Source organism: Xanthomonas sp. CFBP 8152, from assembly GCF_014199025.1.
GTDB classification, from domain to species: domain Bacteria; phylum Pseudomonadota; class Gammaproteobacteria; order Xanthomonadales; family Xanthomonadaceae; genus Xanthomonas; species Xanthomonas arboricola_B.
In genome coordinates this window covers 1-57,671 of sequence record NZ_JACHNO010000006.1, presented here as the reverse complement: position 1 = coordinate 57,671, position 57,671 = coordinate 1, and the positions used below count along the sequence as shown (strand labels likewise).

Here is a 57,671-nt window from a genome sequence, read left to right as displayed (position 1 = left end):
ACTTTGTCAGCTCCGGCAACCTCATCAACCTGCCGGCCGTGCTGATCGTGGCGGCGGTGAGCATGCTGTGCTACGTCGGCGTCACCCAGTCGGCATTCGCCAATGCCATCGTGGTGGCGATCAAGGTCGTGGTGATCTGCCTGTTCGTCGGCTTCGGCATCGCCTATATCGATCCGGCCAACTGGCATCCCTTCATCCCGGAAAACACCGGGCCGGGCCAGTTCGGCTGGGACGGCGTGTTCCGCGCGGCATCCATCGTGTTCTTTTCCTATATCGGCTTCGATGCGGTCTCCACCTCCGCCGGCGAGACCAAGGATCCGCAGAAGAACATGCCGATCGGCATCCTGGTGTCGCTGGCGGTGTGCACCGTCATCTACATCATCGTCTGCGCGGTGCTAACCGGCCTGCTGCCCTACACCCAGCTCGGCACCGCCAAGCCGGTGGCCACCGCACTGGAAGCGCACCCGCAGCTGACCTGGCTCAAGACCGCCGTGGAGATCGGCGCGATCGCCGGCCTGTCCTCGGTGGTGCTGGTGATGCTGATGGCGCAGCCGCGCATCTTCTACACCATGGCCAAGGATGGGTTGATGCCCAGACTGTTTGGCAAGGTGCATCCGAAGTTCCATACCCCCTATGTCGGGACGATCTTCGTCGGCGTGGTCGCAGCGCTGCTGGCCGGGTTGATCCCGCTCAGCGTGCTGGGCGAGCTGGTGTCGATGGGCACCCTGCTCGCCTTCGCCACCGTGTGCGCCGGGGTCATGGTGCTGCGCTTCACCAAGCCGGATCTGCCGCGGCCGTTCCGGGTGCCGCTGGCGATGCTGATCTGCCCGCTGGGTGCGCTGGCCTGCCTGTTCCTGTTCTTCCAGGCGTTTCAGGAACACTGGAAGGTGTTCGTGGGCTGGACCATGATCGGCCTGGTCATCTATTTCGGTTATGGCATTCGCCATAGCCGGCTGGCCCGTAAGGCTTGATTGCGAGTCCCTCGCAACAGCCCGCACATCCGTGTGCGGGGATTTGACAACGCGAGTCCCTCGCAAGAGCCCGCACATCCGTGTGCGGGGATTTGACAACGCCAGTCCCTCGCAACAGTCCGCACATCCCGCACACGCCCGCACCGCCACGTGCAGGGATTCAACAGGAACCGCTGCATGTTCAAGCAACTCTGGGCCACCAAACACCCGCACGCCAGCCATGAGGCGGCCGACGGGCTGGGCCTGCAACGCGCACTCGGGCCCTGGGGGCTGACCGCCCTGGGCATCGGTGCGGTGATCGGCGGCGGCATCTTCGTCATCACCGGCCAGGCCGCGGCCGACCATGCCGGGCCGGCGATCATGCTGTCGTTCGTGCTGGCCGCGGTGTGCTGCGCGTTCTGCGCGATGGCCTATGCCGAATTCGCCGCGATGGTGCCGGTGTCCGGCAGCGCCTACACCTATACCTATGCCACCTTCGGCGAACTGGCAGCCTGGTTCATCGGCTGGATGCTGGTGCTGGAGTATGGCGTCTCCGCCTCGGCGGTGGCGGTCAGCTGGACCGGCTATTTCCTGAGCCTGCTGGAGCATTTCGGCATCCACCTGCCGGCCGCCCTGGTCAGTGCGCCACTGGACGGCAAGCTGCAGCGCACCGGCGCGATCGCCAACCTGCCCGCCGCCGGTATCGTGCTGTTGCTGACCTGGTTGTGCTACGTGGGCATCCGCAAGTCGTCGGCGATGAACATGGCGATGGTGATCCTGAAGACCGGGCTGATCCTGCTGGTGATCGCGGTGGGCTGGAAGTACGTGGATACCGCCAACTGGCACCCGTTCATTCCGGCCAACGAAGGCCCGGGCAAGTACGGCATGGAAGGCGTGCTGCGCGGCGCGGCGATGGTGTTCTTCGCCTATATCGGCTTCGAGGCGGTGTCGGTGGCGGCGCAGGAGTCGCACCGCCCGCAACGCGACCTGCCGATCGGCATGATCCTGTCGCTGGTCATCTGCACCGTGCTCTACATCGCCATGGCGGCGGTGATGACCGGGCTGGTGCCCTACACCCTGCTCGGCACCGACGAGCCGGTGGTGACCGCGGTGGCGGCGCATCCGCAGCTGGCCTGGTTGCGCGTGGTGGTGGAAGTCGGCGCGCTGATCGGGCTGTCGTCGGTGGTGCTGGTGATGATCATCGGCCAGCCGCGCATCTTCATGATCATCGCGCGCGACGGGCTGCTGCCGTCGATCTTCACCCGTATCCATCCGAAGTACCGCACCCCGCACGTCAATACGGTGATTACCGGCGTGGGCATCGCCCTGCTGGCAGCGGTGTTCCCGCTGGATGTGCTGGGCGAGCTGACCTCGATGGGGACGCTGATCGCCTTCGCCGCGGTGTGCGCCGGCGTGCTGATCCTGCGTCGTACCCACCCGGAACTGCCGCGTCCGTTCCGCATGCCGGTGGCCTGGCTGATCTGCAGCGCAGGCGTGTTGAGCTGCCTGGCCCTGCTGTCGGCGATGACCCTGCACAACTGGATGTTGATGGGAGTGTGGACGCTGGTCGGGCTGGTGGTCTATTTCGGCTACGGCTATCGCCACAGCCGTCTGCGCGACGGTCGCTGAGCACGCGCGCGCGCCAGCAGCCACTGACAAAACGACCGCCCGCCGGTTTATGGCAGAGCGGTGACAGGTCTTCGGCTGCTGGGCGGCTGATCTGTGGCCTGGTTACAGGACCCTGATCTGCTGGTCTGCAACTTGGCTGCAGGGCCCTTGCCCGCCCACCATCGCGGGACACGCCGTGAATCCGTCCATGGAGGCTCTTACGCGGCATCCATGCCGCGTAAGGTCCCGCGACGGTGGGCGGGCAAGGACCAGTCGAGATGATCGATGTGCCTGGTTAAGAGCAAGGCATGACGTGCGCTGGTCGGATCATTGTGCGTCGATCAGCTTCTCACCACCTTCCCATCGCAAGCCGAGCAGCAGACCAGCTTTTTAAGGTGCAACCTGCAAACGTCTCGCCTGCCGCCGCAGGCCGAGCAACATGCTTTCAAGAAAACAGCCGGCCAACTGTCTGGTGCGGTGTCCTTGCCGGTTGCGGGACCGTGTGGCGGCATGGATGCCGCCACCGAGCCCCAGGGACGGGTTCACGGCGTGTCCCGCAAGCGGTGAGGGCACCGCGCACTCGACCGACCAGGCATTTGACCTGGGCTTCTGACCGCATCCAACAACAGACGGCCGACAACACCACTGCGCTCATTGCCAGTCTCGCGCTCTTCACATTTTGTAGGCCGCTCTAGGTACGGGCCTGGCAGGAACAAACCCTGCTGCGCTGCACCTGGCCGTAATCCGGCGGGGCAGTAGAATAGGTCCATGAATGCGACCACTGCCCCCCTGCCCTACAGCGCCGCGCGTCTGCACGAGCTGGCGCAACTGCTGATCGGCAACATCCGCGAGCTGGCCCAGGCCGGCTGGACGCCGGCCACCAGCAGCAATTTTTCCCATCGGCTGGACGAACAACACGCCGCGATCACCGTGTCCGGCCGCGACAAGGGCCGCCTGGTCGAAGAAGACATCATGGTGGTGGACTTCGATGGCCTGGCCGTCGGCCGTCCGCTGCGCCCGTCTGCGGAAACGCTGCTGCACACCCAGCTGTATCGCCGTTTCCCGGAGATCGGCTGCGTGCTGCACACGCATTCGCCGGTACAGACCATTGCCTCGCGGCTGTACGCCGGCAGCGGCGTGATCCGGCTGGAAGGCTATGAGCTGTTGAAAGCCTTCGAAGGCAACACCACACATGAAACGGCAGTGGACGTGCCGGTGTTCGCCAACACGCAGGACATGCAGGTGCTGGCTGCGCAGGTCGAGGCCCTGCTGGACAAACAGAGCCTGTGGGGGTATCTCATCGAAGGGCACGGACTGTATGCCTGGGGCCGCAACATGGCCGAGGCACGCCGTCATCTGGAGGCCTTCGAATTCCTGCTGCATTGCGAACTCGAGCTGCTGAAGCTGCGCGGCCCGCGCTGAGCCCTCGCCACCTCCCCCTTTCTTGTGAGCCAGATCGCCATGAGCCGACTTCGCATCTACAACGATTCCGATCCCAACCTGCCGCAACTCGATAGCCGCGACAGCGAGCAGATTGCCGCCGAGCTGAGCAAGATCGGCGTGACCTTCGAGCGCTGGAAGGCCAATCAGCCGATCGAGCCGGGCGCATCACCCGAGCAGGTGATGGCCGCCTACCGCGAGGATATCGAGCGGCTCAGCGCCGAGCGCGGGCTGAAGACCGTCGATGTGGTCAGCATCGCGCCGGACAATCCCAAGCGCGAGGAAATGCGCGCCAAGTTCCTGGACGAGCACTTCCACAAGGAAGACGAGGTGCGCTTCTTCGTCGCCGGCTCGGGCCAGTTCACGCTGCACGTGGACAACAAGGTCTACGAGATCGAATGCGTGAAGGACGACCTGATCGCGGTGCCCGACAGCACCCTGCACTGGTTCGACATGGGGCCGGAGCCGCACTTCGTGGCGATCCGCTTCTTCACCGAGCCCGATGGCTGGGTCGGCCACTTCACCGGCACCGAGATCGCCCAACAATTCCCCCGCTACGCCCCCGAGAAACCTCCAAAGGCCAGCTGACGATGACACGACCGCACGCGATCCTCACCGATATCGAAGGCACCACCAGCAGCATCTCGTTCGTCAAGGACGTGTTGTTTCCGTATGCGCGCCGCGCCATGCCGGCCTACTTGCAGGAGCACGGCGGTCACCCGCAGGTGCGGCACTGGCTCAATCAGGTGGCCGACGAAATCGGCGAGGACGTGCCGGACGAGGTCCTGGTCAGCACCCTGCAGACCTGGATCGACGAGGATCGCAAGCACACCGCACTCAAGGCCCTGCAGGGGATGATCTGGAGCGACGGCTACAGGACCGCCGACTTCACTGCGCACATCTATGCCGATGCGGCGATCCAGCTGCAGGCCTGGCACGCGGCCGGCATCCCGCTGTACGTGTATTCGTCCGGCTCGGTGCCGGCGCAGAAGCTGTTCTTTGCCCATAGCGATGCCGGCGATCTGAGCGGGCTGGTCAGCGACTGGTTCGATACCGAAGTCGGCCCCAAGCGCGAGAGCGCCAGCTACCGCCGCATCGCCGAACGCATCGGCGTGCCGCCGGGCGAGATCCTGTTCCTGTCGGATGTGATCGAGGAGCTGGACGCCGCCAAGCGTGCAGGCATGCGCACTGCGTTGCTGGACCGTCTCGAGGACTACCCCACCCCACGTTCGGCCGACGAGATCGGCAGTCACCAGCGCGTGGAGAGTTTTACCAAGCTGGCGCTGTAAGCGCGGTAGACAACCGACTGCGCTCACCCTCGGGTGAGCGCAGTCGTTATTCGGTGCTGCATGCGCTCCTGATAGGTTGCGGTCCAAGCACGCCGTCCGCACCTGCCCGGCGGCATGTTCGCGCGGCGCTTGCAGGCTTGGGTCAGCGGGCCTCGACGATGCGGATGGGCGCGGCCTGGCATGCAAGGCCTGCTGCACGCCACGTGCTCTGCAAGATGTGCTTGACGCGGATCGATGGACGTTGTGCAGCGTCATGGCCTGTGTTGCGATTACTGCGCCTGCGCGCTCCACCCGTTCTCCCAGACCTCGGCGTTTGTCATGTCGCTGCATTCCCCCTTCGGACTGAACGCCTTGCTGCGGCGCCTGTCCTTGTTGATCGTCATCGTGGCCTTGATGGCCGGCTGTCATCCCGATGCCGGTGCCGCACTGCCGAACCAGGCGGCGGCAGGCAAGGATGAGGTCGACCCGGTCGATCAGGCGGCGCTTGCGCAGGCATTGAACGCGCTGCAGCCGCAGCGCCCCGGCGTGACCGACCTGTATGTGGTCGGCTTCGCCGGCGATGCCAGCGACGAGGTGTTTCGCAACGAGACGCTCTACCTCAGGCAGCTGTTCGAACAACGCTTCGATGCACGCGGCCGCGTGGTGACGCTGGTCAACAACCCGGACAATCTGGGCGAGCAGCCGTACGCACCGCTGGCAACCTACGACAACCTCTACGACACGCTAGCCGCAATCGGCAAGCGCATGGATCGCAAGGAAGACGCGCTGCTGCTGTTCGTCACCACCCATGGCACCGAAGACCACACGCTGTACGTGCAGGTGGACCAGAACGAGGAAGACTTCATCAGCCCGCAGGATCTGCGTCAGGCATTGGACGATGCCGGCATCGGCAATCGCATCATCGTGCTGTCGGCGTGCTACTCGGGCGGCTTCATTCCGGCGCTGCGTTCGCCCAACACGCTGATCCTCACCGCCGCGCGTGCAGACCGGCCCTCGTTCGGCTGCGGCAACACCTCCAATGCGACCTACTTCGGCCAGGCCTGGCTGATCGATGCGATGAACCGCAGCGACGACCCGCTGGCCGCGTTCGATATGGCCAGGACAGCGATCACTGCGCGCGAGCAGCAGGAAGGCGAACTGCCGTCGTTGCCGCAGCAGTCGCTCGGCAGGCGCATCGCGCCGGTGCTGGCACGCTGGCGTGCAGGCCTGCATGCAGGCCCGGCCGTGGCCTACCCGTATCCGCCGCTGGAGACCGCTCCGGGCGCCGGGCAGGATCTAGATCCAGAAGCAGATTCCGAGACGAAGTCGCTGGACAGCCCGATCAAAGCCAAGGTGCCGGCCGCACCGGCCAGCCCACGCAAACCGTCGCCCGTGCCGGCACCAGCGACACCTTGACGATCGCCACGCACTGAGACTAATTCTCATTTCGTCAGCGCTTGCGCAGCCTCGCTACACTCGCCCGGCCAGCCAGCGCACGCCAGCCAGCATCGATCCCCGCCAGCGCGCCATCGCCTGCCAGCCCGGATCCCAAAACGCCTCCCTTGTGGAGGCGTTTGTGTGTCCGGCGATAGGGTTCAAGCGTGGTCCATGACGCGAACGAATCGACAGGACACCGCAGGGCCGCATGCATGCGCGACGGACTCCACACCGGAGCCCTCGCACCACGCACGCCTCCCCATCAGGGATCGGCGCGCTGCAAGCGATACACCGTGCGTGCGCCGTACTGCCCGGTCGGCAGCGATGCGCGCACGTCCACCGCATGCTCGCCCACCTCCAGCGTGGTCGGCAACGCGCCACGCCACAGATGCGTGGACGGCGTGGCCTCGGGCGAGCGGTCGTAGCCGCGCAATTGCTCGGCCGCATCGTCGCGCACGTTCTCGGCCAGCAGGCGCGGATCGGCGCGCTCCACCCGCTTCATCGGCTGCCATGCGCCCTTGTCGATGCGCATCTCGACGAGGGTGTCGTCCTGGCCCATGAAGACATTGGCGTAGATCCCCCAGGCCGCATACGCGCCCTGACGCAGCACCTTGGGCGCATGCAGCAGCAGTTGCGCGTCATCGGCCGAGCGTGCGACGTGATAGGCCAGCGTGTAGTCGCCGCCGGGCGCGACCTGCAGCACCGCGTACCCGTTCGGCGTGCCATCGCTCATCGTCGCGTCGGGAATGCCGTCGGCATCCTTGGCACCGGACCAGAACGCACCGCAGGCCGCGCCGACGTTGTATTCGTGCAGCGGGCGGGCGCCCTGCCAACCTTCGTCGGCGCCGTGATCGACCTGTCGCTGGGTATGGCTGTGTGCGCTGAGCACCAGCACGTGCGGCACATCCTTCAACAAGGCGAACAGGCGGCGACGATCGGCATGCCGAAATGTCTCCTGTCCCGGCGCCGCGTCGAACAGCGGAATATGCATGCCCAGCACCAGCAGCCGCTCGCGCGGCAGCTGCGCCAGATAGGCCTGCAGGAACGCGAACTGGTCCTCGCGCAGGCCGCCCACATAGGCCGGTTTGCCGCCTGGCGTATAGATCACATCGTCCAGGAACACGAAGCTGGCGTTGGCCTCTTCCACCGCATAGGTGTCCGGGCCGTAGACGGCACGCCAGCTGTCCAGCGAATGCGCATCGTCGCCCGCGTCGAGATTGAGATCGTGATTGCCCGGCACATGGAACCACGGCACGCCCAGCTGGGTGGTGACTTTGTTCAGGGCCGGGTACAGGCTCAGATCGTCGCTGACGATATCGCCCAGCGTGGTGCCCAGCCTGGCCGAGGTCTTGCCGACGATCGGTGCCACGATATCGCGCTGGTAGTAGCCCACGTCGGTCAGGCTGGCAGTCTGGCTGTCGGCAAACACCAGCATCTGGAAGCCCTGCTTGCCGGCGCTGGCGCGCGGGGTCAGCGCGAAATCCCAGTGCTGCGTATTGCGCCCGGTTGCGGCGATGCCTGGGTAGTTGCGCCTGGCCGAGCCCTTGGGCGCGTAGTGACGCCAGAAACCCGGCAGTCCGTCGGCGGCTGGCACGAAGCTGCGCTCGCCCGGTTTGATCACGAACACCGTCTGCCCGTCGCGCACCGGCAGGCGGTAGCGGCCTTGCGCGTCGGTACGTACCAGCTGCTCGCCGTTGGAGACCACTACATCGGCAATGCCCGGCTCATCGGCGCTGCGCCCGGCACGCCCGTCGCGTTCTTCGTAGACGGTGCCGTCGACCACGGCATCGCGCGCGTACGCGCTTCCCGCGAGCAACCCCAGGGCCAACAGAGCGAAGCGAAGCTGCATGCGTTTTCCCGCGCGAAGATCGGCGGAAATTGTACCCGCCATCGCCAGGCGCACGGCGCGAAAGACACGCCGACACATTCCGTAGGAGCGCACCCGGGCGCGCCGGGCCTTACCGATAACGCGTCGCGCCTGGGTGCGCTCCTACGCGACCGGGTTATTTGTGCCGCGACTCCAGCAACGCCACTGCGTCGCCCAGGCCCAGGCCGCGCGCGCGCAGCAGCACGATCAAGTGATATAGCAGGTCGGCCGACTCGCCGAGCAACTCGGCATCGCCCTGCACCACACCGGCAAGTGCAGTTTCCACGCCCTCCTCGCCCACCTTCTGCGCGATGCGGCGGATGCCCTGCTCGAACAGCTTGGTGGTGTAACTGCCGTGCGGGCGCTGCTGCTCGCGCGTGGCGATCAAGGCATCCAGGCTGCCGAGGAACTGGCCGGGGGCGCCCGGAAAGCAGCTGGTGCGGCCCAGATGGCAAGTCGGCCCGTGCGGGCGCGCCTGCACCAGCAACGTGTCGGCGTCGCAATCGGTCTCGATCGACACCACCCGCAACACGTTGCCCGAGCTTTCGCCCTTGGTCCACAGGCGCTGCTTGCTGCGGCTGAAGAAGGTCACTTCGCCACGCTGCTGCGTCACCGCCAGCGCTTGGGCGTTCATGTAGCCCAGCATCAGCACGCGCAGGTTGTCGGCATCCTGCACGACCACCGGCAACAGGCCCTCGCCCTTGCTCCAGTCCAGCGCGGCGAGCGCGTTGCCCGCTGTCATCTCGTCACTGCCCATCACGTACCTCGATCTGTTGCGCGCGCAGGAATTGCTTGAGTTCCGGGATCGGAATCGCGCCGCTGTGAAACACGCTTGCCGCCAGCGCGCCATCCACATCGGCCTGGTCGAACACGTCGGCAAAATGCTGCATCTGCCCGGCACCACCGGAAGCGATCAACGGCACGTGGCACAACGCGCGCACCTGACGCAGCTGCGCGATGTCGTAGCCGCGCCGCACCCCATCGTTGTCCATGCAGTTGAGCACGATCTCGCCGGCACCCAGGCGCTGCGCTTCGGCCACCCAGTCCAGGGTGCGCATCGGCAAGGCTTGGGTCTTGCTCGGGTCGCCGGTGTAGCGGCGCACGCGCCATTGCCCGTCCTGCTCGCGGATCGAGTCGACGCCGACCACCACGCACTGCACGCCAAAGGCGTCGGCCAGTTCGGAGATCAACTGCGGCCTGCCGAGCGCCGGCGAGTTGATCGAAATCTTGTCGGCACCGGCATGCAGCACCGCGCGCGCGGTTTCCACATCGCCGATGCCGCCGGCCACGCAGAACGGGATATCGATCAGCCGCGCCACCCGCTCGACCCAGGTGTAATCGACCGAACGCCCTTCCGGGCTGGCACCGATGTCGTAGAACACCAGCTCGTCTGCGCCCTGGTCACGGTAGCGCAGCGCCAGTTCGACAATGTCGCCCATGTCGATGTGGTCGCGGAACTTGACGCCTTTGACCACGCGCCCATCGCGCACGTCCAGGCACGGAATGATGCGGCGGCTCAGCATGCCAATGCCTCCTTCAACACCAGATGCCCTTCCAGCAAGGCCTTGCCGAGCACGATGCCGGCGCAGCCGGCGGCCCTGGCGGCCGCGACATCGGCCAAGTTGCGCGCACCGCCGGACACCTGCACCTGCAACTGCGGCGCCAGCGTGCGCAGGTGCGCGTACAAATCCATGTTCGGGCCGGACAGCATGCCGTCGCGTGCGATGTCGGTGCACAGCAGATGCTGCAGGCCGGCCTGCGCGTAACGCACGGCCAACTGATCCAGCGTGGCCTCGGCAGCTTCGGTCCAGCCATGCACCGGCAACTGCCAAACACCGTCCGCGTCCTGGCGCGTGTCCAGCGCGATGGTCAGGCGGTCGGCGCCGAATTCGTGCAACCATTCGATGACGCTGTCGGCCTGACGCACCGCCAACGAGCCGATCACCACGCGTGCGGCGCCGGCATCGAGGATGCGCGCCACATCGACGCGTGAGCGGACGCCACCACCGGTCTGCACCCGCAAACCGGTGGCACGTGCGATCTCGCCCAGTGTAGTGGCCAGCGTGTAACCACCGGCCTTTGCCGCATCCAGATCGACCAGATGCATCCACTGCGCGCCGGCATCGGCAAACGCCTGCGCGCGCGGCAGCACATCGTCGCCATACTGCGTCTCGCGCGCGTAGTCGCCTTGCAGCAGGCGCACCACGTGGCCGTTGCGGATATCCAGCGCCGGGTAAACGGTGAAACTCATGGGAAGCTCATCTCAAGGAAATTGCGCAGGATGCGTGCACCGGTCTCGGCCGAACGCTCGGGGTGGAACTGCGCGCCGCAGCGCAGGCCTTGCTGCACCACCGCGGTGAACAGGCCGCCGTGATCGCAGGCGGCCACGGTGTCGGCCGTCACCGGCGCGGCATACCCATGCACGAAATACGCACTGGCACGCGCCGGCAGGCCGTCCAGCAGCGCGGACGCGCGCATCGGCACCAACTGATTCCAGCCCATATGCGGCACGCGGATGCCGAGCGCAGGCGTCATGTGACGCACGATGCCCGGCAGCAAGCCCAGGCAATCGACATCGCCTTCTTCGGAATGCTCGAACAGCAACTGCATCCCCAGGCAGATGCCGATCAGCGGCACCTGCAGTTGTCGCAACGGCTCGACCAGGCCCTGTGCGCGCAGGCGTGACATCGCCTCGGGCGCGGCACCGACGCCAGGCAGGATCACCCGCTGCGCGCCCTGCAACCCTGCTGCATCGCGTACCAGCCGCGCTTCCACGCCCAGCCGCTCCAACGCATAGCGCACCGAGCCCAGATTGGCGCCGCCGGCATCGATCAACGCGACATCGGTCATAGCGCACCCTTGGTGGTGGGCAACGTCGTGCCTTCGCGACGGATCGCCTGACGCAGCGCACGTGCCAGGGCCTTGAAGCAGGCCTCGACCTTGTGGTGATCGTTCTCGCCACGCACGCTCAGGTGCAGGTTCAAACCGGAGGCATCGCAGATCGAACGGAAGAAATGCGGCACCAACTCGGTCGGCATGTCACCCACACGCTCGCGCTTGAACTCGCCTTCGAACACGAAGTACGGCCGGCCGCTGAAATCCAGCGCGGCACTGGCAATGGTTTCGTCCATCGGCAGCGTGAAGCCATGCTGCGCGGTGGCGCCGGCCACGCGCCACGGGCTGTCGTCGGGATCGAAGCCGTAACGGCCGATGCCGCGCTTGTCGCCCAGCGCTTCGCGCAGGGCCTGCCCCAGCGCCAGACCGGTGTCTTCGATGGTGTGGTGCTCGTCGATGTGCAGGTCGCCATCGGCGCGGATGTCCAGCGCAAAGCCGCCATGCTTGCCGATCTGTTCCAGCATGTGATCGAAGAACGGCAGGCCGGTGGCGGTGTGCGGCTCGGCCACACGATCCAGATCCAGTTCGACGCGGATTCTGGTTTCCTTGGTGTTGCGCTGGACCACCGCACGCCGTGGCGCATCGGCCAGCTCGTGTGCGATGCCGGGCCAGTCCCACTCGCCGCCGAACTCCTCGGTGCGCAGCTGGAAGCCACGGATATTGAGGTTCTGCGCGAACTGGATGTCGGTGATGCGATCGCCCACCATTGCCGAGCGTGCCCAGTCGATCGTGCGGTCCTGCAGGTAAGGCACCATCAGGCCGACCCCGGGTTTGCGCGTGGGCGCGTTGTCGGCCGGCCAGCTGCAGTCGATCAACACCTCGCGGAACACGATGCCCTGGCTGGCGAAGATCTGCAGCATCAGGTTGTTGGGGCCATCGAAGGACGCGCGCGGATAGCCGTCGCTGCCTAGCCCGTCCTGGTTGCTGACGATGACGAACTGATAGCCGGCATCGCGCAACTTCAGCATCGCCGGAATCACGTTGTCGACCAGGCGCAGTTTTTCGTAGGCGTCGATCTGGTAATCGGCCGGCTCGGTGATCAGCGTGCCGTCGCGGTCGACGAAAAGAATCGGGGTCATGCGGCGGCCTCCTGCTTGCGTTGCAGCGCGCTCAGCACGCGCTCGTTCTGTTCGGGCGTGCCCAGGGTGATGCGCAACGCGTCGGACAGCTGCGCAACCGCGCGTTGGTCGCGTACCACCACACCGGCCTCCAGCAGCGCCTGGAATGCCGCTTCGGCATCGTCGAAGCGCACCAGCAAGAAATTGCCCTGCGAGGGATAGACCTGACGCACACCGGCCAGCTGCTCGAGCGCCTGGTGCACGCGTGTGCGCTCGCTGCGTACCTCGGCGATGCGCCGACGCGTGACCTCCAGCGCAGGCGCCGACAAGGCCTGCTCGGCCATTGCCGCGCACGGCGTCGGCACCGGGTACGGCGCCTGGCAGCGCCGCAGCAGGGCGATCAGCTCGGCGTTGGCGATCAGGCTGCCGATGCGCGCCGCTGCCAGCGCATGCGCCTTGGAGAGCGTGCGCAACACCGCCAGATTGTCGTAGCGCGCAAGCAGGCTCACTGCCGACGGCACATCGGAGAATTCGCCGTAGGCTTCGTCGACCACCACCAGCGCCTTGCCCTGCAGGGCCTGCACCGCGGTTTCGATGTCGTCCAGGGCAATCGCCGACCCGGCCGGGTTGGACGGCGAACACAGGAACACCAGCTTGGCCCGCGAGGCCAGCGCTGCCGCGACGATCGCGGCGATATCCGCGCGGAAACCTGCAGGCCCGTCCACCAGCGGCACTTCGGCCAGGGGTGCGTTCTGCAGGCGCGCGCACACCGCGTACATGCCGAACACCGGCGGGGTCACCACCACCGCATCGCACCCGGGGGCGCACAGGCCGCGCACCAGCAGATCGATCGCCTCGTCGCTGCCGCGGCCGATCAACAGCTGCTCGGGCGCACAGCCGTACAGCGCCGCCAGCGCGTTGCGCAGACCCCTGGGCTGCGGATCCGGGTAGCGCCGCGTGCTCGCGCCCGGGTCGGCCGGATTGCCCCAGGCCGACTCGTTGGCGTTGAGCCACACATCGCCCTGCAAGGCGCTGGTGCGTGCCGACGAATAGCCGGCGAACGCACGCAGGTCCTCGCGTACCAGTTGCAGAATCGATGACGTGCTCATGCTGCCACCCCCATGCGCAATGCCACTGCGTTGGCGTGCGCATCTAGGCCTTCGGCACGCGCCAGAATCAGCGCGCATGCACCGATGCCGTCGATACCGGCCTTGCTGGCGGCCTGCACGCTGACCATGTTCTGGAAGCTGGCCACGCTCACGCCGCTGTAGGCACGTGCCGCACCGCTGGTCGGCAACACGTGGTTGGTGCCGCTGCAGTAGTCGCCCAGCGCTTCTGGCGTGTAATCGCCGAGAAATACCGAGCCGGCCGCTTCGACCTGGCTCAGCCACGCACGCGGCTCGCGCAGCGCGAGAATCAAATGCTCAGGTGCATAGCGGTTGCTGATCGCAAACGCATCGTCAAGCGTCTGCACCTTGATCAGGCGCGATTGCGCCAGCGCCTGGCGCGCGATCCCGGCGCGCGACAGTTGCGCCAGCTGGGCATCGAGTTCCACCTGCACTGCCGCGATCAGCGCATCGCTGTCGGACAGCAGCAGCACCTGCGAGTCCGGGCCGTGTTCGGCCTGCGACAGCAGATCGGCGGCAACGAAGGCCGGCTGCGCACCGGCATCGGCGATCACCAGCACTTCGGACGGGCCGGCCGGCATGTCGATCGCCGCCGCGCCGGACTGCGCCACCTGCTGCTTGGCCTCGGTGACGAAGCTGTTGCCCGGGCCGAACAGCTTGTCGCAGCTTGGAACCGATTCGGTGCCGTACGCCATTGCCGCAATCGCCTGCGCACCGCCGAGCTTGAACACGCGGCGCACGCCGGTCAGCTGCGCGGCGACCAGCACCGCCGGATCCACGCTGCCGTCCTTGCGCGGCGGCGTGCACAGCACCACCTCGCGACACCCGGCCAGACGCGCCGGCACACCCAGCATCAACGCAGTCGAGGGCAACGGCGCGCTGCCGGCCGGCACGTACAGGCCGACCCGGCCGATCGGCCGCACGATCTTTTCGCACACCACGCCCGGTGCGGTTTCCACCGCATAGCCGTCGCTCATGCCGGCGCGGTGGAAGCTGTCGATGCGCGCCACCGCATCCTGCATGGCCTGCCGCAGCTCCGGCGCCACCGCCGCTTGCGCGGCGGCGAATTCGTCCTGGCTCACCGCGAAGCTGTCCAGTGCCACGCCATCGAAACGCGCAGTGATCTCGCGCAGTGCGGCATCGCCGCGTGCGCGCACATCGGAAATAAGGGCAGCCACCGCCTCGCGCGTCTGCGTGGCCACGGTCTGCACCGGGCGGGTCAATGCCTGCGTCCGCGCAGCGGCGTCCAGTTGCGACCAATCGAGAATCTTCATGCCAGCGAGCGCTCCACCGTCAACACCATCAGACCTTGCGCACCTGCGCGTTCGAGTTCTTCCAAGCGTTGCCAGGTCACCGCCCCATGACACATGGTCTGCAGGCGCAACGCGCCGTTGCCGTCGTCGGGCAGCTGCACCAGCGGCTCGGCGTCGGGCAGCAGACGACGCAGTGCATCCACGTTGTCCTGCTCGGCACGGAACATCAGCAGCTTGCTGTCGCGCAGCTTGAGCACGCCGTCCATGCGCCGCAGCAGCATCGCCAGCAGCGCGGTGCGTGCGTCGGCCGGCTCGCGGACCGCGCCGGCCAGCACCGCTTCGCTCTCCATCACCAGTTCGACCGGCTTGAGCTGGTTGGCGGCCAGGGTGGCGCCGCTGGAGACCAGATCGCAGATCAGATCGGCGGTGCCCAGGCGCGGAGCGATTTCCACCGAGCCGGACAACTCCACCACTGCCGCGTCGATGCCCTGGCGCTGCAGCCAGTCGGCCAGGATCGCCGGGTAGCTGGTGGCGATGCGCTTGCCGGCCAGTTGCGCCACACCCTGCCAGTCCCACTCTTCCGGCACCGCGAGCATCAACCGGCACTGGCCGAACCCGACTCCGCGCACGGCGTGATACGCGGCCGGCAGGCCGTTGCGGCGGCGCTCGGATGCCTGCTCTTCGAGTTCGTTCTGGCCGACGATGCCCAGGTCGCAGACGCCATCGGCGATCAGGCCGGGGATGTCGTCGTCGCGCACCAGCAGCAGGTCCACCGGCAGCGATTCGCCGTAGCAGAACAGCTTGTCGCGGCTCTGCCGCCAGCTCAGCCCGCAGGCCGCCAGCAGGCTGCGCGCCGGTTCGGCCAGGCGGCCGCTCTTCTGGATGGCGATACGCAACCGGTCACGTGCCGGTGCTGCCGTGGAAGCACTCATCTTGTTCTCTCAGTGGGACTCGACAGGGCGCGAGGATTGCTCGCGCAGGGCCTCGGCATAGCCGCCGGCACCATGTTCCAGGGTGCGCGCAACGCGCCCGATGGTGGTCACGCTGACCTGGGTCAGCTCGTGGATTTCGCGATACGGCACGCCCTTGATCAACAACGGCACCACCCGCCAGCGGTCGGACATGGCCTCCAGCTCGGCGGGCGTGCACAAATCGCGCAGAAAGGCCTCGACCGCGCCGGGCTCCTTCAGGCATGCCAGCGCATCGGCCAGCATCTTGAGGGAGGCGGCGGCATCGGCACTTTCACGGGGGGCAGGTCGTTGTTTCATTGCGTTAATGTAATAGCGTGTTAGTACGTTAACGCAAATGCGGACCATGGGACAAGTCCGACAGGCGAAGCGTTCAGGAAAGCCCATGCCATGCGGCGGGTCAGAAACGACAAACCCACCGACACCGAGGTGCCAGTGGGTCTGTGCATGTTCCGGTAGGCGGTGAGCGCCACTCCCCATCTTTACCGACCTGGGGGCGCCATCGCACTGCTTTTGGAGGCGTCAGTCGCCGTTGACGCCCCCGGCCACCAGCATCGCCCTGGCCTGCTCCAGCTCCACCAGCAAGGTGCTGGCCAGCTCGTCGCGGGCCACATCGAACTGCTGCTCGCGCACCAGGTCCTTGACCGCCACCACCCCGCGCGCCAGCTCGTCGTCGCCGGCCAGCACCACGAAGCGGATGCCCGCGCGTGCGGCGTACTGGAACTGCTTGCCGATCTTCTTCGGCTCCATCTGCACTTCGGTATTGATGCCGCCGATGCGCAGCCGGCGCGCGATATCCAGCGCGTCGTCCAGGCGCGACTCGTCCATCAGCGCCACCATCGCATGCACGCTGCTCTCGGCGATGCCCTGGATCAGGCCGGCCTCGCGCAGCTGCCAGAACAGCCGGGTCAGGCCGATCGAGATGCCCACACCGGGCAACTTGGACTTGGTGTAGTGGCTGGCCAGGCTGTCGTAACGGCCGCCCGAGCAGATCGAGCCGATCTGCGGGTGGTCGGTCAGCGTGGTCTCGTAGACCGTGCCGGTGTAGTAGTCCAGCCCGCGCGCGATCGAGAAGTTCAGGCAGTAGGCGCTCTCGGGCACGCCCAGCGCCTTGACCAGTTCCAGCACCTCGCGCAACTCGGCGATGCCCTCGCCCAGCGTCGCGCTCGCAGCGGCCGAGGCGTCCAGCGCCTGCAGCTGCGCCAGCGCATCGGCATGCCCGTTCGAGCGCACCGCCACGAAGGCCAGGATCTTGTCGACCTGCGCGGCGGCGATGCCGAAACCTTCGCCCACCAGCGTGTCGCGCACGTAGTCGGCGCCGCGCTTGTCGATCTTGTCGACCTCGCGCAACACCGCCAGCTGCAGCTCGCCCTCGGCCACGCCCAGGCTTTCGAAGAAGCCGCGCAGCAGCTTGCGGTTGTTCAACTGCACCTTGAACGCGCCGATGCCCAGCTCGGCGAACACCGCGTGGATCACCGCCAGCACTTCGGCGTCGTAGCGGATGCTCAGCGCATCCTTGCCGATCACGTCGATGTCGCACTGGTAGAACTCGCGGAAACGTCCGCGCTGGGCACGCTCGCCGCGATACACGCGCTGCATCTGGTAGCGGCGGAACGGGAAGCTCAAGTCGTGCTCGTGCTCGGCCACGTAGCGGGCCAGCGGTACGGTGAGGTCGAAGCGCAGCGCCAGCTCCGGCAGACCGCCCTCGCCGCCTTCGTCTGCCGCGGCGGCGGCATTGGCCAGCGCGCCGGTGGACTGCACGAAGTACACCTGGCGCTCGGTCTCGCCGCCGGACTTGGTCAGCAACACGTCCGACAGCTCGAACACCGGGGTCTCGACCGGCAGGAACCCGAACCGCTCGTAGTTGCGGCGGATGACGTCCAGCATGCGCTGGAACGCGATCTGCTCGCGCGGCAGCAATTCCATGATGCCGGGCGGCGTACGGGGCTTGATCACGAGCGAAACTCCTGCAGGGCAATGTGGCGAACGCACAATTCTACCGGCTGGGCGGCCTCGCCGACCGCATGGCGTATCATTCGTACGCGTTCCAGCAGTGCGTGACCCATGTACCGGCAGCTTTCAGAACTCAGCACCACCTGCCCGGCGCCCAGCGCGGCCGCGCGCGGCGATGCGCGCGGTTCCGACTGCGCACTGTGCGCGGTCCGCGGCCGGGCCATTTGCGCAGCGCTGTCGGCGCAGGAAATGGAGGCGCTCGACCAGGCCACCACGACCCAGTCGTATGCGCCCGGCAGCACCCTGGTGCGCGCCGGCGATACCCGTCATCACGTCTACACGCTGACCTCCGGCGCGCTGCGCATGGTGCGCACGCTGGCCGACGGCCGCCGCCAGGTCACCGGCTTCGTGCTGCCCGGCGATTACGTCGGGCTGACCGAAACGCCGCAGCACCGCCACGATATCGAAGCCATCATCGACAGCCGGGTCTGCCGCACGCCGATGGCACAGATGCGCCAGTTACGTGAGCGCTATCCGCAGCTGGAACGCAAGCTGCTGCAGCGCGCCAGCATGGAACTCGCCGCCGCGCAGGACACCGGCCTGCTGCTGGCACGCCTGCAGCCCAGCGAACGGCTGGCGCATTTCCTGCTGCGCCTGGCCGCCCGCTCCACCCAGCCCGGCGCCAGCGGCGACACCGTGGCGCTGCCGATGAGCCGCAGCGATATTGCCGACCACCTCGGACTGACCGTGGAAACGGTGAGTCGCACCTTCACCAAACTCAAGCAACAGCAGCTGATCGCGCTGCCGCAGCTGCATCTGGTGCAGATCCTGGACTACGCGGCGCTGCGTGGCCTGGCGGGCGATACTGTCTGAAACGTGCCAGCTCGCAGAACCGATGCGACCAGCAAGCGCGTGTACCCACCGGCGCAAACGCGGTGGACGTTGGCATCACCAAACGCGGGATTCCTTGGGCGCCCGTCCGCACCAGATCACCGGCGACGCGTTGTGCCTCGCACAGCAGGCAAGCATCGCCGCGTGACTGACCCGCAGATCCGAACGCGATGCCAGCACGTCAGGCCGATCGCGCGATCGTCGCAGACCGCGCCCTCTATAACGACTCAGCGACCGCTCACATTGGCGCTCGCCACCGACGCACCGCAGCCGCCGCTCAGCAGCCGCGATTGCCGCAGCCAGGCCCGGTCCGGGTAGTAGGCGAACACGAAGGCGCCTTCACGCAGGGTATCGATCAACTGTTTGGCGACCGCCGGACGCACCGCCGGGCAGCCCAGGCTGCGGCCGAGCCGGCCCTGCGTGCGGATCACCGCCTCACTGACATAGGGCGCGCCATGAATCACGATCGCGCGGTCGCGCGCATGGTCGTTGAAGCCGGGCTCCAGGCCCTTCAGCCGTAACGAATAGCCGTTGTGCCCAGTGTACGACTCCTGCGCGGTGAACGCACCCAGGCTGGACTGGAAACTGCCGTCGTCGTTGGAAAACTTCGCCGCCAGGTTGTTGCCGGTGTTGCGCCCATGCGCCACCCACTCCTGGAACAGCAGCCGCTGCCGCTGCAGATCGAACACCCACAGCCGGCGCTCGGTCGACGGCCGGCTGTAGTCGATGACGCTGAGCACGCGCTCGACGTCCACCTGCTGGCGCTGCCGCGCGCATTGCAGCGCCTCGGCCGCCAGGGCCAGCACTCGGCGATCCAGCGAAGGCGCCTGCCGCGCCAATGCATCGACCAGACCGATACGCGGTGCGCCCAGCCCCGGCAACGGCGCGGCGGAGATGGCATCGGCCGCACTGGCCGCCCCGGCCGCTGCCCCCCCGCACAACGCGGCGACAACGGCGATCACTCGATAAGACATGCAACGACCCACATCGGACGCGGCGCCATGGCGGAACCGCACCCCCTACAAATAGCCGCATGTGCGGCACTTTCCAACCCCGGCAGGCTGAACGCGTTCGGTCAGGCCGCATCCGCAAGCAGGCGCTGCCGGAACGCCGCGTAGTCCGGCGCCAGCATTTCGGCATGCGCAGGACGCTGCAGCAATGCGGCCAGTGCCGGCGGCACCTCCACCTCCCGTCCGATCAGCGGCTCGACCACGCCCTCGAACTTGGCCGGATGCGCGGTGGCCGCCACCGCCCAGTCGCCGGTGCCGCCCTCGGCCCCTTCTGCGCGCAGTTGCTCCAGCACATGCACGGCGGTGGCGGTATGCGGGCAATGCACCTCGCCGCAGCGCGCAAAGCGTTGCTGCACGGTATGGCGGATCGCCGCATCGTCCACCGAGAGCGCACGGAAGGCCTCGCGCAACGCGGCATCGTCGCCCCGGTAGAGCCAGCGCAGCCGTTCGAAATTGCTCGGCGCGCCCACGTCCATCGCATTGGCCAGCGTGGCGATGCTGGGCTGAGGCGCGTAATCGTCACCGGCAAAATAATCCGGCAACACATGATTGGCATTGGACGCCAACGCGATACGGCCCAGCGGCACACCGAGCGCGCGCGCCAGGATCGCCGCCAGCCCATTGCCCAGGTTGCCGGTGGGCACCACCAGATTCAGCGCCGCCCCCGCGCCGGCATGGTGCTGCAGGGCGGCGTGCGCGTAGTAGCTCATCTGCGGCAGCAAGCGGCCCAGGCTGATGCTGTTGGCCGAACTCAGCGGCAGCTGCGCCTGCAGGTCGGCATCGTTCAGGGCCTGCTTGACCATCGCCTGGCAAGCGTCGAACGAACCGGCCACGCGCAGGGCGTGGATGTTGTCGCCGAAGCAGCCCAGCTGATGCGCCTGGCGCGGCGACACGCGCCCGTCCGGATACAGCACCACCACGCGCAGACCCGGCTGGCGATGGAATGCCGCGGCCACGGCAGCGCCGGTGTCGCCGGAGGTGGCGACCAGGATGGTGAGCGGGCGGTCTTCGGCACGGCGCAGACGGGTCAGGCAGGCCGCAAGAAAGCGCGCGCCGAAATCCTTGAACGCGGCGGTCGGGCCATGGAACAGCTCCAGCGCATAGTCGCCGGGCGTGCCCAGGGCCACCAGGGGCGCCGGGAAGTCGAAGGCTTCGGCACAGATGGCCGGCAGCTCGGCCGCCAGCGCATCGCCGTCGAAGAACGGCTGCAGCAGCGTGGCGGCGGTGTCGGCCAGTGTGGTGCCGGCCGTCAACGTGCGCGCCGATGGCAGGGTCTGCGGCACGTACAGGCCGCCATCGGGCGCCAGGCCGGCAGCAATCGCCTGGCTCAGGCTTGCGGCGGGCGCGCCGCCACGGGTGGAAAGGAAGTTCATGGTGACGACTCCAGACAAGACGAAGACGGGGCGTTGCCCGTGGATGAGAAGGCCGGACACTGCGGCATGGCCGCGCCTTGCCGCGGCGGCGCCCGGCAAGGGCAGCGCAGCGCTATGCTGCGCGCACCTTCCAGTGGAGCCGGCAGATGATCAAGGTCAGCGTGATGTACCCGTACCGCGACGGCGCCCGCTTCGACCATGCCTACTACCGCGACACGCACATGCCACTGGTGAGCGCGCGGATGGGCGCGGCCTGCCTGCGCTATACGGTGGACAAGGGCATCAGCGGCGGCGAACCGGGCAGCACCCCGCCCTTCATCGGCATATGCCACATTTTTTGCGAATCGGTGGAAGCCTTCGGCGCCAGTTTCGGGCCGCATGCCGAGGAAATCCTCGGCGACATTCCCAACTACACCGATCTTGCGCCGGTGATGCAGATCAGCGAGGTCATGGTCGGTTGAAGGGCGCCTTGCGCGCTGCACGGCCTGCCTGCCGTGCGCGGGCGATCGATCGACGCCGACATGCGCGCGATGGCTCATGCGAGCAACCGCGCGGCCGGGCTGGCGATCGGGGACACCCAGTGCTGGCTGCCCAGGCCCACGCCTGCGAATGCGGCTTGCACAGCGGCGGCCGCAGCGTCGGCGGCCGCGCGCGATGCGAACCAGGCAAACACGCTGGGGCCGGCGCCGGAGATGCTGGCACCCAAGGCATCGTGATCCAGCGCGGCCTGCTTGGCAGCGGCAAAGCCGGCGATCAGCGGCGCGCGACGTGGTTCGATCAGCACATCGCGCAGGCCCGCCCGCACCAGCCCTGCATCGCCGGCATGGCAGCCGGCCAGTACCAAGGCCAGGTTGGTGCTCTGTGCGACGAACTCGCGCAGTTGATAGTCGCCGGCCAGGGCTTCGCGCGCGCGGCGGGTTTCCAGCACCGCATCCGGATGCACCAGCAGGCTGTGCCACGCCGCCGGCACGTTGATCGGCACCAGACGCTCCAGCGTGCACAGCACCAGTCCGCCTAGAAACAACGGACCCAGATTGTCGCCGTGACGACTGCCGCTGGCCACCGCCTCGCCATCGAGTGCGTGCTGGTAGAGCTGCTCGTTGTGCAACGGCGCGTCCAGCAGCGCGTTGGCGGCTACCAACGCCGCCACGCATGACGCTGCCGAGCCGCCCATGCCAGAACTCAAGGCGATGCCTTTATCGATCTCGATCTCGAAACCGAACGGCAGCGCCAGCGCCGCGCACAACGACATCAAGGCCGCACCCGCAGTGTTGCGTTCGGCATCCAGCGGCAGAGCCACCGTGGTGCCGCGGATGGCGGCGATGCGCACCACGGGCGCATCGATGCGCCGCACCGTGACGGTGTCGCCGACGCCGTCGATGGGATAGCCGAGCAAATCGAATCCCACCGCCACATTCGCCACCGAGGCCGGTGCGAAGGCGCGTGCCTGGCCAAGCTCGCGCGCAGCAATCGCCACGCGCTGCATCTCCGCGGACTGGTCTGCAACCGCCTGATTCACAAGCGTGCCCCCTCGCCCGCCGCCACCCGCAGCAGATCTGCAAACACGCCGGCCGCGGTGACTTCCGGCCCCGCACCGGGCCCCTGCACCACCAGCGGATTCTCGCAATAACGACGCGTGGTGAATTGCACCACGTTGTCGGTCAGGCGCAGATTGGCGAACGCGTGATCGGCCGGCAATTCGACCAAGCCGACACTGGGTGCGCGATCCGGCGGCAACTGCGCGACGTAGCGCAGCACATTACCGCGTGCACGTGCATCGGCCAGGCGCTGCGCAAACGTCGCATCCACCTCATGCAGGCGCGCCATGAAATCGTCCACGCTGGCCTGACGCAGTGCTTCGGGCACCAGGCTCTCGACCTGCACGTCTTCCAGGCTGATCTCGCGCCCGGCTTCGCGCGCCAGGATCACCAGCTTGCGCGCCACATCCACGCCGGACAGATCGTCGCGCGGGTCCGGTTCGGTATAGCCCATGCCGCGCGCCTGCGTCACCAGCTCGGCGAACGGCACGCTGCCGTCGTACTTGTTGAACAACCATGCCAGGGTGCCGGAGAAGATGCCTTCGATCGAGGTCACCGCATCGCCGGTATCGACCAGATCGCGCAGCGTGGTGATCACCGGCAGCCCCGCGCCCACGGTGGCTTCGTAACGGAAGCGCGCGCCGCTGGCATCGGCCGCCGCACGGATCGCCTGATACCGCTGCAACGGGCCGGAGCCGGCCTGCTTGTTCGGCGTCACCACATGGATGCCGGCAGCCAACCAGTCCGCATAGCGATCGGCCACTTCCGCGCTGCCGCTGCAATCGATGATCACCGTATGCGGCAGATGCGCGGACAACAGGTGCGTGGTGAAACGCTCCAGATCGGTCGCGGTGGCTGCGGAGGCGAAAGCATCGCGCCAGTTGCCGACCAAGCCGCGCTCGTCCAGCAGCATGCGGCCGCGCGAAACCACCGCGCGCAGGCGCAGATCCAGGTTGGCCTTGCCCAGCAACTGCGGCTGCGCGATACGCAACTGATCCAGCAACGCCGCGCCCACGTTACCCGGGCCGATCACGCCCACCGAAAACGTCTGCGGCGACAGCCAGAAGCCGGCATGCGCTGCGCGCAAGGCCTTGGTCGCATGCGCGGCGTCGATGGCCACCGAGATGTTGCGCTCCGACGAACCCTGCGCGATCGCCAGGATATTGACCTGCGCACGCCCCAGCGACTCGAACAGCCGCGCCGCCACACCCGGCTGCCCGGCCATGCCATCGCCCACTGCAGCGAGCACGCTGATGCCGGTGGTCAGCTGCACACGCTGCACCTGACCGACCGTGAGTTCATGTGCAAAGGCCTGCAGCAAGGCATTGCGCGCGCGCTCGGACTCATGCTGTTTGACCACGCAACAGATCGAATGCTCCGACGAGCCCTGCGAGATCATCACCACCGACACCTGCGCCGTGCGCAGCGCCGCGAACACGCGCTCGGCGGTCCCCGGCACGCCGATCAGGCCGGTGCCTTCCAGGTTGAGCACGGCCAGATCCGGGCTCAGTGTCAGCCCCTTGATCGGCCCGCTCACCGCGCTGCTGGCGGTGATGCGCGTACCCGGATGTTCGGGCTGGAAGGTATTGCGGATGATGATCGGCAAGCCGCGCTCGATGGCCGGCGACATCGTCTGCGGGTGCACCACCTTGGCGCCGAAATAGGCCAGTTCGCAGGCCTCGTCGTAGCTCAGCGTTTCCAGCTGCACCGCTTCGGGCACCACGCGCGGGTCGGCCGACAGCACGCCATCCACATCGGTCCAGATATGCAGCTCATCGGCATCGAACAAGGCCGCGAAGATCGCGCCGGAGTAATCGCTGCCGTTGCGCCCCAACGTGGTGATGCGGTTGGCGCGGTCGCGCGCAACGAATCCAGTCACTACCACGCGCGTCTGCGGATGCGCCTGGCGCCAGGTCGCAAGCCGCTGCGCGCTGGTGTCCCAGTCCACATCGACACCCAGTTCGCCGCGATTGACCACCAGCACATCGCGCGCATCCAGTACTGCGCAATCCTCGCCAAGCGCACGGAAATGGTCGCCCAGCAACTGCGCCGAATACACCTCGCCCAGGCCTTGCACGCGGTCGAGCACCTCGCGCGGCAGCTCGCCGATCACCGCCAATGCGCCCAGGATCTGCGACAGATGCTCGAAGCGCTCGTCCAGCCATTCCACCGTCGGCCCGGAATGCTCGCCCAGCAGGGCCACCGCCGCACCGCGATGGCGCGCCCGGGTTTCATGCCAGCGCTCGCGCCATTCGGGGCGGTTCTGCGCGGCCAGTTCGGCCAGCGCGATCAAGGCATCGGTCACCCCCTTCATCGCCGACACCACGGTGACCTGCACCGCCTCGTCGCGTGCCAGCAACAGCTGCGCCACATGCCGGTAGCGCTCGGCATCGGCCACCGACGTGCCGCCAAATTTGTGCACGACGGTGCGCGCAGAGGACGCAAGAACAGCAGCGGGTTCGAAGGAAACAGCAGGCGATGACATCGACAGACCTCGTTAGGGAGGCCCCGTCCGCATCAGATGAGGGAGGAAAGCCCCCGCATCCTGATCCGGGTGCGGGGCCGTTGTTTTCGGAAGTTACGCGAAGACGACGGGCCGCACCGGGCGAATGGTGACGGTGGTAATGGTGGTGCTAATGCCGGCCACGCCCGCACCCGGCCGCAGATGCGACTGACAGGTGAGCGAAGCGGTGGCGAAAGCATTAAGCATGTGTGCAAAAGACATCACCGGGCCGAGGCCTGTCAAGCGCTGCGTGAATGGGCAGGCGCACGTGCTCGGGGCGGGAAACGGAAAACCTTGCTGCTCAGGGATTTAAGCATCGCGCGCGCAAGCAAATGATTGCTATGGAAACTTTTGGAACCACTTTGGAGAGCCGCCCTGCGCAGGTTTCGAACCTCGATTGGTAGTGTCATGCGCTCAGATGACGCGATACAACTGACTAGACCGCTTGCGGGCCAGGTGTCGCTTCGCTGCCCGCATCAGTTCGCAGCAAGCAACAGGCCACTTCGCACCAAGCAACAGATCGTCGCTATTGCCGGGCCGGTGAGTACGAGCCACCAGGATCAACAGCGGAGATCAGCCGAGTACCTGGGGATTGAGTTGCCAGACCGAAAAGTTGAGCGCCGCCGCGAAGCTCACCCACGCCAGATACGGCACCAACAGCCACGCCGCCAGCGCCCGCCGCTTCGCGAACACGGCAATCGTTCCGGCCAGCACCAGCCACAGCGCAACGATATCCGCGAATGCCCACGCCCCCAGATGCCACGCAAAGAACAGCCAGCTCCACAAACCATTGAGCGTCAGCTGCAGCACGAACAGGCCCAGCGCCGGACGCGTCCCCGCCCGGCTGCCGCGCCGCCACACCAACCAGACCGACACCGCCATCATTCCGTACAACCCTGTCCACACCGGTCCGAACAACCAGCCCGGCGGCGCCCACTCCGGCCGCGCAAGTTCTGCATAGAAGCCGGCCGCCTGGATGGATGCCATCGCACCAAGCCCAGCGACCGCATAGCACAGCGCCAACCAGCCGAGGAGGCCGAGCCATTGCGACTTTCTTGAAATACTTTGCGTCATGACTGCCGTGAAGTGTTGTCGTGTTCCTTAGCCTGGCAGAGCATCTGTGCAAGCCGCGACTACGCGGATGAATGGTCTGAGTTTAGTCAATCCACAATGGGTGTGAGGAAACAGGGGCAGGCAGACCTATTAAGTGAACTTGATCCTGCTCTTCGCTTATCACAAGGAAAAGTAATTTCCGCACTCATCAATCCAGATTACCGCCGGCATTTCATAAAAATATATATTTAACTCTTCGTCACTGTCACCCAAGGCATCCCACTGGTTGGTCTGCTCACGGACCTCGCTCAGGGTGCGGAAGATATTTCCAGCACGCCTCGCCAGTAGCTGCCGTTGAAGCGTTCGATAAAACAGTTTTGCATCGGACGTCCTGGCTCAATGAAATCCCATGCAACGCTTTTACGCTCGGCCCACTCGACCAAATCTAATGCGACAAACTCCGGGCCATTGTCCAAACGAAGTTTGGCGGGATAGCCGCGCCAGGCTGCGATACGTTCCAACGTGCGAATGACGCGGGCCGCTGGAAGATTCAGGTCCACTTTGATCGCCGAGGCCTCCCGACTGAAATCGTCGATGACATTGAACGTGCGGAAACGCCGACCATCCCACGGCGCATCGAACCGGCATTGGGGCGTTCTCCGCATGCTAGTGGCTGTGGATGCCGCGTCGGAACCCGGCGCCTGCTGCGGCGACGTTGACTGAGTTTCGTCAAGCAGTACACGCGCCAGACCCTCTTGTGGTTCCACACATATCCGCAACGGCGAATGATCTGAAAGAGTTTTCCAAATTCACGCTCAGGAAAACGCTCGGCCAATTCAGACAACAGCGCAATGACCTCCTCGTCCTGGTCAGGACGGCGTCGATGACGTGCTGTCGAGCGAGCCACGCCAATCACCGAACAGGCCCGGCGCTCGCCCCAGCCATGATGCTCGATGAGCCAGGCAAGAAGCGGGCGCTTTTGCGCCGGGTCTACAGCTTCTTTTCGATGACATCCTTCAGTACATGGTTCTCCATCGCAAGGTCGGCATACATGCGTCTGAGCCTGCCGTGCTCGGTCTCCAAGTTGCGAAGACGTTGCACGTCAGCAGCCTCCAAGCCGACGTAATTGGACTTCCAGACGTAGTACGTCGCCTTGGAAATGCCCAGCTCGCGACAGACATCCTTGACCTGCCGTCCGCCCTCGACCTGCTTCAGCGTGGCGACGATCTGGCTCTCGGTGAACTTGCTCTCGCGCATCGTTGGTCTCCTTGGTTGCTAGTGTGCCCGGAGACCTCTAACTACGGCTGGATCAATTTTACGGGAGGCTGACACTGAGACTGCTGGCTGAACGTCAGGGCTAATCAGGAACTCACTTAATCTTTGAAAAACACCAAAAAATGAATCAAATATCAGCAGCAAATTTGGCCCCGATTGGGACGCATCTAATTTGCCGGGCTATTTTGGCGAGATTCTTCACGTTCTCCAACCTATCAGATATGTACATGTTATCAACATCGAACGCCCCCCCTAAAGATAATTCAACCTTAAAAGCATAATTTTGATTATCTTTCAGCCTCCCCAGAAATTTTATGGCTTCTGCATATTTTCCAAACATAATCGTCGAATTAGGATCAGACACCACCGCTGCAGCCAATTCACGCACATTAACATCAAGCGGAACAATATCACCCGAATCAAGTGACAATATATTTACAAAAAAATTCTTTGTGAAATAAACATTCCCAAAAACATCATACATAAGCGCATTATCCCAATCAAAATTTAAACCGCTAAACTTTGACCAAGTCAAACCCCACAATTCATCCGCCGGACAAAAAAGCCGCAAAAGCCCCCCAAATGCTGACAAGCCTGAACAATCAGGAAACCCTTCAAAAATCAATCTAAATTCTTTATTCAAGGCTCATCCTCCAGCTTAACATCAGTATACTTTGTTCCAACAGGGTCATTTTTAACTTGCTGCCCTATTTTACTGCCAGCAGTGGTATTTCTTCTACCCTCCAGCCAATTTCCATTAGTCTTAGGACAATTCGCACCACCAACGCAAAGTTCAACCGTATGATCTGCATGATAGCCTGATCCCGGCGGGGGGCCAACTTCATTCGTTAACGCCGCTCTAAAATTACCCTTTCTAACATCATTTGGGTTAACCCTGTCAAGAGTTCCAGCTTCGGCCTGACGTTTGTAAAAATCTAAAAATTCTGCTTTTTCTCTTGGAATAATTAACGTTTTCTCTATATCGCCAGCATCAACTACAGCATGTTCAGCTCCCTTGATCTTGGCAATAAAATCTTCACTATTCTTAACTATCCCTACAGCGGCTGCTTTGGTTCCAAGTACGCCCATTGATGACAATAATGTGTCAACCAGCATGGAGCTCGTGGCATGACTAGCTGGGTAAACCGCCTGTTGATCACCATCGGTCTGGGCACCAAAGGCGGCAGAACCTACAACAGGCGAAAATGGCTGAACTAAGAAGGTCTCTTTCTTGTCCTGTACGTAGCCGGCTATCGGCGTCGCGCCCAGAAGTGCACCACCAAGCGTTTTAACCGGACCGCCGGCCGCTGCCATTAACACAAGAGCAGTCGTCTCAGCCGTCTTTGGACCAAGGAAGTTTTTGAACTGCTCGACCTTTTCCCCGCCAGCAATAGCCAAGTCGGATACAACTCTAGCGCCCTTGAAACGCAAGCTTTCGTTATCCGATGCCGCCTCGCTTAAGGCAATAGGCCCAGTTGGAGCAGAACCGCCGACATCCCGGGACTGCAAATTATCAGATGCGGATGTCCCTTCTGTCTTCCCAATCAATACAGTAACAGTACCTGTCGGGATCCTCTTGATTACTTCACTTTGTTGATCAACAGTAAGCTGATTGTACTCTTTTCCGTACAGCTTGAAGGCATAGGTCTCCGGCGCAGCGATACTTGCAAGATATGAACCTGCCTCAGGAGACTTTAGCAACAACACTAAGTCGTCCGGATTGGCCCCCAATCTGACCGCATTATCCAAAACCGTGTTGATACCTGCCCGCTGGTCAGGATCGACAACGTTGATCTTATCCAGAGCGGCAGCCACCATACCCTGGCGCTGCTGTCTTCCATCACGGTAATCGTAGTAGCCGTAGACTTGTGCAGTACTCGCCATAGAAGCACCTGCCTGTGTGTCACCGGCAAGGAGGCCACCGGCTGCCCCGAAAAGAGCCGCCATTCCGCCCATTAGTGCCGATTCGACATCGCTACCGGGACTAATGCCGTTACGTTGCAAAGCTTCGGCAAACCTAGGGAGTGCATTCTCGCTAACAAACACGCCACCTGCGGCGGCCAAGACGTTGCCTCCAGAGGCCGCAGCTGCGAGCGCGCCGGCAGCAACCTGCGTGACTTGCTTAGCAGTTCCTTTGTCATTCCAGCTCGCCAGACTTTGCTTTGCATCTGCTAATCGATTACGAGCTTCAGCAGCCGCTGCCTTATCGCCATCACGCTCGGCGACAGACAAATCGTTCATCGCTTGGTCTGCAGCAGCTGCTGCCTGCTCCCGCTTATAGGTGATCACCGCTTTAGCAGACCGCAACGCCACTTCGCCCGCTGCCTGAGCAAGCTCTTGCTGTTCGGCAAGTTTTTGCTCGTCGAAAATCTCCTTCAGCCCAGATTGTTGCAACTCGGCCGCACTGCGATCCAACCCTGCCAGCGCAGAGTCGTCGCCATTGCGGATCTGGATCGTACCGGCGGCGATATCGCTTTTGGTCGTGCTGCTTGAGCTTTCGCTGGCGTTACTCAGCATGCTCAATCCGGCACCGATGGCAACGCTGGCCATGCTGCTGCCCGTGCCGCCGGCAACTGTTACGCCGCTGGTCTTGTACTCCGCCTTGTTCTGAAGGTCCTCGACCGTCAGGCTATCGGTGGACAGCCGATTGAGACTGGCATCGGCAGCACTGGCAATCGCACCGCCGACCAACTTCGTGTTCCCGCCCACAGTGATGTCGAAGCCACCATTGCCAGCCTGGATGCCGCTCTGCTCAGTCACACTGGTGTAGCTGCTGTTGACCTTCTGCTGGCTGTAGCTGCCGCCACTGCCCGAGCCGGTCGCTAGGGTCAGACTGGCCTGCTGTTGTTTGCTCTTGTACTCATTGGTGTCCTGTTCGCTCTTGATCAGCAGATCGCCGCCGACATTAGCAAGGACCTTGTTGCCAACAGCTTGTGCACCCTGAATCGTAGTGTCGTTGCCGCTCACCAAAGTCAACGTGTCGTTGGCAGTGACCACGCTTTCTGTGCGTAGATCGCTATTGCCCTTGGCGCTGCCCTTGCCTGCAGATACCGTGAGGTAATAGCCAGTTACTGCACCGACACTGATGCCGATTTCACCGCCTGCGTTCTTGTTCTCCGATTTAGTGGTGTTGGTTTCTTTGTTACTGAGCAAGTTGAGCTTGTTTGCTGCAGCCAAGGCCACATTTTCACCGGCAATCTTGCTGCCAATGACGTTGAGATCGCCGCCGGTCGCGGCGATGGTGACGTCGCCGTTGCTGAGGATGCGGCTACCTCCGGTGGTTTCTTCGTGTGTCGTCGTTTTACTCGACGAGCTACTCGCACCAATGCCTACACGAAAGCTCACTCCAGCAGCATTGGCAGCACCTTGCGCGCCATCCGCCGCCGCAGCGCCAGTCTTGGTCGTGTTTCCTGCAACAGCTTGGCCGTCGTAGCCCTTCAGGCCATTGCCAACCAAGCCCACTGTGTCGCTGACCGCGTAGCCCGCTTTGGCGGCGTAGAGCGCCTTCAGGCGATCGTCTTCGACCTCCGAGCCGCGCTTGACTGCGCCGTAGATCGCCTGCGCGGCGTCTACAGCCCCACCGGTCAATCCTAACGTGATGCCAGCACTCTGCTGCTTGGACGTCTGCACCGTATCCACGGTATTTTCTGCCGCGGCAATCGTGACTTCCTTGCCCACGATCGTAGTGCTGGTGGCACTCAGCACATCGCTGCCGGTAATGGCCACCTTGTTGCCGGCGGTCATTGTCACCGAGCCATCGGTACTGCCGACTAGGCTGCCGCTGTTGGTCACCTCGGTGACGTCCAGCCCATCGGTCTTTTTGGTGACGCCCAAAGCGACGCTGAATCCACCGCCGCCGTAGAGACCCGACTTCTTGACAGTCTTTTCGTGTTCCTCGCTGTGCGTGTTCTGCACCGTGTCCAGCGTGATGTTGTTGCCTGCGGCCAATACCACATCGCCGGTGCTGGCGACCTGCGCGCCTTGCGATAGCAGATCGTTACCCGCCGCAATCTGCACCGTGTCACCACTGAGCGTGGTGGTGACTGCTACGTTGTCCTGCCACTCATCATGCGTGGTCGTCGTCTTGCTGGAGAACGTGCCCTTCTTCTTCTTGGTCATGTCCTGCGCGGCGTCGTGCTGCTCGCTGGCGGCGAGCAGGTTGACGTCGTTGCCGGCGGCCAGGGTGATACCGCCTTCCTTGGTGGCAGCAGTGGCGGCGGTCAGGGTGATGTCATTGCCAGCCTGCATCGCCAGGTTGCCGCCAGCACTGAACTCGGTGCCGTAGACGGTTTCGTCGCTGGTGCTGGTGGTCTGCTTGAAGCGCTTGCGCGTTTCCAGCGTGTTGCTGGTGTCCACCGTGGTCAGCGTGCTGGCATTGATGTCGTTGCCGGCGCTGATGCCCAGACCCTTGCCGGCGTCCAGCTTGGCCGCGACCAGATTGACGTCGTTGCCGGCGCTGAGGATCAGGTTGCCGCCGGCAGTGAGCGCCTGCTGGTCGATGGTTTGCGTGGTCGTGGTGGTGGTGACGCGGGTCTTGCCGTTGCGGCTCTTGTAGCTGTTGGTTTCGGTCTCGTTGAGGACGGATTCGACGTTGAGGTTGTTGCCTGCTGCGGCGATAAGATCGCCGCCTGCTTTGACTTCAGTTTGACGGATGGTCAGGTCGTTGCCTGCATTCAATTGCAGGCTGTCGCCAGTGCTGATGTTGGTGCGCGTGGCGACCTTGCCGTCGAGACCAGTGGTCGGGGTCAACGAGAGGTTGTTGCCTGCCTGCAGTGCGGCACTGCCGCCAGCGTTGATGGTCACGCCATGCAGTTGCAGGTCGTTGCCTGCAGACATCACCAGATCCTTGCCGGTGGTAATCGACAGCACATCGCCGCCGCGCAGCAGGCCGTTGTCGTCGCGCAACGCGCTTGGGGTAAGGCTGAGGTTGTTGCCTGCGATCAACGCCGCGCTGCCATCGGCCTGCACGCGGGTGCCGGTCAACGTCATGTCATTGCCGGCCATCATCTGCAAGGTGTTGCTGGCGGTGATGCCCGACAGGATGCCGACACCGTTGATGGCCTTGGATGCTTCGCTGACCAGGTTGTTGCCGGCCACCAGTGCGACGTCGCGGCCCTGGATCTGGCCCTGGTTGAGCAGGTCGTTGCGCGCTTCCAGGGCAACGCTGCCAGTGCCGCTGATGCGGCCCTGGTTGAGCAGGTTGCCGGCGGTGACGCTGACGTCGGCGCCTGCGATGACGCCCTGGTTGCTCATGGAGTTGGTGGCGTTGAGCTCGACGTTGCCGCCGGCGATCAAGGCGCCATTGCCACGCAACTGCAGCGAGTTGGAAGCCAGATACACGACGGGCACCAGCACCTTCTGGCCCTGGTAGTCCTGCTCCACCATCCAGACGATGTCCTGCGTCAGCGCGGCCGCTTGTGCGGCGGTCAAGCCCACGCCCATGCTCAGCTGCAACTGGCCTGCGGCGGCCACGCCGGATTCGAGCAAGGCGCGGTACTGCGCCACGCCATCGGCGTAGTTGCCCAGATAGCGGCGGCCGGTGAGCTGGGTGATCTGGTCCAGCACCAGGCGCTGCTCGTAGAAGCCATCGCCCAGGCGGGTCTGGGTCCACTCCGGGTCAACACCCAGCTTGTCCAGCAAGAAGTCACTGCTGATGAAGTTGTCGTAATTGACGAAGCGCGGGTCGGTCTCGATCAGGTAACGACGACCCGGGCCATTGCTGCGCCAGGCATTGATGCCGCTCAGCCCGTTGGCGGCACGGCCCATTGCGGTGAGATCGGTACCGGTGCCGCCGGATAGGCGATACAGCCCGCCAATGGGCAGATCGATCTGCGTCAGCGAGGTTTGCCCGCTACCCGCAATGGTGGTCACCGGAATGGTGGCCGGGTCGACGCGGGTGCGGCTGTCGGTTGCGACGGCAGTGACGCCGGTACCGGCCGCGGTGGCCTGCACGTCTGCCTGATCGACGCTGCTGCGCACAAGCCCGCTGTCGTTGGACGCGACAGGTGCAACCGACATCTTGACGATGCCACCCGATGTGGCCAGCGTGGCGTCCTGCGTGTTGGCGCCCACCTGGCTGCCTGCACTGCCGGTCGTGCCGGTGGCCACCCTGATGCTCGACGCGCCGCCGTTGGCACGGCCGATCACGGCCTGGCCGCCCACTCCACCGGCGCTTTGCGTGGCGCGTCCGGTCAAGCCCCCTTGTGCGCCGACACCATTCAACGAAGCACCGCTGATGCCACGACCGTCGCTGCCGACGGCACCATTGCTGATGTTGGCGCCGTTGATGCTCACACCTTGGCCACCGGTCATGCTGGCGCCCAGGGCGACGTAGCTGCTGCTGGTCGTCGACGAACTCAGTCGCTGATCTTCTTCCTCGTAGTAGCAAACGACCTTCTGTCCAACCGGCTGCATGCAGTCATTGGTGATCGCGGTGACGATGTGCTCCACATCGCTTTGCCGGACCACCTGATTCAATGCCAGCGCTTGGTTGAGCAGTTGCTCACCGCCATTGATCATTGGATCCGAGAGCCCCCCAAGACCTCGCTGATTGGCAGCAAACAGACCGGCTGCAGCGATGGTCGACGCATTATTTGTGACACTGCCCGACAGCAAGATGTTTCCACCCGCTGCAATCTTCCCCTCCGCACTTGCGGATGACAGCTGCTCCTGCTGGATCACCTGATAGTTGCGATAAATGCCAGGTGCGAGTCCTTTGTAGGGATACGGCGCCCGCGCGCCCTGCAGATTCCGGATCGCCTTGCCTTCGATGAGCTCGCCGCCGGAGTAGATATTGTCGCTACCAGGATCGGTCGACACGCTGGTCGTATTGATCACTCGCCGCCGATTATTCAGCTGGTTGGCCGCAATCAAAATGCTCCCATCGGCCTCGATACTGCCCGACAGGTTATTGAGCACACCGGTCCGCGAGACCAAGGTACCGCCGCCATCCTGCGCGCCGCCGATGGCGATATTGCCCAGGCTGAAGATGCGCGCGTCGCGATTGAGCAGTTGATCGCGCACGATCAGATTCATGTTGCCGGTGGAACCGAGCAAGGCCGAGCCATAGGCTGCGTTGTCGGTCGCGCCGCCGAAGTCGGCGCCGTTCACCAATGTGCCGGTGTTCACCGAGACGTTGCCGCCGACGATGCTGCCGGTGTTGTTGATGCTGTTCGCCACCAGCGACAGCACGCCGTTGCCGGAGATACTTCCGGCGTTGTCGATGATGTTGCCGCCGTTGAGGCGGGTGTCATTGGACAGGATGGTGGCGCCCGCACGGTTGGTGATGCTGCCGGCCGTAATGTCCAGGCTGCGCGCAGCCTTGAGCGTGGACTCGTTGACCAGGCTCCCCCCGACGCGCAGGTTGAAATTACCGTTACTGGTAAGGTCTGCACCGGCGCGGTGGGTGTAGTCGCTACGCAAGGTCAGGTCCAGCAGGTTCTGCGCCAGGATGCTGCCGCCACCGTCGAAGCCGACGGTATCGATCACCACATCGCCGGCGCCACCGGTCATGCTGCCGGCGCCAATGTTGCCACCCGCGTTGTTCAAGTTCTGCAGGTTCAAGCGGACTGCCTGCTCGGCCTTGATGGTGCCGTTCTGATTGTCTAGCGTGGCGCCTGCGCGCTGCAGCAGGAAGCTTGCGCCGGCATAGACGTTGCCGCCCTGGTTGTTCAAGCCAGTGGTGTTGGCGATCAGGTCGCCGCCGGCGACCAGCTGGCCGCTGTTGTTGGCGATGCTGGCGGCATCGATCACCACGCTGCCGCGTCCACCGAGATTGCCGCCGCTGTTGGTCAATGCACCGCCAGTGGTGATGCGTGTCAGTCCGCCACCGTTGTTGACGATACTGCCTTGGCTATTGTCGATACTTCCGCCGGAGGCGGTCAGCGTATTGCCGGCATCGAGCTGGCCGCCGCTGTTGAGCAACGCGCCGGCGACGGCAACGTTGAGATCGCGCCCCGCACTGAGCTTGCCGCCTTGGTGATTGTCCAGCTGGCCGCGTGCAGTGACGCTGAGGTCGCGCGCCGCTTGCAGACTGCCGCCGCTGCTGCTGATGTTTTCCGCTGTAATCACTGCGTCGGTGCCGGCACCGATCGTGCCGTTGCCGTTGTCCAGGCCACGATTGAGTTCGACGCGCAGGCTGCCACCCCCACCAGCGTTCGCGACCGCCTGCACAATGCCGCCGGCATTGCTGAGGCTGTCGGCACGCAAGGTCAGCGCACCACCGCTGACCTGTAGCAAGCCGTTGCGGTTGTCGGCCGCGCCGGTACTTTGCACGTTCAATCCACGTGCCGAGACCGAACCACCGATGTTACTGAGGCCGGCGACGGTGAGTGCCGCATCGCCCGCTGCGGCAATCGCGCCGCCCTGGTTGTTCAACGCGCCACTGGCGTCCAGGTGCAGTTGCCCTTGCGTGAGGATGCGCCCACTGCTGTTGCCCAGCGCACTGCGGCTGGTGACCGACAGGACGCCGGTGCCGGCGTGCTCGATGCGCCCTTGTGCATTTTCCAGGCTGGCTGCAGTGATGGTCAGATCCTGCGCATTGCTGGCCAGCGTGCCACCGGTGTTGTCGATCGCGCCGCCGATGCTGACGCGGGTCAGTCCATTGCCGCTTTGCACCAACCGCCCGCCGGCATTGCTCAGGCTGGCGCCGTCGATACTCAACTGGTTGGCCTGCATCTGGCCGGCGACGGCGTTGAGACGCCCGTTGTCGATGTTGCCGCCGGCCTGCACGGTGAGCGTGCCGCCGGCAAGCAAATCACCGCCACGATGATCGAGATTGCCGCCGGTGGTCAGTGCGACATTGCCGGTTGCGCGTGTGCTGGCACCCGCCAGCTGCAGCTGGCTGCCCTGCGCTGTGAGGTTGCCGCCAGCCAGCAGCTTGCCGGAGGCGCTGAGCTGGCGATCGGCGATCAGGCTCAGCGTGCGTCCGCTGCCGAGGCTGCCATCTGCGTTGATACCAGCGCCCACGGTGCCGGCGATGCTGATCTCACCCGCACGCAGGCTCAAGTTGCCCGAAGCGGTGGTCTGCCCGGCGTTCTCGATGCGGGCGCCCTGCAGACCCACCGTCGTACCGCTGACGGTGCCCTGCTGACGCAACACGGCGTCGCTGGTCAAGGTGACCTGCTGAGCGCCGAGCTGGCCGGCCACACCCAGGTCGCCCCTGGAGCGTAGTTCCAGCGTGCTGCCAGCGCTCAAGGTGCCGCTCTGTGCCAACGCGCCATCGGCCTGCGCCGAGAAGCTGCCAGCCGATGCGAGGCTGCCGCCGAGCTCCAGGTTGCCGCGGCTGATCAATGCGACATCGCCGCGCTCGCTGCCCAGCTGGCCGCTGCTGCTGACTTGCGCAGCTTCCACGCGCAAGCCGTTGCCGCCGATCAGGTCACCGCGATTGTCCACCGCTCCAGTGGCAATGACACCCAGGCGTTGCAAGCCGTAGGCCTGGCCGGTCTGGCGCAGCGACCCGACGCCCAAGGCGAGTTGATTGCCGGCGCGCACGGCGCCAGCATTGTCGAGCAAGCCGCCGATGGCGACCGTGGCGTCGCCCTGCGCGAGCAGCACGCCGCTGGCGGCATTGCTTGCGCTAGCTGCGGTGACGTTCAAGCTCTGGCCAGCGACGACTTGCGCCGCATTGGTCAACGTGCCACCTGCGCTCAGCACCACATTGCGATCGGCTTGCGCCACACCAGCAACCGCCAGGTCGCCAGTGCTGCGCAGATTCAAATCAGTGGCTGCATCGAGTGCGCCACGGCTGTCGATCGCGGCACCATCCAGGCTGATCGCGCCACCGCTTTGCAGCACGGCAGCCTGACCGGTGCCGATCCGCGCGCCGCGCAGGGTTGCATCGCCCGTCGCCAACGCCTGTCCGTTTATTGCCAGTGCGCGCTGCGCCTGCAGATCCAGTTGCGTTGCCGACTGCAGCGTGCCTGCGGCGGTGAGATCGCGGCCGGCCTGTAGCGCGATCGATTGCGCCTTGAGTGAGCCCGCCTGCTGCAGATCGCCAACTGCAGTGGCCTGCAGTGTGGTCGCTGCGGCGACGACGCCTTGCAGCGTCATGTCGCCTTGGCTGATCACGCTGACGTTGGCAGTTTCGCTACCGAGCTGGCCGCTGCTGCGTAAGCTGCCTGTCTCCACCTGCAGCGCATCCTTGGCAATGAGGTTGCCGCGGTTGTCCAGCGTGCCGGTGACCTTTGCGGTCAGTGCCTTGCCTGCAATCGCAGTACCGCCCTGGTCCATGTTGGCGGCGGTGATGCGCAGATCGCCGCCGCTCTGCAGGCTGCCGGCGTTCTGCAACGCGCCAGTGGTCAGCGTGACGCTGCCATCGGCCGCCAACACGCCGGCCGCCACGTTGTTGATGTCGCCTGCCTGCACCGAAAGATCACGGCCAGCAATCACCTGGCTCGCATTGCTCAAGGTGTCGGTTGCGCTCAACACAACATCGCGATTGGCTTGCACCACGCCTGCGAGCGCAAGCGCTCCCGTGCTGCCCAGGCGCACGTCCGTGCCGGCATCGAGCGTGCCACGGCTGTCGATTGCCGCACCGTCCAGGCTGATCGCGCCGACGCTTTTCAGCACGGCGTCGCGGCCGGTGGCGATGCTGTTGCCGCGCAGGTTGGCGTCAGTGCCCGCCTGCGCCTGACCGTTCAACGTCAGGCTGCGCTGCGCCTGCAGATCCAACGCGGACGCGGACTGCAGGGTTCCACCGGCAGTGAGATCGCGGCCGGCCTGCAATGTCACGGCCTGCGCGTTGAGCGAGCCGGCCTGCAGCAGATCGGTGCCAGCGGTGGCTTGCAGCGTGGTCGCCGCAGCCACCACACCGTGCAGATCGATCGCGTTCTGGCTGGTCAGCGTCAGTGCGCCGTTGACCGAGCCGAGTTGTCCGCTGCTGACGATGCTGTCGGCCGCAATGGTCAGATCCTTGCCGGAGACCAACTGGCCCACGTTTTCGAATGCGCCTGTCGACAAGATCGAGATTGCATCCCCGCTGTAGACACGGCCACGCTGCAGCAGCGTGCCGGTGTTCAGTGCCAGGCCACGTTCGCCATGCAGGCTGCCATTGTTTTCCAGCACTCCGGCGACATCGACGCGCAGGTCGCGGAGCGCACCCAGGGTCGCAGTTGCGGCATTGCTGGCACTGGCGGCCTGCACGTGCAGATCGCGTGCTGCAACGACTTGAGCGCCATTGTTCAACACACCGGTCGCCGTCAGCGCAACGTCGCGCCCGGCCTGGACCACCCCGGCCAGGGCCAGATCACCGGCGCTGTGCACATTCAGATCGGTCGCCGCATCGAGCGAGCCACGGCTGTCGATGGAGCCGCCGTCCAGTGTGATGGCGGCACCGCTCTGCAGCACTGCTGCAGCGCCTGTCAGAACCGATGCGCCGGTGACGGTTGCCTCACCCGTACTCGATGCGTGTCCATTCAGGGCGAGCGTGCGCTGCGCCTGCAGGTCCAACGTGGATGCCGATTGCACAGTGCCATTTGCAGTGAGGTCGCGCCCCGCCTGCAACGCGATCGACTGTGCCTTGAGCGAACCGGCCTGCTGCAAATCGCCGCCAGCAGTCGCACGCAATGCAGTGGCCGCTGCAACCACACCCTCGAGTTGCAGCGCGTCTCGGCTGTTCAACGTGACATCGGCCCGCTCGCTACCCAACTGTCCACTGCTACGCAGCGTGGCCGCATCGACCTGCAACGCATCCTTGGCGATCAGATTGCCACGATTGGCCAGCGTGCCTGCGATGGCGGCGCGCAACGCCTTGCCTGCAGACGCGCTGCCGCTCTGGTCCATATTTGCTGCGCTGACCTGCAGATCGCCACCGGCCTGCACGCGGCCAGCGTTGTTCAGCAGTGCCGTAGTGGTCAGGGCGATGTTGCCCTCGCCCGCCAACACACCGCTCGTGGTGTTGTCGAGGCTACCTGCCTGCAACGACAGATCGCGGCCTGCAAACACCTGCGCTGCGTTGCTGAGCGCGCCGGTGGCATTCAAAACAACGTCGCGCCCGCCTTGTGCCACACCCGCCAGCGCCAGATCGCCCTGGCTGCGGATGTGCAGATCGCTCCCTGCATCCAGCTTGCCGCGGCTGTCGATGGCCGCGCTGTCCAGCGCAATCGCTCCCGTGCTCTGCAACACCGCATCCTGGCTGGTTGTCAGTGTGGCGGCGCGCATCGAAGCATCACCGCCAGCCTGGCCCTGGGCAGCAAATGTCAGAGCACGTTGTGCCTGCAGATCCAGCGTGGACGCTGATTGCAGGTTGCCAGCAGCGGTGAGATCACGCCCGGCACTCAATGCCAGCGACTGCGCTCTTAGCGACCCTGCCTGCTGCAGATCGCCAGCGGCGCTGGCCTGCAGCGTGGTCGCAGCGGCAACCACGCCTTGCAGCGCGATATCGCCCTGGCTGCCCAGACGAACACCTGCCGATTCGCTGCCGAGTTGACCGCTGCTGCGCACGCTGCCGGCATCGATTTTTAGCGCTTTCCTGGCAATCACAGTGCCAGCGTTGTCGAATGACCCGCTCACAGCTGCCGAAAGCGTGTTGCCCGAGCTGGCGCTGCCGCTTTGCGTGAACGCGCCTGCGGTCAGCTGCAGATCGCTCGCCGCATACAGGCTGCCGGCATTGTCCAATGTGCCGGCCGTGCGCACGCGCGCACCGGCATCCGACGAAAACGCGGCACTTTGCGCGTTGCGCAACGAGGCTGCCTCTACATCCAGCGCGCCAGCTGCGATCACCTTCGCGCGGTTCTGCAGTGCTGCGCCCGCCTGCAATGTGGCTGAGCCAGCGCTCTGCACGGTGCCGTCCAACGCGAGCTCGGCAGCACTGGTGATGCGCAGGTCGCCACCTGTATCGATGACACCGTTGTGCTCGACCGCTGCGCCACGCAATTGTACCGCGGCGTCGCCGCGGAGCTGACCACGCTGACGCAGCGCGCCGTTCGCCTGCAAATCGATCGTGCCTGTCGAACCCACCACGGCATCGCTGACGAGCTCACCGCCTGCGGTGATCACCAACCCACCGGCGGTGGTCTGCAGGGTGCCGGAGAGTGCGGTATCGCCACCGCTACGAAGATTCACGCGACCGGCGTTGACGATGCCCGTGACCTGCGCATCCGCTGCGGCGTCCAGGCTCAGGGCAGTACCTGCCACGGTGTTGCCGCTCAGCGCCAGAGCGCCGCGGCTGCGCAGCAGCGTCTCCCCACGCTGGCTGCCGATATCGCCACGACTATCCAGCTGCGCCGCATCGATGGTCAGCGTATTGCCTGCAACGAACGTGCCGCTATTGACCAGACCACCGGCAACCGCCGCCTGCGCATCGCGTGCGGCCGCCAGACTGCCTGACGTGGTGACGGACGCTGCCTGGAGACGCAGATCGCGGCCGGCGTAGCCGCTACCGGCATTGTCCAACGCACCTGCGCTGCGCAGTTCAAGATCGCCACCGGCAGACATTGCGCCGCGCTGTGCGATGTCGATACTCGCCGCATCGAGCGCCACTGCATCCGCAGCAATCAGCTGACCCTGCAGTTCCAGCCGACCGCCGGCCCGCACATCGGCGCCCTGCCCGGCCTGTGCCAATCCACCCAGACGCATGTCGCCGCTGCTGTTCAGCCGCAAGGCGGTGGCCGCGTCCAGGATGCCCAGTGCATCGATCGCATTTGCATTCAGCCCGATCGCGCCGCCGCTCTGCAGCGTGCCTGTGAGGTTAATCTGCCCCGCACGCAGGTTTGCGGCGGTTGCCGCATAGGCCACACCGTTGCTGCGCAACACGCCATCGGCGCCCAGATCCAGCGCACCGGTCGTATGCAGACTGCCATCGGCATTCAATTCCGAACCGAACAGACGGATGGCGCTGGCGCTGCTGCGGCCGCTGTGGCTCAACGTGCCACTGGCTTGTGCATCCAGGGTACCGGCGGCGACCAGATCGCCTGCCAGGGTCATGCGCGCGCCGCGCAGACGCGCATCGCCTTGCTGCGAGCCGAGCACGCCGCGCTGGTCGAGGTCACCGGCTGCACGCACACCCATTCCATCGCGCGCCACCGTGGTCCCGCCCAGGCTCACCTGGCCCGCACTGTCGATCTGCAGATCGCCACTCTGCGCCGCCAGGGTGCCGCGACTTACCACGCCCACACCGGCTTCGGTCGCAATCAGGCGAATACGGTCGGCATACATGCCGCCCAGCTGCGCCACGTCGATGCCGATCGACGGTGCCGCGCCATCGGTGCCCGGCACCACCTCCAGCAGCATGCCGTCATAATTGACCCGCCCCACACCCGCGGCAGCGACCAGTTCCCTGGTCCAGATCGAGCCCTCCACGCTGAGCTGACGCGACAGCAGGTCCAGGCGATCCACATTGAACGCATCCAGGCCGTTGCTGCCGATGCTCAGCGCACCGCCGGTGATGCTGAAGCCGTTCAACGCGCCATCGCTGCCCAGGTTGGGCGTGCCGGTGGTCAAGGTCACGCGCGAGGTGTTGAGAAACCCGCAGCCATCGCAGGAAATGCCGTTGGGGTTGGCGATCACCAACTGCGCCTTGGCACCGGCGATTTCGGTATAACCCTGCATGCGGCTGCTGGCCGAGGTGACTTCGTTGAGGATCAGCGAGGCGGCACCGCTGCGTTGCAGATTGTCGTTGCCGGCGACATAGCCGCCCAGCTCGGTCTTGGAGATCTGCGCGCTGTTGTTGAGGATCAACCCGTTCGGGCCGACGTTGAAATTGCTGTATCGGTTATGCGAGATGCCGCGCGCATTGGGCGCGACGATGTCCACCACCGGCACGCCATTGGCGGCGACCTGTTGACCGGGCGTCTGCCCGCCGGGATTCGGCGTTGGCGCCACCTGTGCCCAGGCCGGAAACGATGTCCAGGTGACCGTGCAGCACAGCAGCAACGCAAGCGCACGCTTGCTTTGTTCGGCCAGGTAAGCACGCATGCCCATCGCTTCGGTGTCCATCGTTTCTCTCTTGCCACTGCTGGGCGTCATCAATCAACAGCGCGCTGCCGGCTGGCGGCGCGATCATGTCAGAACTGGTAGATCACACGCGCGCCATACGCCGGCTGCGCACTTCCAAACCCATCCGGGCGATGGATCGCCCAGCCGGCGAATGCATCGATGCTGGCACCGAACCAACCGCCGCGCAGACCCACCGCGCCGCCCACCAGGCTGCGGCCGCGCAGGCCGCTGGCACTGGTGCCATCGATGCGGCCGGCATCCAGGCCCAGGTACGGCGTCAGCCCGAGCTGCTGGATCGGAAAGCTCAAGGTGTTGCGCCAGTACGCGCCTTTTTCCGCGCCCAAGGTCGCTTCGCCATCGAAGCCGCGCACGCTGTAGCGGCCCCCGATGGTGACGAACTCAGAGCCAAGCAACAGCTCGCCTGCGGTTTGCGCACGCAGGCTGCTTTCCCAGGCCATCGGCACCGGGCCCAGCTTGAACGGCATGGCGGTGCTCACGTCCAGCGTGGTCACGCCATAACGGAATGTCGGGAACCCGATTTGCGGGTCGTAACCGCTCCACTGGCTGTTGAACCACGGCGTGCCACGCCGATGCGCAATGCGCACGTCCAACTGCATCGCCCCCAGATAGCGGCGATGGGTGAAGTAGAACTCCGCGCTGCTGGTATCGCGACGCTGGATGCCGATCTCCACGCCATCCAGATAACTGCGCGCACGCCGCCGGCCAACCGTGACACCGGCAGAGGTCTTGCTGGTGCCGTTGCGATGCAAGACGCGCTGGATATCCAGCTGCGCGTTGCTGGATTCGCCGCTGGACTGGAAGGTCTGCAAGAATCCGTCCACGCGCTGGTGATAGCGGTACGACGAGGCCGACAACGCAAACGTCCACCAGCCCCACGGCAGGTTGTAACTAAGGCTGTTGCCGCGCGTGCCGCGCTCTTCGTCGCGCGTGGCCAGGTCATGGATGTAGCCGACGCTGAGCAGATCGTTGAGGCCCAACGGGTTGTCCAGCGAAAAATCCAGCCCGCTCTGCACGCGCCCGGTAGCCTCCACGCCAGAGTCGTCGGCATTGGCCACGCCGCGCCAGCGCCGACCATGCTGCAAGGTGATGACCAGATCCGATTCGCCCGGTGCCTCGCCCGGCGCGATGTCGATCCTGGCGTCCTGCGATGGCAGTCGCTTGAACTGCTCCACCGCCTGCTCGATCGCACGCAGGTCCAGCAGGTCGCCGTGCCGTAGCGGCAGCGCGCTCTTCCAGTGTTCGCCGCCGGTGTCGGAGACTACGCGCACCGCGCGTACGCGGCCGGGCATCAGTTCGAAACGCAGTTCGCCGCGCGAAAGATCCTGTTCGGGCACGCCGATGCGGGTGGTGACCAGGCCGCGCGCGACCAGCTGATCCAGGGCGCGACGGCGGATGATGTCGATACCCGCGCGACCGATGCAGCGGCCCTCATAACGACGCAGCGAGGTCCACAACCACGCAAAGCGTGCACCGTCGTTCCCTGCACCGGACAGGCGCACGCGGGCGATCGGGAAACACAGTTCCTCCTTGGGCAGCACGGTACTGCGCGCATCCACGCGCTCGGCATCCTCGCGCGGGCCTGCGAAGGGTGCCTGTCGCTCCTGTTCCTGACGCCGCTGAATCTCCTCGGCCTGGCGCAATTGCTCCTGCCGATCCAGCGTTGTCGGTGCCATCTGTTGTGCAGCCGCCAGCCCGGCGACAGCCCATAGGCAAGCCGCCAGCGCCGTTGGCGCCGAACGCATCCACATCTGTCCTGCCCCCTGTGCGGCGGGCCGCGCCTTGGCGCGCCGTCGCTCACACCGCTGTGCCTGGCCACCAAGACGGCAACGCAATCCTTGGGCACAACGAATGCGGCGCAACTGTGATGGAACGTGAAGAACCGGTCAACGCGCCATGTAGGGGCCACCCTGTAAGAAAAACCCGACCTATTTCAATTATGTGATCAATATCACTTAAAAAGTGGGCAAAAAATCTGGTCCCCGGACTCGCTGCAGTATTCCGTCTCCGTCTCTTCCCGCGAACGTCCGTCAACGTGTCGCTAACAATGGAGCAATGACTTTGGATGCATATCTGACTGCCACTTCCACTTGCCACGCATCTGCCGTCGCTCGTACGTGTTGGGTGGTGTCCGCCTGCCCAGACCTCAGCGGCCAGCAGCCCAGTTGAAAGCCGATCCGCTGGCTTCATAAGATTCCCAGGAATAATTTGTGTGACATCAATCACATTTACAGCGGACTGATCCGATGAAGGTCGCGTTAAATTTGTGATGACGTGAGCTTTACGTAGGCATACGCAGTATCGCCTGTCGTCATACGCCTGGATCGCTAATGCACCGCCTCCTCCCCCAATTGCCGCAATCACGTGCGTCGCGGCTGTCCTGACCGCAGGGGCGCGGTCACTCCTCTGCTCAGCCTCGCATTGATTGCTGCATGTGTGCCCCAGGCGCACGGCGGCGAAGTGCGGCCGAGCAAGGTGACTGACGCCTCCATCGCCCGCACGCCCATGCAGCAGGCTGAGCAATTGCGCGGCCAGCAGCGCTATACAGATGCCTTGACCATTTACGAACGCGTACTGCGTGCGAACCCACGTGATCGCGGCGCCTATGCCATGCGTGCGGTCACGCTGAGCGACCTCGGCAGCGCACAGCTTGCGGCAGAGGCCGTATGGCGGCACCCGGACTGGTTCTCGCAGCAGGAGCGCGAGCGCATCGAGAACGATCGCGTCGCCCGTATGATCGGGTGGGCCAGCGCCGAGCCCATCGATGCGGCGCACCGCTATGCGGAGACCGATCAGGCCCTGGTCAATGTCGCCCGCATCGAACGCGACTCACCGCCGACGCTGACATGGGAAGCCACGCGGCTGCGCGTGGACAGCCTGGTCGCACTCAACCAGCGTCAGCGCCATCGCGGCGTCGTGGCCAGCTATCAGGCGTTGAAGGCGGAAGGTATCGAGGTTCCCGCCTATGTATTGCCGACGGTCGGCGATTCGCTGATGGGCCTGCGTCGCCCGGCCGAGGCCGAAGCCGTGCTTCGGCAAGCCCTGCGGCACACCCCCGACGACTTCAATACGCAGCTGTTGCTGGGCTATGCCTTGCTGGAGCAGGAACGCTTCGATCTGGCGATGCCGCTGTTCGAAAAACTCGCGGCCACGCAGGCGCCGTGGCCGCGTCGCAACGGTGCCAGCAGCGGCTACGAAAACTGGGACCGCTTCAGCGCAGACATCGCCCTGGCTACCGCACGCTCGGCGGCGAACCACAATCGCGACGCAGACGCCCTGTTGCGCGAACGCGTGACCATCGGCCCCGACAATGCGGAGCTGCAGGCGGCTCTGGCCTCGATCGAGTTCCGTCGCGGGCACCCCAGCACAGCACTGCAACGCAACGCGATGGCATTGACGCTGGATCCGCATCAGAAACAGGCACGCAGTGGCGTTGTCGAAGCGCAACGCGACCTGGATCGCCTGGATCTGGCCGATGCGACCTTTGCGCCGCTGCACAAGGAATATCCGGATGACGCCGGCCTGCAACGGCTTGGCGCCTCGCTGGAACGTCAACGCGGCTGGCAGGTGCATCTCAGCCATGCGCGCGGCCGCAGCGACAACGACACCCTGACCAACAGCACCTCGCCGCTTGGCAACGACTTCGGCAGCACGTTGCTGGAAGCCGAATCGCCCCTGCTCGGCCAGCGCTGGCGTGTGGGATTGCGTGCACGCGACGACTGGGCCGATTTCCAGGACACACGTGTGCGGTATCGCAGCTTCTGGCTGGGGACCCACTACCGCTACGACCGCCTGGATGTCAGTGCCTACGGCGGACGTGCGCTCGACGAATTCGATCGCGATGGCACCGCCTGGGCACTGGATGCCGGCTGGCGGTTTTCCGATGCCTGGTACGGCAGCCTGGCCTGGCGCACGCGTGATCCGGAAGCCTCGTTGCAGGCACGCCGCTTCGGCATCACCGGCGACAGCATCGGCGCCGCCCTGCGCTGGACGCCCAATGACGAAAGCCGTTGGGAACTGCAGGCACGCCAGTTGCGCTACAGCGACGGCAATCGGCGCGATCAGCTGGATCTGTCCGGCAGCCAACGCCTGTGGGCCAGCCCGCATGTGCTGCTGGATGGCCTGTTCGCCGCCTCCACCGGGCGCGCCGAAGACGACCGCGCCGTCAATTACTTCAATCCGCGTCGCAATTCCGCGGTGGCCGCCGGCGTGCGCATCGATCAGATCGGCTGGCGTCGCTACGACTACGCCTTCCGGCAACGGGTGGAGGTCAGCGTCGGGCCGACCTATCAGTCCGGCTTCGGCAGCCAGTGGGTGCCCAGCGCGGCCTACCGGCACCTGTGGTCGCTGGGCGACGGCAGCGCGCTGAGCTACGGCGTGAGCTGGTCGCGCCCGGTTTACGACGGCCAGCGCGAACAACAACTTGGATTCGACCTGGATTTCCGATGGGGAGGTACGCCTTGATCCGCCTGCCGCTGTTGCTGGTCGCCTTGCTGCTGATGACGTTTGCGTCGTCGGCGCAGGCCGGCCTGCTGGTGCTCAGCTACCACGATATTCGCGACGACGTCGCCGCCAAGGGCGATCCCGATCGTTATGCGGTGTCCACCAGCAACTTCGCCGCACATCTTGACTGGCTGCGTTCGCACGCCTACCACCCGGTGAGCGTGCAGCAGGTCCTGGATGCACGTGCCGGCAAACGCGCCCTGCCCTCCAGGCCGGTGTTGCTGACCTTCGACGACGGCTTGCGCAGCGTCTACACGCGTGTGTTCCCGTTATTGCAGGCCTACGGCTATCCCGCGTTGGTCGCCCCCGTCACCAGCTGGGTCGAATTGCCCGCCGGCCAGGTGGTGCCCTACGGCCATCGCGATTTCACCCACGATGATTTCGTCACCTGGGCGCAGCTGCGCGAAATGCAAGGCAGCGGCCTGATCGAAATCGGCTCGCACAGCGATGACCTGCACAAGGGTATCGCCGGCAACCCGTTCGGCAATCAGACGCCGGCCGCGGTCACCCGTCGTTGGGAGGCGGGCAAGGGCTATGAAAGCGAGGCGGATTATCGCCAGCGCATCCAGACCGATCTGCGCCATAGCCGCGACGCGATCGTGGCGCATCTGGGCAAACCGCCGCGCGCCATGGTCTGGCCGTATGCCGCCTACAACCGCGCCAGCAACGCCATTGCCGCGCAACTGGGCATGACGCTCAGCTTCGACCTGGAAGGTCGTTCGCATGAAGCCGATATCGGCCAGCAGGGCCGCGACCGTGTGGACGGACAATCGCTGGCCAGCCTGGGTCGCCTGTTGCTGTTCAACAACCCCGATGTGCGCGACCTGGCCGGCGAACTGCGACGCGATCTGTCGCGCGATGGTCTGCGTGCGATCCAGATCGATCTGGATTATGTCTACGATCCGGATCCGGCGCAGCTGGAGCGCAACCTCGACCTCCTGGTCCAACGCGTCAAAGACATCGGCCCCAGCCATGTGTTCCTGCAGGCCTTCGCCGACCCGGATGGCGATGGCGCAGCCGATGCGTTGTATTTCCCCAACCGGCATCTGCCGATGCGCGCGGATCTGTTCGGGCGTGTGGCCTGGCAGCTGCGCACCCGTGCAGGCGTGCGCGTATTTGCCTGGCTACCGGTGCTGGGCTTCCATCTGCCAGATGCACGGCAGCAGGCCGCGCTGCAGATTCGCGGCAAGGACCCGAAAGATGTGCCACGCCTGGATCCGGGCAACCCGCGCACGCATCAGCTGGTCGCCGACATCTATGAAGACCTGGCCGCCAACACCTACTTCGAAGGCCTGTTGTTCCACGACGATGCCTACCTGCGCGACGACGAAGTGCCTGCCTACGGCGATGGCGATCCGACCAGGCGCACGCAGCAGCTGATCGGCTTCACCCAGGAACTGAAAGCAGCCGCCGAACGCTGGCGCCCCAAGCTGGTGACCGTGCGCAACCTGTTTGCGCAGCCTGTGCTGGAGCCGCACAGCGAAGCCTGGTTTGCGCAGCGCCTGGACGCCTTTGCATCGGCGTATGACTACACCGCGCTGATGGCCATGCCGTATATGGAGCAGGCAAACGACCCGCAGCACTGGCTGCAGCAATTGGCGCAGCGTGTCGGTCAGCAACCGCATGGTTTCGAAAACACCATTTTCGAACTGCAGACCGTGGACTGGCGCACCGGCAAACCCTTGCCGGAAGGCGTCCTGCTCGAACACAGCAAGTTGCTCCTGGCTGCGGGCGTGCGCCACCTGGCGTACTACCCCGACGACTTCATCGGCGGCCACCCGTCTCTTCCCGAAGCGCGCGAGGCCATGTCGGCTCGGCAATTCCCATATATCGAGCGGTAACCGATGACGACCAGCCTCCTGTTGGGCGCTCTGTTCAACTTCGCGTTTTTCTATCCCATCATCATGGCGTTCTTCTGGATGATCGGAGGCACGTACTACTACCTGCGACGCGAACGCGGCAGGCCCGGTCCCTCGTCGCCGCCGCCGCTGGCCAGCGAGCCCTTCGTGTCGTTGCTGGTGCCCTGCTACAACGAGGCCAAGCACGTCGGCGAAACCATCGCCGCAATGAGCGCGCAGAACTATCCGGATTTCGAGATCATCGCCATCAACGATGGCAGCAACGACAACACCGCCGAAGCGCTCGACGACCTCACCCATCAGCATCCGCGCCTGCGCGTGGTGCATCTGGAGCAGAACCACGGCAAGGCCAACGCGCTGCGTGTCGGCACGCTGGCGTCGCGCTCGGACTATCTGGTGTGCGTGGACGCCGACGCCATCCTGGACCCGAATGCCACCCGCTGGATGGTCGGCCACTTGATTTCCGGGCCGCAGGTCGGCGGCGTCACCGGCAACCCGCGCGTGCGGAATCGCACCACGCTGATGGGCCGCATGCAGGTGGGCGAATTTTCCGCCATCGTCGGACTGATCAAGCGTGCGCAGCGCGTCTACGGACGCCTTTTCACGGTCTCCGGGGTGATCTGTGCGTTCCGGCGCTCGGCACTGCACGGCGTCGGCTTCTGGTCCGACAACATGGTCACCGAAGACATCGACATCTCCTGGCGGCTGCAGCTCGACGACTGGGATATCCGCTACGAACCCAACGCGCTGTGCTGGATCCTGATGCCGGAAACCTTCCGCGGCCTGTGGATGCAGCGCCTGCGCTGGGCGCGCGGCGGTGTGGAAGTGTTGCTGAGCCATGGCCGCCGCGTGCTGTCATGGCGCAGCCGACGCATGTGGGGCGTGCTGCTGGAATACGCGCTCAGCCTGGCCTGGGCCTACACGATGCTCTTCATCATCGTGCTGTGGCTGCTCGGCAAGGTCATCGCGCTGCCGCCTGCGCTGTACGTCGATACCATCCTGCCGCGCTGGCATGGGTTGGTGCTGGCGGTGGTGTGCCTGATGCAGTTCGCCACCAGCCTGGTGATCGAACGCCGCTACGAAAGAGGCCTGGCGCGCCAGTTCTTCTGGGTGATCTGGTATCCGGTCGCCTTCTGGATGATCGGCATGCTCACCGCCGTCATCGCCTTCCCACGTGCCCTGCTCGCGCGTCGCAGCAAACGCGCCCGCTGGAAAAGCCCCGACCGAGGAATCCAATGACACCGCCCATCATCAACCTGCCGCAACGCCTCGGCCGCTCGCGCCGGCTCGCCTACGGCGCCGCCACGGCCGGCGCCTGGATGGTTTACTTCTATCTGTGGGCACCACTGGCAACGCTCATCGCCTGGTTCTTCGGCCTGCGCAGCGCCTACATGGAGCTGTACCTCAAGCACAACGCGCTGGACCCGTTCGCGCTGGGCGCCCTGCCGGTGATTGCACTGATGAGCGCCATCACCACCGTCGGCTGGGCCGAGTACAACCGCATCCGCTTCGCCAAGGCCGACCAGCGCAAACGCCGCCGCACCGTGCTCGAACCGGAAGTCGATCAACGCCTGGGTGTCCCCGAGCAGCTTGGTAGCCTGCTGCGTCATAGCCGTATTTCATCGGTGGCGATGGACAAGTTTGCACGGCCGGTGGGGGTGCGGGTGGTTAGGCATAGGTAGGCTGGATGACGGTAGCGCAGCGTTTGCTTCAAAGCCTTTTATGTCTACTGCAGACAGCAAACCGCTCTACTTCTCTACAACCACTAGAAATTTGGTGAATTCGTCGCTTTACCCAGCCCCGCTGGCAGTCAATCCTATACCAATATTTTTGCATCGCCAGTTATCTGAAAAATGCTCTAATAACTTGTTACCTCAGAAATAGATAAATGGCCATAGCCGCACCATCTTTTTACGATGATCGCTTCGATAAAAAACCAGCATGAGCTCCAATTGAAAAAACCAATGTCACAGCTATAAATATCTCAATCTCGCACAGACACCGCAATTAGCCAAGCCAATTCTCACCCCGTTACTTAAAAATTCGATTTCACTTAAAACCATATCAAACTGCAAAAGCTAGAAGGCTAGGATGACTCATACAATCATGAGTAAAATTTAATCACCACATCATCCTAAATAACATGTTCAGCCAACCCAACAACCCCCTCCCTAATCAGCCCTCTCCAAATAATCAAGAGATTGACTTGCCTCATCAATTAATTTTTTAGCAGATTCGTTAGGGCGAATTGCATATGAATGCCTTGCTGCTCTAAGCGATTCCAATAAAATTGCACGCCTTTCTTTACTATCATTACTCCTCCTAGCCTCCGCAGATAGCCTTGCTGAATAATAATATAACTCATCCGCATCCCCAAGCAACCTTGCCTTAGCCCTCCACTTTTCACTGGCCTCTTCATTTCCCGAAGTAGCATCATAATGCGCTATAAGAAATTTTACTGCTGCCAGATCACCAGAATCAGCTTGCCTAGTCAGACGTTCTAATTTTGAATCTGAAACAATAAAAGCATCACTTGGACTTTTAGTACCGCAAGCGGCTAACAAGATCACCAGAAATAAGTAAATGTTGTTTTTCATTATTTCCCAACTTGAGGCATTGGGCGAAATGGTGTGTATTGCCCAGGGTTTGAATAATCGGCTTTTCCTACTCCACCCACCCTTGGCATCGGACCAATAACTCCTTGCTTATTAAACCAAACTTGAGCGTTTGGCGCATAAACGGTCACGCCAAGCCGATTAGCTAATTGTTGAGCAAACCCATTGGGATCTTTACCCGTGTTGCAAGATTTCAACCAAACAACATCCTTACGGTTCCAAGAACTATCCTCGATAATATCAGCAACCTGATCAGCACTGAATGCAAGCCCATACTTATTAAAGAAGGATGGACCGTTCACTGCATTCGGACCTCCATGTGCATAAATTGTCAAGATGCCAGGCCTGTCTTCATCAGCCCTAGCTCCCGAATAAATGACCGGATCTCGAATAGGGGAAATCCAAACCCACTTTTCCAGACCAAGTGGATCTTTAGAAAAGAGGGGATCGCCTTCGATGTAGGAATATGTAGAAAATCCGCTATTTAACCCAATCGGATCGCTCTGAGTATATCGCCCGGCGGCAACATCAAGGTCCCGAAAATAGTTCTGATTTAGCCCACTCATTGCATCGTAGCGCTGCCCTGGAAACCGCATATCCAACACGAAACCTGCACCATCTTGATCAGGATCTTGATTCGGCGCCGTATTCCCAAACGCCTCTCCCTTCAAATTCCAGGCCCACATGGCCACATTACGCGCTGGATCAACCACCACACGCGGGCTGCCCAAGTGATCAGGCTCGATATAGGCCAGCTTGGCATCTGTACCGGTGACTCCCACCGGCATGTCATCCAGCCAGATCGCTTGCTGCAGTGGCTTGCCGGCATTGTCGTAATCACCCATCCAGTGGCCGGACTCATCATAGAGCGTGTAAGCATTTGCAGTACCGAGGAAGCGACGGACCTGCTCGCCCTTGCCGTTGTAACGGTACTCGCGTACCACTACGCCATTGCGCTTGACTTGGCTCATGCGGCCGGTCACGTCGTAAAAAACGAATTCGCGCTCGGTTCATTGACTGCGGTGGTATCGTCGACTGCGTGTAGACACGTGGTTCCGTAACGACTTTCGTTAGGCAATGGCTGCCGGCGTCGTAGGTGTAGGCAGCCGATTGCTGCTCTGCCGGTTACCCGTTTTATCGTAGGTGTAGCCATCCAGCACCGTGCCGGTCGCCGTCCTTGATCTCGGTCAACCAACCAAGCGGGTCGTAGCCCAGCGAGACAAATGTTTCACGCTTAAAACTCCAACGTGGGCAAGGGCTTGGCAACCAATTATCTACAGCTAACCATGAATTCCGACCGCACTCGGGACTCGACTCCATCTATCTTATTTATTTCCTCGAGAAAACCACATCCCGGCCTCAACTCATCGACGGGATATGTGTAAACCCCCTCCTTATCATCCAATTTATTTAAAGCCCACCATACGCGCTTATCGTTATCTCGGAAGCGCACAGCCTTCACCCCCTCAAGTTCAGATATAATGAGCGCGGATTTATCATCCCTGAATCTTGCATCCAATGCCTGAAGCTGGCCATACACCACCTTATCTTTAAGAGAGCAGCCAAACAGGCATTGTAACGCCGTTAAAATAAATGCAAAATTTAGCACTTTAAATATACTATTCATTTCATTTTCCAGGATTCAAAAACTTCAGGCCAGATGGAACAACGCCCCCCTTAGGAATATGATAATAACCCACCTTCAAGTCACTCCCAAGGAAATCCATAAATGCACTCCCAGGGAGAATCGATCCGCTATTCTCAATTCCACCAGCTGCCAGGCCTACACCGACAGTGGTGGCGCAGTTACTAGAAAGAAAATGGTAAGGATTCCTTGAATCAGCCCTTACTGCCTCAATGATCGCCCGCTCTTGATTAGCATCAGTTTTGAGCACAATCACCTCAACAAAACGATCGCGAAGTTGATCATTTAAATACTCATCAAAACTTGATCCAAAATCATGCTTAGTACCGCGACTATAAACACCCTGCCCTCCAATTGCCGTCGCCAAGTGGCCAAACGGGTTATCAGCCGTTCCTCCTGACAATATCAATGCAGTATCGAGACCCAGTAAATCACTCGAAAACAAAGGATTCCCTTTGACGTAAGAATAGGTACTTACCCCACCCAATAATCCTACAGGATCACTCGTCGAGTAACGACCAGTTGCAGCATCGTAGTCACGGAAATAATTTTGATTTAGACCGCGTAGCGAGTCATAGCGTTGACCTGGAAAACGCATATCCAATACAAAACCAGTGCCATCCTGGTCAGCATCTGTACTAGGAGCGGTGTCACCGAAAGCCTCTCCCTTGATGCTCCAATTCCATACCACTAGGTTACGCGCAGGATCAATCACTACGCGGGGAGTTCCCAAGTGGTCTGGCTCAACATAGGCGAGCTTTGAGTCGGCTGCGACCAAACCAACAGGCATGTCATCCAGCCAGATCGCTTGCTGCAGTGGCTTGCCGGCATTGTCGTAATCACCCATCCAGTGGCCGGACTCATCATAGAGCGTGTAAGTATTTGCAGTACCGAGGAAGCGACGGACCTGCTCGCCCTTGCCGTTGTAACGGTACTCGCGTACCACTACGCCATTGCGCTTGGCTTGGCTCATGCGGCCGGTCACGTCGTAAACGAATTCGCGCTCGGTTCCGTTGATCGAAGTGGTATCGCCTACTGCGTTGTAGACACGTGGTGTCGCACCTACTTTGGTCAGGCGATGACTGTTTACCTCGTAGGTGTAAGCGACTTCGCCGGCTGCCGATTTACTGCTCTGCCGGTTACCTGTCTTATCGTAAGTGTAGCTATCCAGCACCGTGCCGGTCACACCGTCCTTGAACTCCGTCAACCGGCCAAGCGGGTCATAGCCCAGCGTGACATCCGCAACAGTGCCGCCGGCCGGGGTCAGTTTGGACAGATTGCCGACCGGGTCGAAACCAAAGCCGACATCCAGACCTCCAGCGCTCGTGTCCTGAATTGCTTTCGGGCGATAGTCCTGATCATAAGCGCGTGTCAGTACGCGGCCATTACCATAGGTCCAGCCTGCGATCGGTCCAAGCGGCAGATAGCTGATGTTCTTCAGCAGGATCTGGCGGGTACCTGCCGCGGGCGTATAGCCCACTTCTGTGACCTGCCCCAGCCTGTTGCGGACATAGTCCACCTTGGCGCCATCGGGATAGACCGCGCTGGTCAGGCGACCGGCTGCGGTGTAGGCATAGCGCAACGCCAAGGCCTTGCCATTGGTGGTCTGCAACTTACGCACAAGCTCACCGAAGCCGTTGTAGCAATATTCTGTCGTCCCGCTGCTGTCCTTGATAGAAGCAAGGCGGCCTATTGCAAAGGTCTCTCCTGCCTGGCAACTGGCGGGCGCGGAATCGTAGCTATAAGTAATGTTGAAAGCGCTAGTCGGATAGCTCAGCTTGGTCAATCGTCCCAACGCGTCGTAGCTTGAACTGATTTTGACCCCGCGGGCAGTCGCTTCGAGTGTACGGTTACCGGCAGCATCGTAGCTGTAGGTCGTTGCGCCGGTATCCGGACTAGTCAGCTTGCTGAGGTCGCCGAGGCTGTTGTAATCGTAACGAGTAGTCAGGCCCTTAGGATCGATGAAAGCGGTCACGCGGTCCAGCGCATCCATTTGTTGCGTTGTCTCCACCGCCAGCCCGCCTACGTCCTGAAGCGTATGTGCGACACGGCGCAGAGGATCGGGATCCAACTGTGTCTTGCGACCCAGTGCATCGGTTATCAACTTTAGATCACCGTTGAGATCATACGAAAAATCAGTCGGATTAGCAGACGCATCTGCCTGTGTCTGCAATTGCCCTAGCTTGTTGTAAATGCGAGTTAGAGTTTTCTTGACATTACCGGACGGATCTTTGACATCTTCCTTCAGCCGATTTCCTGCAACATCCAGCGAATAATGTAAACTATTACCAGCACCGTCAGTTATGTCTGTCAAACGGTGCGCCGCATCATAGTCATACGTCACTACGTCGCCTTCGGGCCCGACAACCTGACTGACGTTGCCTGTCTCGTCATACTTGATCGTCGTTACACGATCCTGGGCAGAAGCACCGCCACTGGCATCGGACCTGGTGATCTTGGACATCAGCCATCCGCGAGGCGAGTAGCCAAAGTCAGTTGTGACCCCGTTTGAATCGAGAATCCGTGCCGGCCTACCATTGCTGTCATACGACGCATAGGTGGTGACCTGCCCTAACGCATCTATGATTTGAAAGAGGTCACCAACCCGGTGACATTGCCCGCCTACCTTGCCACATCCAGATTCATCACTAGAGCTGAAATAACGGTATGCCTTGACATCGCTCACATCTGTACGAGGCCCGTCTACCGAGAGAACCAAGCCGACCTGCGGACAATTGACTGCGTCCACTTTTTCACAGTAGCTTGTGCGCCACTGACGGACGCCAGCAGGTGCATTTGCCGCGCTTCCACACACGTAGGAAATACCTGTCGTCACAGCGGTGTTGATCTCGCAGCTGGCGGTCTGCAAACCGCTAACGTTGTAAGCCCATTTCGATTTCGCCTTGACTGAATTACTAGCGTCAAGAACAGTTCGTTCAAGCGGTTGACGGATAGCCGTGTCCCAGACAGTATTGATAGTTCTCTGTTGCGCAGAGCCTACCGCATCAATCTGCTGCTGAAGCAAACCATTGGTATCGAAGCTGGTCTGTGTTTTGTTACCCTGAAAATCCATCGTAGACGCGATGTAACCATTCGCATCGTATGTAATGGCCTTGTACGGTTGATTGCATTGCGTGCCGCAAGGCAAGCCAGAGCTTGCAAAGCGGATTGCACCAGTCGCAGCATCAACAAACTTCAAGTAACTACGCACACCTAAGGGGCCAATCACAGAAGAATTGACTATTCCATTAGTGGAATATGCGTCATAATCAATCTTCGTAGTGTCCACTCCACCAGCAAATGATGCAGAGGTTGCTTTTCTCGATGATTGATATGTTATCGTTTCATACCTAACACCTTTTTCATCAATTACGCCAGTCAGCACGCCAGGAAGCTTATTCCCTGCCGTAAAACTGCTCTCATTGTAAAGATAACCGATCGATTTTCCATCGGGGTATTTCACCGAAGCAAGGTATCCATTTGCGTCATATGAGTAAAATATCCTGCCTTTATCAGGTAGCGTTACTCCAGCCAATCTTGACGCACTATCGTAATCAAAGAGCACTTGCCGGCCGCTTCTATCGGCCACACTCAAAAGAATTCCGCCACCCATACCTGTAGCATCAGGTAGACTATAGGTCAGCAAATACACCCTCTGACCTGCCTTATCGTAGACCTCCTGCAAGAGACCCTTTGCATCATAAATCTCTGTCTGCTGCGTCGCTGAAATCGCCAATGCGAAGCCTGCTCCGTCGGGCCGTTCGACAAGCGTCTCTGAGTAATCAGCACTAGCCTTCCATACTCCGTTAGTCAGCTGGAACGTCACCGAGCTTCCATCTGGACGATATGCATTGATCGCCTGCGTGTCAGTTACCGCGCTGGTGGAGCGCTGAATCTCCAGACTCCGATCAAAGAAATGGCGCCACTGCTGCCCCATTGAGGTCGAGGAAACCGACAACGAGCTGTTGTAAAATCGACGAAACACAAGACCACTCGGATTATCGTAGTCTGTATCTTGACGATAAAAATTCCCTGTCGCGGTATTGATTGGATCGCCTTCAAAAACTGATCCAGGTTTGTTCGCCACGGCAGCACTATCACGGCTACCGCGTGGGCCAGTTCCGTCCCTGCCAGCGCCGAGACCGCCGCTACAGGGCATGCTGCAGCTGCCAAGATTCTTCTTTGGCGAGCCGACGGCATACTTTGTCGCTTCCACGAAATAGCCCAGTCCGGTTGGGTCATTGGGCCACATCACAAACGCGCCCGTTGTGGTTGCGCTATATTTGACAACTGGCCAAGATGAACAACCCTGAGGTTTCGACATGCAACCTTTGGTCATTTGCCCAACCAGCCACTCGGCGCCCGCGCTAGCTGAACCAAATGAACGACTTCCATAGATCGAATTAACGTAATACGGCGCGCCGTAGTAAGACGCAGCTATCACATCAAATGACGTTACCGATAACAAACCTATTAGCATTAGAACAAACAGGCGGAAAGCCTTAATACCTTCCGATGGCATGATATTCACATCACTGTAATGACCCACTGAATTCCTGCTCAGGTGTTACTTTCCCCGAAGGAGACACCGATGAGCGAAGTGATGGAAGAAGAGATCAAGCGCTGGACG

General features: G+C 63.2%; 33 protein-coding genes and 2 pseudogenes (1 of these 35 running past the window's edge). 12 read left to right on the top strand and 23 right to left on the bottom strand.

Annotated features, from left to right (window positions below; all coding sequences use genetic code 11):
• The 6 genes from FHT09_RS18125 to FHT09_RS18100 all read left to right on the top strand — a co-directional run.
• Window positions 1-971, top strand: the 3' portion of a protein-coding gene (locus tag FHT09_RS18125; protein ID WP_026064795.1) for an amino acid permease. The gene continues 502 nt to the left of window position 1, outside the view; only the last 971 of its 1,473 coding nucleotides appear in the window; its start codon lies off the left edge, out of view; its stop codon occupies window positions 969-971.
• A gap of 177 nt (window positions 972-1,148) precedes the next feature.
• The gene (locus FHT09_RS18120) at window positions 1,149-2,579 is read left to right on the top strand and encodes an amino acid permease (RefSeq protein ID WP_104606417.1); all 1,431 of its coding nucleotides are present in this window, start codon (window positions 1,149-1,151) and stop codon (window positions 2,577-2,579) included.
• A 747-nt stretch (window positions 2,580-3,326) separates the two neighbouring features.
• A complete protein-coding gene (locus FHT09_RS18115) occupies window positions 3,327-3,980 on the top strand; it encodes a methylthioribulose 1-phosphate dehydratase (protein ID WP_104599397.1) in 654 nt (217 codons plus the stop codon).
• A gap of 39 nt (window positions 3,981-4,019) precedes the next feature.
• Window positions 4,020-4,586 carry an acireductone dioxygenase gene (locus tag FHT09_RS18110; RefSeq protein ID WP_104537908.1) on the top strand — a complete coding sequence of 189 codons (567 nt, stop codon included), beginning with the start codon at window positions 4,020-4,022 and terminating at the stop codon, window positions 4,584-4,586.
• 2 nt (window positions 4,587-4,588) lie between these two features.
• Complete coding sequence (gene mtnC, locus FHT09_RS18105; RefSeq protein ID WP_104606418.1) at window positions 4,589-5,287, top strand: acireductone synthase; 699 nt, start codon at window positions 4,589-4,591, stop codon at window positions 5,285-5,287.
• Between the two features lie 318 nt (window positions 5,288-5,605).
• Window positions 5,606-6,682 (top strand): C13 family peptidase, encoded by a 1,077-nt coding sequence (locus FHT09_RS18100; RefSeq protein WP_104606439.1) that lies wholly within the window; start codon window positions 5,606-5,608, stop codon window positions 6,680-6,682.
• 283 nt (window positions 6,683-6,965) lie between these two features.
• Here the strand turns inward: FHT09_RS18100 and FHT09_RS18095 are convergent, their stop codons facing one another.
• From FHT09_RS18095 to hisS, 11 genes are all read right to left on the bottom strand, one after another.
• Window positions 6,966-8,552, bottom strand: coding sequence for a calcineurin-like phosphoesterase C-terminal domain-containing protein (locus tag FHT09_RS18095; protein ID WP_104606419.1), 1,587 nt, complete (start codon window positions 8,550-8,552; stop codon window positions 6,966-6,968).
• A 154-nt stretch (window positions 8,553-8,706) separates the two neighbouring features.
• A complete protein-coding gene (gene hisIE / locus FHT09_RS18090; protein WP_104606420.1) occupies window positions 8,707-9,327 on the bottom strand; it encodes a bifunctional phosphoribosyl-AMP cyclohydrolase/phosphoribosyl-ATP diphosphatase HisIE in 621 nt (206 codons plus the stop codon).
• Window positions 9,317-10,093 carry an imidazole glycerol phosphate synthase subunit HisF gene (gene hisF / locus FHT09_RS18085; RefSeq protein ID WP_104606421.1) on the bottom strand — a complete coding sequence of 259 codons (777 nt, stop codon included), beginning with the start codon at window positions 10,091-10,093 and terminating at the stop codon, window positions 9,317-9,319. The genes hisIE and hisF overlap by 11 nt, the downstream gene beginning before the upstream one ends.
• Window positions 10,087-10,821 (bottom strand): 1-(5-phosphoribosyl)-5-[(5-phosphoribosylamino)methylideneamino]imidazole-4-carboxamide isomerase, encoded by a 735-nt coding sequence (gene hisA, locus FHT09_RS18080; RefSeq protein WP_104606422.1) that lies wholly within the window; start codon window positions 10,819-10,821, stop codon window positions 10,087-10,089. The genes hisF and hisA overlap by 7 nt, the downstream gene beginning before the upstream one ends.
• Window positions 10,818-11,420, bottom strand: a complete 603-nt coding sequence (gene hisH, locus FHT09_RS18075; protein ID WP_065032267.1) for an imidazole glycerol phosphate synthase subunit HisH — start codon at window positions 11,418-11,420, stop codon at window positions 10,818-10,820. Before hisH ends, hisA begins: the two co-directional genes overlap by 4 nt.
• Window positions 11,417-12,544: a bifunctional histidinol-phosphatase/imidazoleglycerol-phosphate dehydratase HisB gene (gene hisB, locus FHT09_RS18070; protein ID WP_104606423.1), complete on the bottom strand. Its 1,128-nt coding sequence runs from the start codon at window positions 12,542-12,544 to the stop codon at window positions 11,417-11,419. Before hisB ends, hisH begins: the two co-directional genes overlap by 4 nt.
• Complete coding sequence (hisC, locus tag FHT09_RS18065; RefSeq protein WP_104606424.1) at window positions 12,541-13,632, bottom strand: histidinol-phosphate transaminase; 1,092 nt, start codon at window positions 13,630-13,632, stop codon at window positions 12,541-12,543. The genes hisB and hisC overlap by 4 nt, the downstream gene beginning before the upstream one ends.
• Window positions 13,629-14,924 carry a histidinol dehydrogenase gene (gene hisD, locus FHT09_RS18060; protein ID WP_104537533.1) on the bottom strand — a complete coding sequence of 432 codons (1,296 nt, stop codon included), beginning with the start codon at window positions 14,922-14,924 and terminating at the stop codon, window positions 13,629-13,631. Before hisD ends, hisC begins: the two co-directional genes overlap by 4 nt.
• Window positions 14,921-15,835: an ATP phosphoribosyltransferase gene (hisG, locus tag FHT09_RS18055; RefSeq protein WP_104537534.1), complete on the bottom strand. Its 915-nt coding sequence runs from the start codon at window positions 15,833-15,835 to the stop codon at window positions 14,921-14,923. The genes hisD and hisG overlap by 4 nt, the downstream gene beginning before the upstream one ends.
• Window positions 15,836-15,844: 9 nt before the next feature.
• Window positions 15,845-16,171: a YerC/YecD family TrpR-related protein gene (locus tag FHT09_RS18050; protein WP_039521339.1), complete on the bottom strand. Its 327-nt coding sequence runs from the start codon at window positions 16,169-16,171 to the stop codon at window positions 15,845-15,847.
• Between the two features lie 222 nt (window positions 16,172-16,393).
• Window positions 16,394-17,827 (bottom strand): histidine--tRNA ligase, encoded by a 1,434-nt coding sequence (gene hisS, locus FHT09_RS18045; protein WP_104606425.1) that lies wholly within the window; start codon window positions 17,825-17,827, stop codon window positions 16,394-16,396.
• A gap of 246 nt (window positions 17,828-18,073) precedes the next feature.
• Here hisS and FHT09_RS18040 point away from each other — a divergent pair, with 246 nt between their 5' ends.
• On the top strand, window positions 18,074-18,697 hold the full coding sequence (locus FHT09_RS18040) for a helix-turn-helix domain-containing protein (RefSeq protein WP_181141343.1): 624 nt from the start codon (window positions 18,074-18,076) through the stop codon (window positions 18,695-18,697).
• Between the two features lie 245 nt (window positions 18,698-18,942).
• Here FHT09_RS18040 and FHT09_RS18035 read toward each other — a convergent pair whose 3' ends face one another.
• Window positions 18,943-19,689 (bottom strand): murein L,D-transpeptidase catalytic domain family protein, encoded by a 747-nt coding sequence (locus FHT09_RS18035; RefSeq protein ID WP_104606427.1) that lies wholly within the window; start codon window positions 19,687-19,689, stop codon window positions 18,943-18,945.
• Window positions 19,690-19,790: 101 nt separating this feature from the next.
• Entirely contained in the window at window positions 19,791-21,098 is a 1,308-nt protein-coding gene (thrC, locus tag FHT09_RS18030) for a threonine synthase (protein WP_104606428.1), read from the bottom strand.
• Window positions 21,099-21,244: 146 nt separating this feature from the next.
• On the opposite strand from thrC, the gene FHT09_RS18025 reads away from it, so the two are divergent.
• Window positions 21,245-21,559, top strand: a complete 315-nt coding sequence (locus tag FHT09_RS18025; protein ID WP_104606429.1) for an EthD family reductase — start codon at window positions 21,245-21,247, stop codon at window positions 21,557-21,559.
• Between the two features lie 74 nt (window positions 21,560-21,633).
• On the opposite strand, the gene FHT09_RS18020 is transcribed toward FHT09_RS18025, so the two are convergent.
• The 7 genes and pseudogenes from FHT09_RS18020 to FHT09_RS17990 all read right to left on the bottom strand — a co-directional run bounded on the left by FHT09_RS18020 (window position 21,634) and on the right by FHT09_RS17990 (window position 44,170).
• Window positions 21,634-22,584 (bottom strand): homoserine kinase, encoded by a 951-nt coding sequence (locus FHT09_RS18020; protein WP_104606440.1) that lies wholly within the window; start codon window positions 22,582-22,584, stop codon window positions 21,634-21,636.
• 29 nt (window positions 22,585-22,613) lie between these two features.
• Window positions 22,614-25,121, bottom strand: a complete 2,508-nt coding sequence (gene thrA, locus FHT09_RS18015; RefSeq protein ID WP_104606430.1) for a bifunctional aspartate kinase/homoserine dehydrogenase I — start codon at window positions 25,119-25,121, stop codon at window positions 22,614-22,616.
• Window positions 25,122-25,712: 591 nt separating this feature from the next.
• Window positions 25,713-26,213, bottom strand: a complete 501-nt coding sequence (locus FHT09_RS18010; protein WP_104606431.1) for a TspO/MBR family protein — start codon at window positions 26,211-26,213, stop codon at window positions 25,713-25,715.
• Window positions 26,214-26,480: 267 nt separating this feature from the next.
• Window positions 26,481-27,449: pseudogene (locus FHT09_RS18005) on the bottom strand (IS3 family transposase); the annotation flags it as partial.
• Window positions 27,450-27,594: 145 nt separating this feature from the next.
• Window positions 27,595-28,110 carry a hypothetical protein gene (locus FHT09_RS18000; RefSeq protein WP_146096524.1) on the bottom strand — a complete coding sequence of 172 codons (516 nt, stop codon included), beginning with the start codon at window positions 28,108-28,110 and terminating at the stop codon, window positions 27,595-27,597.
• The gene (locus FHT09_RS17995; RefSeq protein ID WP_258077229.1) at window positions 28,107-42,401 is read right to left on the bottom strand and encodes a hemagglutinin repeat-containing protein; all 14,295 of its coding nucleotides are present in this window, start codon (window positions 42,399-42,401) and stop codon (window positions 28,107-28,109) included. Before FHT09_RS17995 ends, FHT09_RS18000 begins: the two co-directional genes overlap by 4 nt.
• 68 nt (window positions 42,402-42,469) lie before the next feature.
• Window positions 42,470-44,170 carry a ShlB/FhaC/HecB family hemolysin secretion/activation protein gene (locus FHT09_RS17990; protein ID WP_104606432.1) on the bottom strand — a complete coding sequence of 567 codons (1,701 nt, stop codon included), beginning with the start codon at window positions 44,168-44,170 and terminating at the stop codon, window positions 42,470-42,472.
• Between the two features lie 754 nt (window positions 44,171-44,924).
• Here FHT09_RS17990 and FHT09_RS17985 point away from each other — a divergent pair.
• Genes FHT09_RS17985 through pgaD form a run of 4 tightly spaced genes read left to right on the top strand, consistent with a single transcriptional unit; the run spans window position 44,925 to window position 50,463 of the window.
• A complete protein-coding gene (locus tag FHT09_RS17985; protein WP_104606441.1) occupies window positions 44,925-46,883 on the top strand; it encodes a tetratricopeptide repeat protein in 1,959 nt (652 codons plus the stop codon).
• The gene (pgaB, locus tag FHT09_RS17980) at window positions 46,865-48,763 is read left to right on the top strand and encodes a poly-beta-1,6-N-acetyl-D-glucosamine N-deacetylase PgaB (RefSeq protein WP_104606433.1); all 1,899 of its coding nucleotides are present in this window, start codon (window positions 46,865-46,867) and stop codon (window positions 48,761-48,763) included. The genes FHT09_RS17985 and pgaB overlap by 19 nt, the downstream gene beginning before the upstream one ends.
• Before the next feature lie 3 nt (window positions 48,764-48,766).
• On the top strand, window positions 48,767-50,020 hold the full coding sequence (gene pgaC / locus FHT09_RS17975; RefSeq protein WP_104606434.1) for a poly-beta-1,6-N-acetyl-D-glucosamine synthase: 1,254 nt from the start codon (window positions 48,767-48,769) through the stop codon (window positions 50,018-50,020).
• Window positions 50,017-50,463, top strand: a complete 447-nt coding sequence (pgaD, locus tag FHT09_RS17970) for a poly-beta-1,6-N-acetyl-D-glucosamine biosynthesis protein PgaD (protein WP_104537549.1) — start codon at window positions 50,017-50,019, stop codon at window positions 50,461-50,463. The genes pgaC and pgaD overlap by 4 nt, the downstream gene beginning before the upstream one ends.
• 489 nt (window positions 50,464-50,952) lie before the next feature.
• Here the strand turns inward: pgaD and FHT09_RS17965 are convergent, their stop codons facing one another.
• From FHT09_RS17965 to FHT09_RS17955, 3 genes and pseudogenes are all read right to left on the bottom strand, one after another.
• Window positions 50,953-51,378, bottom strand: coding sequence for a hypothetical protein (locus FHT09_RS17965; RefSeq protein WP_146096525.1), 426 nt, complete (start codon window positions 51,376-51,378; stop codon window positions 50,953-50,955).
• Window positions 51,378-52,617 (bottom strand): annotated as a pseudogene (locus FHT09_RS17960) (RHS repeat-associated core domain-containing protein); the annotation flags it as partial. The gene FHT09_RS17965 and the pseudogene FHT09_RS17960, both read right to left, overlap by 1 nt.
• Before the next feature lie 407 nt (window positions 52,618-53,024).
• Complete coding sequence (locus FHT09_RS17955) at window positions 53,025-57,590, bottom strand: DUF6531 domain-containing protein (RefSeq protein WP_221230823.1); 4,566 nt, start codon at window positions 57,588-57,590, stop codon at window positions 53,025-53,027.
• Window positions 57,591-57,671: the final 81 nt, after the last annotated feature.

What these genes read in the sequence shown, in the direction of transcription:
- mtnC (WP_104606418.1), top strand. Translation starts at nt 4,589, where the DNA reads ATGACACGACCGCACGCGATCCTCACCGATATCGAAGGCACCACCAGC.
- pgaC (WP_104606434.1), top strand. Translation starts at nt 48,767, where the DNA reads ATGACGACCAGCCTCCTGTTGGGCGCTCTGTTCAACTTCGCGTTTTTC.
- FHT09_RS17965 (WP_146096525.1), bottom strand. Translation starts at nt 51,378, where the DNA reads ATGAAAAACAACATTTACTTATTTCTGGTGATCTTGTTAGCCGCTTGC.
- FHT09_RS18035 (WP_104606427.1), bottom strand. Translation starts at nt 19,689, where the DNA reads ATGTCTTATCGAGTGATCGCCGTTGTCGCCGCGTTGTGCGGGGGGGCA.
- hisA (WP_104606422.1), bottom strand. Translation starts at nt 10,821, where the DNA reads ATGAGTTTCACCGTTTACCCGGCGCTGGATATCCGCAACGGCCACGTG.
- FHT09_RS17990 (WP_104606432.1), bottom strand. Translation starts at nt 44,170, where the DNA reads ATGTGGATGCGTTCGGCGCCAACGGCGCTGGCGGCTTGCCTATGGGCT.
- FHT09_RS18095 (WP_104606419.1), bottom strand. Translation starts at nt 8,552, where the DNA reads ATGCAGCTTCGCTTCGCTCTGTTGGCCCTGGGGTTGCTCGCGGGAAGC.
- hisC (WP_104606424.1), bottom strand. Translation starts at nt 13,632, where the DNA reads ATGAGCACGTCATCGATTCTGCAACTGGTACGCGAGGACCTGCGTGCG.
- FHT09_RS18110 (WP_104537908.1), top strand. Translation starts at nt 4,020, where the DNA reads ATGAGCCGACTTCGCATCTACAACGATTCCGATCCCAACCTGCCGCAA.
- thrC (WP_104606428.1), bottom strand. Translation starts at nt 21,098, where the DNA reads ATGAACTTCCTTTCCACCCGTGGCGGCGCGCCCGCCGCAAGCCTGAGC.
- hisG (WP_104537534.1), bottom strand. Translation starts at nt 15,835, where the DNA reads ATGAGTGCTTCCACGGCAGCACCGGCACGTGACCGGTTGCGTATCGCC.
- hisF (WP_104606421.1), bottom strand. Translation starts at nt 10,093, where the DNA reads ATGCTGAGCCGCCGCATCATTCCGTGCCTGGACGTGCGCGATGGGCGC.
- FHT09_RS18010 (WP_104606431.1), bottom strand. Translation starts at nt 26,213, where the DNA reads ATGACGCAAAGTATTTCAAGAAAGTCGCAATGGCTCGGCCTCCTCGGC.
- FHT09_RS18025 (WP_104606429.1), top strand. Translation starts at nt 21,245, where the DNA reads ATGATCAAGGTCAGCGTGATGTACCCGTACCGCGACGGCGCCCGCTTC.
- FHT09_RS17985 (WP_104606441.1), top strand. Translation starts at nt 44,925, where the DNA reads ATGCAGCAGGCTGAGCAATTGCGCGGCCAGCAGCGCTATACAGATGCC.
- FHT09_RS18050 (WP_039521339.1), bottom strand. Translation starts at nt 16,171, where the DNA reads ATGAAACAACGACCTGCCCCCCGTGAAAGTGCCGATGCCGCCGCCTCC.
- FHT09_RS18120 (WP_104606417.1), top strand. Translation starts at nt 1,149, where the DNA reads ATGTTCAAGCAACTCTGGGCCACCAAACACCCGCACGCCAGCCATGAG.
- FHT09_RS18040 (WP_181141343.1), top strand. Translation starts at nt 18,074, where the DNA reads ATGGAGGCGCTCGACCAGGCCACCACGACCCAGTCGTATGCGCCCGGC.
- FHT09_RS18020 (WP_104606440.1), bottom strand. Translation starts at nt 22,584, where the DNA reads ATGCAGCGCGTGGCGATTGCTGCGCGCGAGCTTGGCCAGGCACGCGCC.
- pgaD (WP_104537549.1), top strand. Translation starts at nt 50,017, where the DNA reads ATGACACCGCCCATCATCAACCTGCCGCAACGCCTCGGCCGCTCGCGC.
- hisD (WP_104537533.1), bottom strand. Translation starts at nt 14,924, where the DNA reads ATGAAGATTCTCGATTGGTCGCAACTGGACGCCGCTGCGCGGACGCAG.
- hisH (WP_065032267.1), bottom strand. Translation starts at nt 11,420, where the DNA reads ATGACCGATGTCGCGTTGATCGATGCCGGCGGCGCCAATCTGGGCTCG.
- hisB (WP_104606423.1), bottom strand. Translation starts at nt 12,544, where the DNA reads ATGACCCCGATTCTTTTCGTCGACCGCGACGGCACGCTGATCACCGAG.
- hisIE (WP_104606420.1), bottom strand. Translation starts at nt 9,327, where the DNA reads ATGGGCAGTGACGAGATGACAGCGGGCAACGCGCTCGCCGCGCTGGAC.
- FHT09_RS17995 (WP_258077229.1), bottom strand. Translation starts at nt 42,401, where the DNA reads ATGGACACCGAAGCGATGGGCATGCGTGCTTACCTGGCCGAACAAAGC.
- FHT09_RS18100 (WP_104606439.1), top strand. Translation starts at nt 5,606, where the DNA reads ATGTCGCTGCATTCCCCCTTCGGACTGAACGCCTTGCTGCGGCGCCTG.
- thrA (WP_104606430.1), bottom strand. Translation starts at nt 25,121, where the DNA reads ATGTCATCGCCTGCTGTTTCCTTCGAACCCGCTGCTGTTCTTGCGTCC.
- pgaB (WP_104606433.1), top strand. Translation starts at nt 46,865, where the DNA reads ATGGGGAGGTACGCCTTGATCCGCCTGCCGCTGTTGCTGGTCGCCTTG.
- FHT09_RS18115 (WP_104599397.1), top strand. Translation starts at nt 3,327, where the DNA reads ATGAATGCGACCACTGCCCCCCTGCCCTACAGCGCCGCGCGTCTGCAC.